The sequence below is a fragment of the Tsukamurella ocularis genome, from assembly GCF_965138335.1.
Taxonomy (GTDB): domain Bacteria; phylum Actinomycetota; class Actinomycetes; order Mycobacteriales; family Mycobacteriaceae; genus Tsukamurella; species Tsukamurella ocularis_A.
Genome location: NZ_CBCSDV010000030.1, coordinates 1 through 56,311, shown reverse-complemented (window position 1 = coordinate 56,311; position 56,311 = coordinate 1). Strand labels below are relative to the sequence as shown.

At 71.2% G+C, this 56,311-nt stretch carries 52 protein-coding genes and 1 pseudogene; 27 read left to right on the top strand and 26 right to left on the bottom strand.

The features are described 5' to 3' along the window. Positions 1–38: 38 nt before the first annotated feature. On the bottom strand, positions 39–818 hold the full coding sequence (locus ACNAYW_RS20865) for a GntR family transcriptional regulator (protein WP_415851548.1): 780 nt from the start codon (positions 816–818) through the stop codon (positions 39–41). Positions 819–1,040: 222 nt separating this feature from the next. Between ACNAYW_RS20865 and ACNAYW_RS20860 the strand changes: the two genes are divergently transcribed. The 8 genes from ACNAYW_RS20860 to ACNAYW_RS20825 all read left to right on the top strand — a co-directional run bounded on the left by ACNAYW_RS20860 (position 1,041) and on the right by ACNAYW_RS20825 (position 9,696). Then, entirely contained in the window at positions 1,041–1,823 is a 783-nt protein-coding gene (locus ACNAYW_RS20860) for an inositol monophosphatase family protein (RefSeq protein ID WP_415851547.1), read from the top strand. Then, positions 1,823–2,104 carry a hypothetical protein gene (locus ACNAYW_RS20855; RefSeq protein WP_415851546.1) on the top strand — a complete coding sequence of 94 codons (282 nt, stop codon included), beginning with the start codon at positions 1,823–1,825 and terminating at the stop codon, positions 2,102–2,104. The genes ACNAYW_RS20860 and ACNAYW_RS20855 overlap by 1 nt, the downstream gene beginning before the upstream one ends. A gap of 1 nt (position 2,105) precedes the next feature. Next, positions 2,106–3,650: a sodium:solute symporter family protein gene (locus tag ACNAYW_RS20850; RefSeq protein WP_415851545.1), complete on the top strand. Its 1,545-nt coding sequence runs from the start codon at positions 2,106–2,108 to the stop codon at positions 3,648–3,650. Further along, positions 3,643–4,911: a M20 family metallo-hydrolase gene (locus ACNAYW_RS20845; protein ID WP_415851544.1), complete on the top strand. Its 1,269-nt coding sequence runs from the start codon at positions 3,643–3,645 to the stop codon at positions 4,909–4,911. Before ACNAYW_RS20850 ends, ACNAYW_RS20845 begins: the two co-directional genes overlap by 8 nt. Next, complete coding sequence (locus ACNAYW_RS20840; protein WP_415851543.1) at positions 4,908–6,311, top strand: amidase family protein; 1,404 nt, start codon at positions 4,908–4,910, stop codon at positions 6,309–6,311. The genes ACNAYW_RS20845 and ACNAYW_RS20840 overlap by 4 nt, the downstream gene beginning before the upstream one ends. A gap of 23 nt (positions 6,312–6,334) precedes the next feature. Next, positions 6,335–7,282, top strand: a complete 948-nt coding sequence (locus tag ACNAYW_RS20835; RefSeq protein WP_415851542.1) for a phosphotransferase — start codon at positions 6,335–6,337, stop codon at positions 7,280–7,282. A 70-nt stretch (positions 7,283–7,352) separates the two neighbouring features. Then, entirely contained in the window at positions 7,353–8,324 is a 972-nt protein-coding gene (locus tag ACNAYW_RS20830) for a phosphotransferase (protein WP_415851541.1), read from the top strand. A gap of 34 nt (positions 8,325–8,358) precedes the next feature. Then, on the top strand, positions 8,359–9,696 hold the full coding sequence (locus ACNAYW_RS20825; protein WP_415851540.1) for an aspartate aminotransferase family protein: 1,338 nt from the start codon (positions 8,359–8,361) through the stop codon (positions 9,694–9,696). Between the two features lie 5 nt (positions 9,697–9,701). On the opposite strand, the gene ACNAYW_RS20820 is transcribed toward ACNAYW_RS20825, so the two are convergent. After that, entirely contained in the window at positions 9,702–10,604 is a 903-nt protein-coding gene (locus tag ACNAYW_RS20820; RefSeq protein ID WP_415851539.1) for an EamA family transporter, read from the bottom strand. Between the two features lie 180 nt (positions 10,605–10,784). Here ACNAYW_RS20820 and ACNAYW_RS20815 point away from each other — a divergent pair, with 180 nt between their 5' ends. Beyond that, entirely contained in the window at positions 10,785–11,000 is a 216-nt protein-coding gene (locus tag ACNAYW_RS20815) for a DUF7455 domain-containing protein (protein WP_415851538.1), read from the top strand. 124 nt (positions 11,001–11,124) lie between these two features. On the opposite strand, the gene ACNAYW_RS20810 is transcribed toward ACNAYW_RS20815, so the two are convergent. After that, the gene (locus tag ACNAYW_RS20810) at positions 11,125–12,816 is read right to left on the bottom strand and encodes a DEAD/DEAH box helicase (RefSeq protein ID WP_415851537.1); all 1,692 of its coding nucleotides are present in this window, start codon (positions 12,814–12,816) and stop codon (positions 11,125–11,127) included. Between the two features lie 151 nt (positions 12,817–12,967). Between ACNAYW_RS20810 and ACNAYW_RS20805 the strand changes: the two genes are divergently transcribed. Beyond that, positions 12,968–14,251: a YihY/virulence factor BrkB family protein gene (locus ACNAYW_RS20805; RefSeq protein WP_415851536.1), complete on the top strand. Its 1,284-nt coding sequence runs from the start codon at positions 12,968–12,970 to the stop codon at positions 14,249–14,251. A 4-nt stretch (positions 14,252–14,255) separates the two neighbouring features. Here the strand turns inward: ACNAYW_RS20805 and ACNAYW_RS20800 are convergent, their stop codons facing one another. Then, the gene (locus tag ACNAYW_RS20800; RefSeq protein ID WP_068535230.1) at positions 14,256–14,492 is read right to left on the bottom strand and encodes a DUF3039 domain-containing protein; all 237 of its coding nucleotides are present in this window, start codon (positions 14,490–14,492) and stop codon (positions 14,256–14,258) included. Positions 14,493–14,530: 38 nt separating this feature from the next. Between ACNAYW_RS20800 and ACNAYW_RS20795 the strand changes: the two genes are divergently transcribed. The 3 genes from ACNAYW_RS20795 to ACNAYW_RS20785 all read left to right on the top strand — a co-directional run bounded on the left by ACNAYW_RS20795 (position 14,531) and on the right by ACNAYW_RS20785 (position 17,459). Further along, a complete protein-coding gene (locus ACNAYW_RS20795; RefSeq protein WP_415851535.1) occupies positions 14,531–14,866 on the top strand; it encodes a DUF3099 domain-containing protein in 336 nt (111 codons plus the stop codon). Continuing rightward, on the top strand, positions 14,867–16,345 hold the full coding sequence (locus tag ACNAYW_RS20790) for a DUF7782 domain-containing protein (RefSeq protein ID WP_415851534.1): 1,479 nt from the start codon (positions 14,867–14,869) through the stop codon (positions 16,343–16,345). Positions 16,346–16,457: 112 nt separating this feature from the next. Next, positions 16,458–17,459, top strand: a complete 1,002-nt coding sequence (locus ACNAYW_RS20785; protein WP_415851533.1) for a sigma-70 family RNA polymerase sigma factor — start codon at positions 16,458–16,460, stop codon at positions 17,457–17,459. Positions 17,460–17,489: 30 nt separating this feature from the next. Here ACNAYW_RS20785 and ACNAYW_RS20780 read toward each other — a convergent pair. The 3 genes and pseudogenes from ACNAYW_RS20780 to ACNAYW_RS20770 form a co-directional block, all read right to left on the bottom strand. Continuing rightward, positions 17,490–19,932: pseudogene (locus ACNAYW_RS20780) on the bottom strand (bifunctional acetate--CoA ligase family protein/GNAT family N-acetyltransferase); the annotation flags it as partial. A 1-nt stretch (position 19,933) separates the two neighbouring features. Further along, on the bottom strand, positions 19,934–20,183 hold a 250-nt coding region (locus ACNAYW_RS20775), incomplete at its 3' end, for a hypothetical protein (RefSeq protein ID WP_415851554.1). A 68-nt stretch (positions 20,184–20,251) separates the two neighbouring features. After that, on the bottom strand, positions 20,252–21,481 hold the full coding sequence (locus tag ACNAYW_RS20770) for an acetoin utilization protein AcuC (RefSeq protein ID WP_415851532.1): 1,230 nt from the start codon (positions 21,479–21,481) through the stop codon (positions 20,252–20,254). Between the two features lie 116 nt (positions 21,482–21,597). Here ACNAYW_RS20770 and ACNAYW_RS20765 point away from each other — a divergent pair, with 116 nt between their 5' ends. Continuing rightward, positions 21,598–22,281: a metal-dependent transcriptional regulator gene (locus ACNAYW_RS20765; RefSeq protein ID WP_415851531.1), complete on the top strand. Its 684-nt coding sequence runs from the start codon at positions 21,598–21,600 to the stop codon at positions 22,279–22,281. A gap of 3 nt (positions 22,282–22,284) precedes the next feature. Next, the gene (gene galE, locus ACNAYW_RS20760; RefSeq protein ID WP_415851530.1) at positions 22,285–23,271 is read left to right on the top strand and encodes a UDP-glucose 4-epimerase GalE; all 987 of its coding nucleotides are present in this window, start codon (positions 22,285–22,287) and stop codon (positions 23,269–23,271) included. Between the two features lie 71 nt (positions 23,272–23,342). On the opposite strand, the gene ACNAYW_RS20755 is transcribed toward galE, so the two are convergent. Beyond that, a complete protein-coding gene (locus tag ACNAYW_RS20755) occupies positions 23,343–24,398 on the bottom strand; it encodes a DUF4192 domain-containing protein (RefSeq protein ID WP_415851529.1) in 1,056 nt (351 codons plus the stop codon). 225 nt (positions 24,399–24,623) lie between these two features. Here ACNAYW_RS20755 and ACNAYW_RS20750 point away from each other — a divergent pair, with 225 nt between their 5' ends. After that, positions 24,624–26,513: an APC family permease gene (locus tag ACNAYW_RS20750; protein ID WP_415851553.1), complete on the top strand. Its 1,890-nt coding sequence runs from the start codon at positions 24,624–24,626 to the stop codon at positions 26,511–26,513. Here the strand turns inward: ACNAYW_RS20750 and ACNAYW_RS20745 are convergent. Further along, a complete protein-coding gene (locus tag ACNAYW_RS20745; protein ID WP_415851552.1) occupies positions 26,510–27,181 on the bottom strand; it encodes an alpha/beta fold hydrolase in 672 nt (223 codons plus the stop codon). The two genes, ACNAYW_RS20750 and ACNAYW_RS20745, sit on opposite strands and share 4 nt — an antisense overlap. Positions 27,182–27,374: 193 nt before the next feature. Here ACNAYW_RS20745 and ACNAYW_RS20740 point away from each other — a divergent pair, with 193 nt between their 5' ends. The 5 genes from ACNAYW_RS20740 (at position 27,375) to ACNAYW_RS20720 (ending at position 33,332) form a co-directional block, all read left to right on the top strand. Next, positions 27,375–27,800, top strand: a complete 426-nt coding sequence (locus ACNAYW_RS20740; protein ID WP_415851528.1) for a MarR family winged helix-turn-helix transcriptional regulator — start codon at positions 27,375–27,377, stop codon at positions 27,798–27,800. Positions 27,801–27,905: 105 nt separating this feature from the next. Beyond that, entirely contained in the window at positions 27,906–28,841 is a 936-nt protein-coding gene (locus ACNAYW_RS20735) for a proteasome assembly chaperone family protein (RefSeq protein ID WP_415851527.1), read from the top strand. Then, entirely contained in the window at positions 28,838–29,767 is a 930-nt protein-coding gene (locus ACNAYW_RS20730) for an alpha/beta fold hydrolase (RefSeq protein WP_415851526.1), read from the top strand. The genes ACNAYW_RS20735 and ACNAYW_RS20730 overlap by 4 nt, the downstream gene beginning before the upstream one ends. Positions 29,768–29,834: 67 nt before the next feature. Next, a complete protein-coding gene (locus ACNAYW_RS20725) occupies positions 29,835–30,803 on the top strand; it encodes an alpha/beta fold hydrolase (protein WP_415851525.1) in 969 nt (322 codons plus the stop codon). Positions 30,804–30,836: 33 nt separating this feature from the next. Then, positions 30,837–33,332, top strand: coding sequence for a DEAD/DEAH box helicase (locus tag ACNAYW_RS20720; RefSeq protein ID WP_415851524.1), 2,496 nt, complete (start codon positions 30,837–30,839; stop codon positions 33,330–33,332). 1 nt (position 33,333) lies between these two features. Here ACNAYW_RS20720 and ACNAYW_RS20715 read toward each other — a convergent pair whose 3' ends face one another. Together ACNAYW_RS20715 and ACNAYW_RS20710 are read right to left on the bottom strand one after the other, a co-directional pair. Next, positions 33,334–33,849: an SRPBCC family protein gene (locus ACNAYW_RS20715; protein ID WP_415851523.1), complete on the bottom strand. Its 516-nt coding sequence runs from the start codon at positions 33,847–33,849 to the stop codon at positions 33,334–33,336. A 71-nt stretch (positions 33,850–33,920) separates the two neighbouring features. After that, positions 33,921–34,313: a DUF5997 family protein gene (locus tag ACNAYW_RS20710; RefSeq protein ID WP_415851522.1), complete on the bottom strand. Its 393-nt coding sequence runs from the start codon at positions 34,311–34,313 to the stop codon at positions 33,921–33,923. Between the two features lie 29 nt (positions 34,314–34,342). Here ACNAYW_RS20710 and ACNAYW_RS20705 point away from each other — a divergent pair, with 29 nt between their 5' ends. Next, entirely contained in the window at positions 34,343–35,071 is a 729-nt protein-coding gene (locus ACNAYW_RS20705) for a LysR family transcriptional regulator substrate-binding protein (RefSeq protein WP_415851521.1), read from the top strand. Positions 35,072–35,073: 2 nt separating this feature from the next. On the opposite strand, the gene ACNAYW_RS20700 is transcribed toward ACNAYW_RS20705, so the two are convergent. From ACNAYW_RS20700 to ACNAYW_RS20685, 4 genes are all read right to left on the bottom strand, one after another. Next, the gene (locus ACNAYW_RS20700) at positions 35,074–35,643 is read right to left on the bottom strand and encodes a cysteine hydrolase family protein (RefSeq protein ID WP_415851520.1); all 570 of its coding nucleotides are present in this window, start codon (positions 35,641–35,643) and stop codon (positions 35,074–35,076) included. Positions 35,644–35,659: 16 nt separating this feature from the next. After that, positions 35,660–36,199 carry a Uma2 family endonuclease gene (locus tag ACNAYW_RS20695; RefSeq protein ID WP_415851519.1) on the bottom strand — a complete coding sequence of 180 codons (540 nt, stop codon included), beginning with the start codon at positions 36,197–36,199 and terminating at the stop codon, positions 35,660–35,662. A 29-nt stretch (positions 36,200–36,228) separates the two neighbouring features. Next, positions 36,229–37,149 carry a hydrogen peroxide-inducible genes activator gene (locus ACNAYW_RS20690; RefSeq protein WP_415851518.1) on the bottom strand — a complete coding sequence of 307 codons (921 nt, stop codon included), beginning with the start codon at positions 37,147–37,149 and terminating at the stop codon, positions 36,229–36,231. Between the two features lie 153 nt (positions 37,150–37,302). Next, positions 37,303–37,761, bottom strand: coding sequence for a carboxymuconolactone decarboxylase family protein (locus tag ACNAYW_RS20685; RefSeq protein WP_415851517.1), 459 nt, complete (start codon positions 37,759–37,761; stop codon positions 37,303–37,305). A gap of 80 nt (positions 37,762–37,841) precedes the next feature. Between ACNAYW_RS20685 and ACNAYW_RS20680 the strand changes: the two genes are divergently transcribed. Further along, a complete protein-coding gene (locus ACNAYW_RS20680) occupies positions 37,842–38,663 on the top strand; it encodes a sigma-70 family RNA polymerase sigma factor (RefSeq protein WP_415851516.1) in 822 nt (273 codons plus the stop codon). Between the two features lie 62 nt (positions 38,664–38,725). Here ACNAYW_RS20680 and ACNAYW_RS20675 read toward each other — a convergent pair whose 3' ends face one another. The 3 genes from ACNAYW_RS20675 to ACNAYW_RS20665 form a co-directional block, all read right to left on the bottom strand. Then, positions 38,726–40,327, bottom strand: a complete 1,602-nt coding sequence (locus ACNAYW_RS20675) for a solute symporter family protein (protein ID WP_415851551.1) — start codon at positions 40,325–40,327, stop codon at positions 38,726–38,728. Positions 40,328–40,356: 29 nt separating this feature from the next. After that, complete coding sequence (locus tag ACNAYW_RS20670) at positions 40,357–40,701, bottom strand: DUF485 domain-containing protein (RefSeq protein WP_415851515.1); 345 nt, start codon at positions 40,699–40,701, stop codon at positions 40,357–40,359. A gap of 100 nt (positions 40,702–40,801) precedes the next feature. Beyond that, positions 40,802–42,055, bottom strand: a complete 1,254-nt coding sequence (locus ACNAYW_RS20665) for an aminotransferase family protein (RefSeq protein ID WP_415851514.1) — start codon at positions 42,053–42,055, stop codon at positions 40,802–40,804. Between the two features lie 20 nt (positions 42,056–42,075). Between ACNAYW_RS20665 and hrpA the strand changes: the two genes are divergently transcribed. Continuing rightward, positions 42,076–46,056 (top strand): ATP-dependent RNA helicase HrpA, encoded by a 3,981-nt coding sequence (hrpA, locus tag ACNAYW_RS20660; protein WP_415851513.1) that lies wholly within the window; start codon positions 42,076–42,078, stop codon positions 46,054–46,056. 33 nt (positions 46,057–46,089) lie between these two features. On the opposite strand, the gene nrdR is transcribed toward hrpA, so the two are convergent. Beyond that, positions 46,090–46,563 carry a transcriptional regulator NrdR gene (nrdR, locus tag ACNAYW_RS20655; protein ID WP_415851550.1) on the bottom strand — a complete coding sequence of 158 codons (474 nt, stop codon included), beginning with the start codon at positions 46,561–46,563 and terminating at the stop codon, positions 46,090–46,092. A 213-nt stretch (positions 46,564–46,776) separates the two neighbouring features. Beyond that, positions 46,777–47,409 carry a LysM peptidoglycan-binding domain-containing protein gene (locus tag ACNAYW_RS20650; RefSeq protein ID WP_415851512.1) on the bottom strand — a complete coding sequence of 211 codons (633 nt, stop codon included), beginning with the start codon at positions 47,407–47,409 and terminating at the stop codon, positions 46,777–46,779. A 255-nt stretch (positions 47,410–47,664) separates the two neighbouring features. Between ACNAYW_RS20650 and lexA the strand changes: the two genes are divergently transcribed. Then, positions 47,665–48,375: a transcriptional repressor LexA gene (gene lexA, locus ACNAYW_RS20645; RefSeq protein ID WP_146487104.1), complete on the top strand. Its 711-nt coding sequence runs from the start codon at positions 47,665–47,667 to the stop codon at positions 48,373–48,375. Here lexA and ACNAYW_RS20640 read toward each other — a convergent pair. Continuing rightward, positions 48,359–49,288 carry a DMT family transporter gene (locus tag ACNAYW_RS20640; protein ID WP_415851511.1) on the bottom strand — a complete coding sequence of 310 codons (930 nt, stop codon included), beginning with the start codon at positions 49,286–49,288 and terminating at the stop codon, positions 48,359–48,361. The two genes, lexA and ACNAYW_RS20640, sit on opposite strands and share 17 nt — an antisense overlap. Before the next feature lie 79 nt (positions 49,289–49,367). Between ACNAYW_RS20640 and ACNAYW_RS20635 the strand changes: the two genes are divergently transcribed. Then, entirely contained in the window at positions 49,368–50,222 is an 855-nt protein-coding gene (locus tag ACNAYW_RS20635; RefSeq protein WP_415851510.1) for a LysR family transcriptional regulator, read from the top strand. Here the strand turns inward: ACNAYW_RS20635 and ACNAYW_RS20630 are convergent. Continuing rightward, on the bottom strand, positions 50,219–51,367 hold the full coding sequence (locus tag ACNAYW_RS20630; RefSeq protein WP_415851509.1) for an acyl-CoA dehydrogenase family protein: 1,149 nt from the start codon (positions 51,365–51,367) through the stop codon (positions 50,219–50,221). The genes ACNAYW_RS20635 and ACNAYW_RS20630 overlap by 4 nt on opposite strands. Continuing rightward, the gene (locus ACNAYW_RS20625; RefSeq protein ID WP_415851508.1) at positions 51,368–52,600 is read right to left on the bottom strand and encodes an acyl-CoA dehydrogenase family protein; all 1,233 of its coding nucleotides are present in this window, start codon (positions 52,598–52,600) and stop codon (positions 51,368–51,370) included. 51 nt (positions 52,601–52,651) lie between these two features. Here ACNAYW_RS20625 and ACNAYW_RS20620 point away from each other — a divergent pair, with 51 nt between their 5' ends. Then, positions 52,652–53,233 carry a QsdR family transcriptional regulator gene (locus ACNAYW_RS20620; protein ID WP_415851507.1) on the top strand — a complete coding sequence of 194 codons (582 nt, stop codon included), beginning with the start codon at positions 52,652–52,654 and terminating at the stop codon, positions 53,231–53,233. Here the strand turns inward: ACNAYW_RS20620 and ACNAYW_RS20615 are convergent. The 3 genes from ACNAYW_RS20615 to dapF all read right to left on the bottom strand — a co-directional run bounded on the left by ACNAYW_RS20615 (position 53,230) and on the right by dapF (position 56,270). Continuing rightward, positions 53,230–53,901, bottom strand: a complete 672-nt coding sequence (locus ACNAYW_RS20615) for a DUF1345 domain-containing protein (protein WP_415851506.1) — start codon at positions 53,899–53,901, stop codon at positions 53,230–53,232. The genes ACNAYW_RS20620 and ACNAYW_RS20615 overlap by 4 nt on opposite strands. 16 nt (positions 53,902–53,917) lie before the next feature. Next, positions 53,918–55,324 carry a GTPase HflX gene (hflX, locus tag ACNAYW_RS20610; protein ID WP_415851505.1) on the bottom strand — a complete coding sequence of 469 codons (1,407 nt, stop codon included), beginning with the start codon at positions 55,322–55,324 and terminating at the stop codon, positions 53,918–53,920. A gap of 73 nt (positions 55,325–55,397) precedes the next feature. Continuing rightward, positions 55,398–56,270 carry a diaminopimelate epimerase gene (gene dapF / locus ACNAYW_RS20605; RefSeq protein ID WP_415851549.1) on the bottom strand — a complete coding sequence of 291 codons (873 nt, stop codon included), beginning with the start codon at positions 56,268–56,270 and terminating at the stop codon, positions 55,398–55,400. Positions 56,271–56,311 lie beyond the last annotated feature (41 nt).

The following is a 56,311-nucleotide window of genomic DNA, read 5'->3' as shown; positions in this document are numbered from 1 at the left end:
GGGCGGGTGGGCGGACGACTGTGCATCACCGGTCTGCATTACCCGAATCTAACCCGTGAGGATGGCTCAGCGTCGGATGACGAGGTCCGAACCCGTAGGCGTGTGCGATCCGCACGGAACAGGTCGATCGAGTACTCGGTCGGGCGATCCCGCTCGTCGTACCCGACGCGCTCCAACCGCAACAACGGCGCCCCGAGGGGCAGTCCGAGCATTCGTCCGGTGCGCTCCGTCGCCCCCACCGTGTCGATGATCTCGTCCGTCGCCACGATCGGAACCCCGAAGCGATCCTGCAGGGTCTCGTAGAGCGAACCCGAGAAATCGCAACCGATCATCTTCCTCCCCAACGTGACGTACGCGTGGTCGAGCGACAGTGTGTCGGCATCGGCGAATCGCACCCGCAGCAGGGACAACACTTCAGTACCGCGATCGACCTCCAGCGCCCTCGCGACGGCGTCGCTCGCCGGAAGGAGGCGTGCCTCCACCACCCGTGTACCTCCGACGAAACCCTGCAGGGTCAACATCTCGGGCACCCCGCGCACGGTGTTGAGGTCGCGCGCCAGCCGCCGTCCCGTCGGGAGTTCGAATCCGGTGACCTCGACTCCGGAGCCGCCCACCAGGTAGGCCCCGCCTGCTCGGCCCACCACCCGTCTGAGCCGGCCCTCCCGAACCAGCAGATCGATCGCCCGTCGCACCGTCGCACGGGAGACCCCGAGTCGCTCTGCGACCTCTCGCTCGGGCGGCAGCTTCGTGCCACCGCGCCCCTCGAGCTCGTCCGCCAGTCGGCGCAGCGTCACCACCGTGTCGTCCGCCAGTGTCACGTCCGCCTCCGTCCGATGTGAAACCGATTCGGGGAATCATCCCTCGACGAGGGATCCCGAGCCTGCCGACTTCACGGAGGAAATCTACCTCTGACCTGGCGTCATGTGTCTGTAACGAGAAATCGGTGAGACCAGAAATGGGCCGCGCGCATGATCTGCGTTACTGCTCGGCGGGCCACCACGAGCAGCACAGGGAACCTCCCGACCGAAGGACAGCATCTGATGCAGACGATTCCCGACGACGTCGGAGCCACCGTCGCCGACCACGCACTCGACATCCTCCGCGGTGCCGGGGAGATCTCGCGATCGTGGTTCGAGCGAGGCCGCCTCGACGTCGAGACCAAGGCCGACGGATCGCCCGTGACCCGGGCCGACCGCGAGACCGAGGCGTCCATCCGCGACGCACTGGCCGCACGGTTCCCCGACGACGGAGTCGTCGGGGAGGAGTTCGGCACCGTCGAGGGGACGTCCGGTGACAGGTGGATCATCGACCCGATCGACGGCACCAAGTCGTTCGTGCACGGCGTCCCGCTGTACGCGAACCTGCTCGCCCACGAGGTGCAGGGCCGCATCGTCTTCGGCGCCATCAACCTCCCGAGCCTCGGCGTCCTGGTCCACGCCGAGACCGGGCGCGGCTGCTACCGCAACGGTCGGCGCGTGCGCGTCTCCGACCGGACCGATCTGACCGGCGCTCACGTGATGGCCACGTGGCTCGAGGACTGGTCCCCCGCCGTCATCGCGCGCCTGCACGACCGCGGCGCGGTACTGCGCACGTGGGGCGACGCGTTCGGATACGCCCTCGTGGCATCCGGTGACGTGGACGCCCTCGTCGACTACACGGCGCAGACCTACGACCTCGCGCCGATGCCCGTGATCATCACCGAAGCGGGTGGCCGCTTCACCGATCTCCGCGGCGAGGCTCGATTCGATTCGGGCCATGGCATCGCTTCCAACGGACACATCCATGACGATGTGCTCCGCCTCGTCAACGAAGGAATCTCCTGATGAAGAACTTCATCCGAGCAGTCGATGGGCGTGTGCTCACCGGGCTGTTCACTGCGGGCTACGCCACCGCCCTCGTGTTGGCGCTCTTCCCTCCGTTGTATCTCTGGTCGAGCGGGAAGGCCGTACTGATCCTCGGCATCCCGCTCTCGCTCATGTACTGGATCGGCACCGCAGCTCTCGTCGGGCTCGGCCTCTGGGCCCAGTACTGGATCGAGGACGTCCGGGGCGAGCTCGACGAATCACTGATCTCCGATACCCCGGCCCAGGCGGAGGAGCACTGACATGGCCCTGATGCTCACGATGCTCGGACTCTTCTACGCGTGCATCATTGCGATTCTTTACATCACTCAGCGCACCTCCAAACCGACCTTCGACGAGTACGCGGTGGGCGGCCGCAGCTACGGCCCCTGGTACGTCGCGATGTGCTATGTGAACTCCTGGTGGCCCGGCGCGGTGTTCATCGTCTTCTTCGGGCTGGCGGCCGGCCCCGGCGTCTTCGGCTTCTACGGGCTCGCGTACTCGACCCTCGGTGTGGCGGCGATGTACTTCATGGCCACCCGAGCGTGGCGTTGGGGCGCGCGCTACGACTTGCGCAGCCAGCCGCAGCTGATGGGCGTGCGGTTCCGGTCGCGCGGCGTGAAGGTGATGGCCAGCGCCATCGGCATCGTCTCGGTGTTCCCCTGGGTGGTCCTCGGCATGCAGGCGCTCGGGGAGATCTTCCGGGTGGCGAGCGGCGGGGCGTGGTCGATCACCACGTGTCTGGTCGTCGGCCTGATCACGATCGTGGTGCGCCAGTACTGGACCGTCAAGATGGGGATGCGCGGCCTGATCATGACGGACATGTTCCAAGGCATCGTGGCCTACGGCTTCTCCGCTGTGGTGTGCCTGGTCCTACTCAGCGGGATCGCCGGGGGCCCGGTCAGTTTCGCCACACTCGCGCACCTCGCGGATTCGGCGCTGCGGGTGCCGGGCGACGGCGACGCATACGGCCCCTGGTACCTGTTCAGCCTCATCTTCACGGGCGTCATCGGCTCGCTGTGCTGGCCGATGAGCTTCCAGCGGATCTACACCGCGTCCGGGGTGCGGGCGGTCAAGGCCGGCACGCTCCGGACGATCCTCATCTCGGGCGTGTTCTACACGCTGCTGATGCTGGTCGGTCTCGCCGCCACCACACTGCCCGCGGTCCATGACGCGCCGCAGGTCGGGTGGTTCACGCTGCTCGGCGACTGGGGCGGAACGTGGATGCTCGGCCTCGCCGTCACCATGGTGTTCGCCGCGTCGATGGGGCACATCGACGGCAGCGTTCAGGTCTGCGGGCTCCAGATCGCCAACGACCTCGTCGACCGCCCGAGCCGTCCGCTTTCCGACCGCCAACTCACCGCGGTCGCCAAGGGCAGCATGGTGATCTACATGGGATGCGCGGCAGTCGTCGCCTTCTTCACCTTCGACATGCCGCGACTACAGCTCCTCGCGCAGTTGTCCTACCAGTCGATCGTGCAGCTCGCCGTGCCGTTGTTCCTCGGGATCTTCTGGCGCGGCGGCAACAAGTACGGCGCGATGGCGGGCATGGCGACCGGCTTCCTCACCGCGCTCGCGCTGACCGTGGTGTACCCGGACGACATCCCCGCGCTCGGATCCCTCACCGGTGGCGTGGTCGGCCTCGCGGTCAACCTTGTCGTCTTCCTCGTCGTCTCCGCCGCTACCGGGCAATCCCCCGACGAGCGCCGTCATGTCGCCGAGATGTTCACTGTCGCAGCAGCACCCGTGCCACTTCCACGCTCTCGCCCGGCGAGCGGCACGGCCGTCCCGGAGGTCGCTGATGCCTGAGTACTTCGATGTGGACACGCAGCCCTTCTGCGCCGACTTCGCCACCTGGTCGAGCTTCGGCGCCACGGCCGACGGTGGGCTGCACCGGCTGGCCGGAACCGCCGCACACGCGGAGGCCCGCCGATGGCTCGCCGAGCGGTTGACGGAGACGGGCGCCCGCACCTCCTTCGACCGCATCGGCAACCTCTTCGGGAGATTCGAGTGGATGCCCGGCGAACCGTACGTGCTGATCGGTTCCCACTCGGACAGCCAACCGAACGGTGGTCGGTTCGACGGAGCGTTCGGCGTCCTGGCCGCGCTCCACGCGGCCACCCGGATCAACCGCGCGGTGCGCGCCGGCACCGTCGTACCGCGTCGCAACCTCGCCGTCGTGGACTGGTTCAACGAGGAGGGCGCCCGGTTCAGCCCGAGCGTCATGGGCTCCAGCTGCTTCACCGGAGAGCTCGATACGGACCGGATGCTCCGCGCGAGCGACACCGACGGTGTGACCGTCGCCCGCGCACTCACCGAGACCGCCATGAGCGGCAGCGAACCCGCCCCCGTGCCGTCCGCCTACGCGGAGGTGCACATCGAGCAGGGCCGGGAACTCGACGACTCCGGAGACCGGATCGGCGCGGTGACAGCGAACTGGGCCGTGCGGAAGTACACGGTGGTGGTGCACGGCGAGCAGAGCCACACCGGCGCCACCTCGATGGCCGACCGACGCGACGCCCTCGTGGGCGCCGCTCAGGTGATACTCGCCACCCGTGAGGTCGCGACCGCCTACCCGACGGACGAGGTGTTGTCCGCGGTCGGGCGCATCGACGTGGAGCCCGGCTCGCCGGTCGTCGTCCCGAGCCGGGTGAGGCTGAACGTCGACCTGCGCGCGCACAACGCGGAGCGACTCGACGACGCACATGCGCGGCTGCTCGCCGCGTACGAGGCGATCACCGCCGCCGGTGAGACGACCGTGGAGATCGCCGCCTGCGCCGTCCGCGAGGCCGCGCCGTTCTGGCCCGCGGGCGTGCGGATCACCCACAAGGCCGGTGCGGACGCAGGCCTGCCGGTCCGGGAGATGTCGACCCGTGCCGGCCACGACGCCGTCGCACTGAGCCGGGTCGTGCCCACGATCCTCGCCTTCGTCCCGAGCGTGAACGGAGTTTCCCATTCTACGCACGAATTCACCCGTGACTGTGATCTTCTCGCCGGTGTCGACGTCCTCACATCGATCGCCGAACATCTCGTGACCTCCGGACCCGAGACCGATAGGAGCGCCCCATGACCGCCATGCTCGACCTACCCGCTGCAGAGGTCCGCTCCCGATTGCGGACCGGCGACCTGAGCCCCGTCGACCTTCTCGAAGCGACGCTCGCGCGCATCGACGAACGAAACCCGGCTATCAACGCCATCGCCCATCGTGACGACCGGGCGGCGCGGGCCGCGGCGGAGGCCAGCGCGGCGCGCTGGGCCGCCGGCTCACCGCTGAGTGACTTCGACGGCCTGCCCGTGACCATCAAAGACAGCATCAACGCCGTCGGAACCCCCTGGCGCCACGGCAGCGCGGCGCACGCCGGAGTTCCCGACGCGCGCATCGACACACCGCCCGCCGCGCGCCTCAAGGAAGCCGGCGCGGTGATCGTGGCGAAGACCACGATGCCCGACTTCGGCATGATGGCCGCGGGAGTCAGCTCGCTGTACGGCGTCGTGCGCAACCCCTGGAACACCGATCGCAATACGGGCGGATCGTCGGCGGGAGCGGGGGCCTCGCTGGCCGCGGGAATAGGTTTCGGCGCCGTCGGCACCGACATAGCAGGTTCGGTGCGGCTGCCGGCGGCCCACTGCGGCGTCGTGGCGCTCAAGCCCACACAGGGAAGGATCCCGCATCTCCCGGCGTCGACGACCCGGTCCCCCGGACCGATGGCCCGCACCGTGGATGAGGTGATCGACCTGTATCGGGTCATCGCGCGTTTCGACCCGCGCGACGCCCTTGCGCTCGGGTCGGACGTCCCCGACCACCTCGACGCCGCGCTGTCGCCCACGGGGCTGCGCTTCGGCGTGCTCACCGAGGTCGATCCCCGGTTCCCGCTCGACCCCCGCGTTCGCGACGTCCTGCAGTCCGCAGCTGACGTCCTGGCGTCGGGCGGCGCGGACGTCACCGAGTTCACCGCGCCCTTCGGAGCCGAACCGAGTGACGCCCTCGACCGGGTGTTCCAGGTCCGTGCCCGCACGGAGTGGGAGAACATCGCACCCGCCAGGAGGGACCTGGCGCACCCGGCGGTCGCCGACTGGGCCGCAGCGGCGGCCGCGTACTCCGCCACCGACCACGCTCGCGACCTGGGCATCGTCGACGGTGCCCAGGCCGCCATGCAAGCAGCCACCTCGGAGTTCGACTTCGTTCTCGCGCCGGTGATACCGACCCCGGGGTTCGCCGCCGACCAGCCCGGGATCGATACCGCCCACCCGCTGGCCCACTGCACGTTCACCGCATGGTTCAACCAGACCGGCCAGCCCGCATCGAGCGTCCCGTTCGGCCTGATCGACGGCTGCCCGGTGGGACTGCAGATCGCGGGACCGCGTCTGTCCGACCAGCACGTACTGAGGTTGAGCCGCTGGCTCGAGGCCCATCGCCCCGTGACGGTGGGCCGTCCGCCCCTCTTCGCCGCCGCAGGCGGCGTCCGATGACAGCGACGACGAAGGAGCCGACGGTGAGCACGTCCGAACCGAGCCAGGACGACCTCGCGCAATGGTGGCCGGATACCGGCTGCGCGCTGCCCCAACCTGTGATGGCGAGCCCGAGCTGGTGGGGTGCGGACTCCCGCAGGTGGTCCGTCCCGCTGCCGTTCCCCGCCGCGGACGAGGCCCGCCCAGGCGGTGGATGTCACGTGAAGATGCTCGAGCCGCACACCTCCGCGTACGTGGACGCGGAATCGTCGTTCGGCGCGAGTGTCGCCGCCGGGGAGGCCGGCCTCGCCCCGCGCGTCCACCACGCCGACCCTGCCAAGCGCATCCTCATCACCGAGGACTTCACGGCGCGGGCCCACACCGCGAACCTCGACCTGTTCGACGACGCCGGCCGTCTCGACGACGTGATCGCGCTCCGGCGCGCGGTACACGCCCTGCCTCCGGTCGGGCGCGCCGCGACCGTTTTCGATGATATCCGGACGGCTTCGGCCGCGGCGGCACGCGCCGGAGCGACCCTACCGGCGGACCTGCCATGGATGCTCCGACTGCTCGGACGTGCCGAATCCGCCATCACTGCATCCGGATTCGATCGCGTGCCGATCCACGGTGACGCCAACGTCTCCAACGTGCTCGTTCTGGACGGCGGAGGCCTGCTCCTCGTCGACTTCGACTGCGCCGCGGACGCGGATCCGTTGCAGGACATCGGCTCGGTGCTGGCGGAGCTCGCGCCTCTGGAGAGTGCCGCCGAGGCTCTGTTCGAGCGGGCCTGGGGCTCTTTCGACAGTGCCGCATTCGCCAGGGCTCGCGCGTACAGCATTGCCGATCAGGTGCGGTGGGGCCTCATCGGCTCGTACTGCGACGCCGCACGTCCTGCTACCCAGGAGTACTCGAAGTTCGCCGACTGGCAGTTCCTGCGCGCACGCGCGCAGCTGCGTGACCCCCGCTACGACGACCGGTTCCGTTCCGTCTAGTCGAGCGGAAAGACTCCGGACAGAAAGGATCAACGGTTCCATCATGATGACCGAAAACCACACTGCCCCTATGGCGGACGCCGCCCCCTCCCTCGCGCCCGATGATCGCGCCATGGGCACCGCCCGCACCGCCGACGAGCGCGCAGTCGAATCCGTGTTGGCCGGGATCGACATCTGGAACGGCCGGGACATGTACTACGCGCCGGTCACTGGCGGCTTGCAGAACAGCAACTGGCGAGTCACCGTCGCAGGAGCCGACCGACGGTACTTCCTCAAGCTCCCGGGCGCCGGGAGCGAGGCGTTCATCGACCGCGGCGTGACCGACGAAGCGGGCAAGCGCGCCGGCGATCTCGGCATCGGACCCGAAATCGTGCTCTTCGACGCCAGCACGGGCGTCGAAGTGGTCGAGTTCCTCGAGGGGTACTCGGCATGCACGAACGGCGATCTCAAGCGGGACGACATCCCCCTGGAGATCGTCAAGCTCTACCGAACCCTGCACGCGTCCGGACCGCTCGGTCACCGCAAGACGGTGCTCGACATGATCGACGAGCACCTGGCGCAAGCCACGGAACTGGCCGTATCGCTTCCCGCCTTCACGGGTGCCCTCGTCACCGAGTACCGCGCTGCACGGGACGCCCTGATCGCCGGTGGATTGGATCTCGTTCCCTGTCACAACGACCCGATGCCGGGCAATTTCCTCTACCACCCGACGCGACCGATGAAGCTCGTCGACTACGAGTTCGCCTCCGACAACGAGCGGGCCTACGAACTCGCGGTGCTGGTCACCGAGATGTTCTACGACGACGCCCGCGTCCACGAGATGGTGGAGGAGTTCTACGGCCGCGCCGACTTCGCCACCGTCGCCCGCGTCGAGGTGTTCAGCGCGCTCGCCGACCTCAAGTGGGGCCTGTGGGGCTGCGTGAATCAGCGACTCACCGACGCATGGGACTTCGACTACCACAAGTACGGCGCCTGGAAGCTGATGCGCTCGCGCCTGAAGATGAACGATCCGCGCTGGGGGCTGTGGCTGTCCACTCTGTGACGCCCCTCCTGGAGCACGAGTGAAAGGCCGCGCCATGGCGGACACCACATCTGCACCTACCACCTCCCCCCTCGACGTCAACAGGTTCACCGCCGCCGATGCGGCGGAGCTCCCCACCGACGTCATCGACCTGATCGCCCGCCGCGACGCCACTCTCGGCGAGCGCACGCCGCTCCTGTACCGGCGTCCCATCCACCCGGTCTCAGCGCAAGGGCTCTGGCTCACCGACGCGGACGGCAGCCGGTTCCTCGACATGTACAACAACGTCGCGAGCGTGGGCCACTGCCATCCGGCAGTGGTCGAGGCCATCGCGACGCAGGCAGCGACACTCAACACGCACACCCGCTACCTGCACGAAGGCGCGATCGACTACGGGCAGCGCCTATTGCGCACGATGCCCGGATTCGGACAGGTCTCCTTCACGTGCACCGGCTCCGAGGCCAACGACCTCGCGGTGCGGCTCGCCCGTCGTGCGACCGGGGGCGAGGGAGTCATCGTCACCCGCGGCGCCTACCACGGGGGCACGACGGTGAGCGCTGCGTGTTCGCCGTCAGTGGACCCCGACGTACCCGCCTGGGTGCGGGTCGTCGACGCGCCGGACCCGTACAGGAGCGGACACGCCGCTGCGGCGGCGTTCACCGCGGCCGTCGAGGCGGCGGCCGACGACCTCCGCAGGTCCGGCACCGGGGTGGCCGCACTCCTGCTCGATACCGTTTTCTCCTCGGACGGCATCCAGCCCGACCCCGCCGGCGTCATCGCGGGCGCGGTCGCGGCGGTCCGCGCCGCGGGGGGCGTCTTCATCGCGGACGAGGTCCAACCGGGATTCGGCCGGCTGGGCCACGGCATGTGGGGGTACGAACGGCACTCCGTGACCCCTGACATCGTGACGATGGGCAAGCCCATGGCCGCGGGGCTACCCGTAGCCGCCACCGTTCTGACGACCGGCATCGCCGACGCGCTGACGGGTTCGGTCCCCTACTTCAACACGTTCGGCGGCAACCCCGTATCGATGGCCGCCGCGGCGGCGGTCCTGGACGTGATCGAAGGCGAGCATCTCATCGAGTCCGTCGCGGCCCGTGGTGATCAGTTGCTCGGCCACCTCCGTGAGATCCAGCGGGACACGCCGTCCATCGGCGACGTCCGGGGCCGCGGACTGTTCGTCGGCGTCGAGATCGTCACCGATCCCGACAGTAGGACCCCGGACCGCACGGCCGCAGCCGCGCTCGTAGACGGACTCCGCGATCGAGGCGTGCTGATCTCGACCGCGGGGCACCACGGCAACGTCTTGAAGGTTCGGCCGCCGCTGCCGATCAGCGCCGACGAGGTCGACTGGTTCGCGGAGCGCTTCGCGGACACGGTCCGCGCGGGCTGACCGGCTCAGGCCCCGGGGATCGCAGAGCGGTCCCCGGGCCCGGGTTCGGTCCGGCGCGAGGTGAGAGCGATGGCGAGCACGACGAGCGCGATGCCGACGGCCTCGAGCCACCCCGGCCGCTGCCCCAGCATCACCGCGCCGACCCCGGTGGCGGTCACCGGGAGCAGCGCCAGCAGCAGCGCGAACCGCTCGCGCCCGACGCGGGTGAGGACCACCTGATCCAGCGCGTACGGCACCACCGAACTGAGCAGGCCGAGCCCCAGGCCGAGGATCCACACCTCCCAGCTGAGGAAGGCCTCGGGCCGCGACGCGAGTTCGGGGCCGAGGCCCGGTAGCGCGAGCACCAGGGCGCCCGCCGCCAGGCCGACGCCGAGCCCCTCGATGCCACCGCCCGCATCGGCGACGCGCTTGCCGAGCACGATGTACCCCGCCCACAGCGCCGCCGCGAGCAGCGCGCAGGCGATGCCGATCGCACCGTCGGACCCGAGCCCGCCGCCCGTCGCGCCGTCGAGGTTGACGCCCGCGACGCACACGACACCGATCAGCGCCGCGGCGGCGGCGGCCAGGTCGACGGCGCGCCGCGAGCCGGCGACGGCCACGGCGATCGGCCCGAGGAACTCGATCGCGACAGCCGTGCCGAGGTCGATGTGATCGATGGCCTCGTAGAAGGCCATGTTCATGGCGACGGTGACGGTGCCGAAGAGCGCGGCGGCGCGCAGCCGCGCCGGGGTCCAGTCGGCGCGCCGGGGGCGCAGCGCGATCAGCAGAATGAGGCCGGCGCCCGCGCCGCGCAGCCACGCCACCGCGACCGGCGAGAGCTGCTCGAACAGGCCGACGCCCAGGGAGGCGCCGACGTACTGGCTGATCGCCCCGATCACGAACATCGCGGGGATCATCAGCTGCGTCACGCGCCTCACCCTAGGCGACCGTCCGCGCCCCCCGCACGTGCGTTTCGCGCGGCTTCTCCTGCGCCGGAAGTTGTTCACCCTGGGAGAACATGCCGCCCGCCTCCCCGGTGTGGTGGAACAAATGGGTACCCTCGGACGTATATAGAGATGTAAGAACAGTTCGTGAGGAACGGAGGAGTCATGACGAACACAGTCACTTCAGAGGCCCCCGCGGGCGATGCCTTCGCTCCCCTGACGGCGTCCGACCGCTGCGATCGCTGCTCGGCGGCCGCCCAGGTCCGTGCGGTACTCCCGTCGGGCTTCGAGCTGCTCTTCTGCGGGCACCACTTCACCGAGCACCGCGAGAAGCTCGAGTCGCAGGGCGCCACCGTCGCGGGAGAGCCCGTCACGGTCTAGGTTTCATCGACGCGACGGCGCCGGGCACCCGCCCTACTTCCGGGTGCCCGGCGCCGTCGTCGTTCTCGGACCATGCGCCCCGATCACCCGCACGCGGGCGCGGGCGCTTCTCGGCGTGGCGAGGTCACTTCCAGGTGCGCAGGGCGGCGATCCGCTCGCGCAGCTGATCCGCGGAAGCCATCGCCGTGACCGGACCGCCGAGCTTGCTGCGCAGCTCGTTGTGCACGACTCCGTGTGGTTTGCCGGTGCGGTGATGATGCATCGCGACCAGGGAGTTCAACTCGCGACGTAGCGCGGAGAGCTGTGCGCCCGCGGTCGCCCGCTCCTCGACCTCCGGCGGCGGGGCCGGGCGCTCGGCCACGGCCGTCCGGGTGTCCACCTGGTCCTTCTGCCGCTGTTTGAGCAGCGCTCGCATCTGCTCGGCGTCGAGCAGCCCGGGCAGGCCGAGGTAGTCGGCCTCCTCCTCGCTCCCCGCGAAGGTCGCGGTGCCGTACGAGGAGCCGTCGTAGATCAGCTGGTCGAGCTCGGCGTCGGCGTGCAGCGAGACGAACGCCTTCTCCTCCTCGCCGGGTTCGTCCTTCTGCTTGTTCGCGTCGATGAGCAGCGCGTCCTCGAGCCCGTCGGACTCGCGGTGCGGCTTGCCCAGCACGTGGTCGCGCTGCTCCTCGAGCTTCGCGGCCAGATCCAGCAGGACCGGCACCGACGGCAGGAAGACGCTCGCGGTCTCGCCCGGCACGCGCAGTCGCACGAAACGCCCGATGGCCTGCGCGAAGAACAGCGGCGTCGACGCGCTCGTGGCGTACACGCCCACCGCCAGGCGCGGAACGTCGACGCCCTCGGACACCATGCGCACGGCGACCATCCACTTGGCCGTGCCCTCGGAGAACTCGGAGATCCGCTTCGAGGCCGTGGGGTCGTCCGACAGCACGACGGTGACCTTCTCGCCGCTGATCTCCTCCAGCAGCTCGGCGTAGTCACGGGCCGTCGACTGGTCGGTGGCGATGACCAGGCCGCCCGCGTCGGGCATCGCGCGACGCAACTGCTCGAGCCGCGTGTTCGCGGCGTGCAGCACCGCCGGGATCCAGTCGCCGTGCGGGTCGAGCGCCGTGCGCCACGCCCGAGCCGTCTGCTCCTTGCTCAGCGGCTCGCCGAGGCGGGCGGTGAACTCCTCGCCCGCACTGGTGCGCCAGCTCGCCTGCCCCGAGTAGGCCAGGAAGACGACGGGTCGGACCACGCCGTCGGCGAGGGCGTCCGAGTAGCCGTAGACGTGGTCGGCCTTGGACCGCTGGCCGCCGCCGAACTCCGGCTCGTAGGTGACGAATGGGATCGGGTTGTCGTCGCTGCGGAAGGGGGTACCGGTGAGGGCGAGCCGGCGGGTGGCCGGTTCGAACGCCTCGCGCACGCCCTCGCCCCAGCTCTTGGCGTCGCCGGCGTGGTGGATCTCATCGAGGATCACGAGGGTCTTGTAGGCCGTGGTCCGCGCGTGGTGCTTGTACGGGTGCATGCCGACCTGGGCGTACGTGATGACGACGCCGTCGAAGTCCGACGAGGTGCTGCCGCCCGAGTTGGTGAAGTTCGGGTCGAGGTTGATGCCGTTGCGCGCGGCCGCCTCGGCCCACTGGTACTTCAGGTGCTCCGTCGGCGCGACGACCGTGACCCGTTCGACGGTGCGGTCGGCCAGCAGCTCGGCGGCCACCCGCAGCGCGAACGTGGTCTTGCCGGCGCCGGGCGTGGCGACCGCGAGGAAGTCCTGAGGCTTCGAGGTCAGGTACTTCGTGAGCGCACGGCGCTGCCAGACACGAAGTGAAACCGCCATCGAGAAACGCACCCCTAAACCGCGAGAGAAGCCCGTCCGGCGCGGATCCGCGGCGCGGGCGGGTCGATCGTGAACCCGGAAGCAGTCTACTCGCAACACGCGGCGATCCCGGTTCCGGCGTGATCGGCGCCGGTGCGCAAGACTGAACATGATGGACGACGCACACGGCACGCCGGGAAGCCGGCAACCGAGCCCGGCGCAGCACGCCGAGCCGCGCGATCCGGCCCCGCACACGCAGGACCTGGATCGGCCCCGTCGTGCCTCCTTCCCCACCCGCGCGTGGGGCGTCGTCAAGGGCATGCCGCAGGTCCTGTGGCGCACCGTGGTGAAGTCCTGGGACGACTCGATCGTCGGCCACAGCGCCCAGGCGGCCTTCTGGACCACCCTGTCGCTGGCGCCGCTGCTGCTCGCCCTGATGGGCCTCATCGGCTACATCGCGAACTGGTTCGGCCCCGACACGATCGGGGTGATCCACGACCGGATCATCTCCTTCGGCCTGCGGGTCTTCACGCCCAACGTCGTGGACGAGATCCTCCGGCCCATGGTCGACGGGGTGCTGCAACAGGGCCGCGGCGACGTGGTCTCGGTGGGCTTCATCATCGCGCTGTGGGCGGGCTCGTCGGCGCTCTCGTCGTACGTCGATTCGATCAGCATGGCGCACGACCAGCACACCGTGCGCAATCCGGTGCACCAACGCTTCTTCGCGCTGCTGCTCTACGTCGAGTTCCTGGTGATCGCGGTCTTCACGTTGCCGCTGGTCGCGCTGGGGCCGAGCTTCATCGTCAAGTACATCCCCGCGTCGTGGCACCCGGCGGTGGCGCAGCTCATCGACTTCGGGTACCTGCCCTTCGTCGTGCTCATGCTGGTCGGCGGGCTCGCGCTGCTCTACCGGCAGGCGCTGCCACGGCCGCTGCCCTGGTACCGGCACGTGCCGGGCGCCGCGCTGGCGGCGCTGATCTTCCTCGTCGCCTCGACCGGCCTGCGCGTGTACCTGTCGTTCATCGCGTCGGGCCGGGGTATCTCCTACGGCGCGCTCGCGACGCCCATCGCCTTCCTGCTGTTCACGTTCTTCCTCGGCTTCGCGGTCATGGTCGGCGCCGAGTTCAACGCCGCGCTCCAGGACCGGTGGCCCGCACGGGAGATCCGGACGGACCAACTGCGGGACTGGGTCGTCGAGCAGATCAAGGAGGCCGGGATCTCCGACCCCGGCAAGGCGGCCGCCGAGGGGCTGCGCCGCGCGACGGACCCGATCCGTCGGCGCCAGCGCGCCGACGCGCCGGACGACGACGCGATGGAGCCGAGAGCCGCCGCGGAGCCGGGGACCGACGCGCCGAGGCGCACGGTCGAGACGGACGTGCCGGCGCGGCGCACCGTCGACCCCGAGGCCCCGCGGGTGCCGCCGGCCCGGCCGCCGAGCGGAGTGGAGCCGCGCTGAGCGGCTACTTCTTCATGCGGTCGTAGATTTTCTTGCACTCGGGGCACACCGGCGAGCCGGGCTTCGCCGACTTGGTGACCGGGAAGGTCTCGCCGCACAGCGCGACGACGTAGTTGCCCATCACGGCGGATTCGGCGATCTTGTTCTTCCGCACGTAGTGGAAGAACTTGGGAGTGTCGTCGTCGTTGCCGGTATCGGCGTCGACGTCGACATCCGGCTTCTCCAGGGTCTTCGTACTCATGACTTTCATTCTGCCAGTCGCAGTGGGACGATCGAAGTGTGGGAAATCAGGGCGAAGCCACCTACGTCATCACCGATGCGGAGGACTCGTACGACGAGCAGCACCGGCGGCGCGTCCGTCGGTACCTGATGATCATGGCGATCCGCATTCCCGCCCTCGTCATCTCGGCGTGGATCTACTCGGCCACCGGCAACTGGGTCATCGCGCTGGCCGTGCTCGGCGGCTCCATCCCGATCCCGTGGATCGCGGTGATCCGCGCCAACGATCGGCCGAAGAAGCGCAAGGGCGAGCCCGACCGCTTCACCCGGCGCAAGCTCGACCGCCTCGCCCTGCAGGGCCACCCGATCACCACCGTCTCGGCGCGCGGCGAATAGGTGCTGCTCTCCCCCGGCCTGGCACCACTGTGCCGTCGGCTCGGCCCCGCACTGGCCGCCGCCGACTTCTCGGAGACCGCCGTCGCCGATCGCCTGGGCGACGCCCAGGGCTGCCTCTCGCGCGGCGAGCCCGGCCCCGTCGAGGCCGCGGCCCCCGGCGACGCACCGCTCGACGTGCTGATCCGACTGTTCCTCGCCGCCGCGCCGGTCCCGCGCCCGCAGGTCGACGGCGCCCTCGCCCCCGTCACCGTCGACGAGGCGCTGCGCGTCGGCCTGCTGGAGCCCGACCCGGAGGATCCGGCCCGGGTGCGGGCCGCCCTGAGCCTGCGACCGCTGGACCTGCCCGACGGCCCGCAATGGTTCCTCTCCGATCTCGACGGCCTGATGCGGCCGCACCCGCAGCACCGCGAGCACGTCCTGGGTGTCGGGCACGCCTCGCAGTCCCTGCTCCGGGCCACGCCGCGCGAGCCGACGGGCAGCGTGCTCGACCTGGGCACCGGCTGCGGCGTACACGCCTGCGCCGCGACCCGGTTCGCGGGTTCCGTCACCGCCACCGACGTGAGTGGGCGGGCCGCGGGCTTCGCCGCCGCCTCCGCGGCGCTCAACGGCGCGGACGTCGAGGTGCTGACGGGCGACTGGTTCGCGCCCGTCGCGGGTCGCCGGTTCGACCTGCTGCTGGCGAATCCGCCGTTCGTCGTGGGCGAGGGCAGGGTCGACCACACCTACCGGGACTCCGGCCTGGACCTCGACGGCGCCTCCGAGCTCGTGGTGCGGGGCGCACCCGATCACCTGGCGCCCGGCGGCACCGCCGCGCTGCTCGCGTCGTGGGTTCACCGCGGGGACGAGTCGTGGCAGGCGCGGGTCGCGTCCTGGCTGCCCGCCGAGGGCGTCGCCGCCTGGGTGCTGCAGCGCGACGTCGCCGATCCGGCGCTGTACGTGGGCACCTGGTTGCGCGACGAGGGGCTCGACCCCCGCGTCGGCGAGGGCCGCGCCAAGTCCGACCGCTGGCTGGCGCACCTGGCGGACGCCGGCGTCACGGGCATCGGCTTCGGCTTCGTCTTCCTCCGCGCGATCGACGGCCCGTCGGAAGTGGTCTGCGAGGACCTGAGCCACCCGTTCGACGACCCCCTCGGGGACGAGGTTCCCGCGCACTTCGCCCGCATGGCGTGGCTGCGCGACGCCGACCTGGACGACGCCCGCCCGCTGCTCGGCGACGACGTCGCGCTCGAACGCGTATCGGTGACCGGCGACGAGGGCTGGGACGAGGTCGCGGTGCGCGTGACCCGGATGTCGGGGCCGCGTTGGGTCCACGAGCTGGACGACGCGGGCGCCCGCCTGCTCGCCGGGTGCCGCGGCGGCCTCACCACCGAGGACCTCGTGCTGCTGCTCGAGGCCGCGACGGGCGCGGAGGACCTGGCCGATCCGGCCCGCCGACTCCTCGCAGATCTGCACCGGCACGGATTCGTAACCTTCCTCTAAGCAACTTCTCAGAACGCCTCGCTGTTTCCGCAGGTCAGGGGATCCGGGCTCGGGAACTCTGTGCGCCCGTCGTCCGTTGAACCTGATGTACCGGCGAACAGGAGGCAGCCACATGGCACACCGCGTCAACACCGTTAGCACCGCAGCCCGCCCCGCTGATCGGGTGCGGCCCCCGCTGACCGAGGCCGATCTCGACGCCCAGAGTCCCGCCGCGGATCTGGTGCGCGTGTACCTGAACGGCATCGGCCGCACCGCTCTGCTGACCGCGGAGGACGAGGTCGATCTGGCCAAGCGCATCGAGGCGGGGCTGTACGCACAGCACCTGCTCGCCACCAAGAAGCGGATGGCCGCCTCGAAGAAGCGGGATCTGGCGTTCATCGTGCGGGACGGCCAGGCCGCCCGCCAGCACCTGCTGGAGGCCAACCTGCGCCTCGTGGTGTCGCTGGCCAAGCGCTACACCGGGCGCGGCATGCCCCTGCTCGACCTGATCCAGGAGGGCAACCTCGGCCTGATCCGCGCGATGGAGAAGTTCGACTACGCCAAGGGCTTCAAGTTCTCGACGTACGCCACCTGGTGGATCCGCCAGGCCATCACGCGCGGCATGGCGGACCAGTCCCGCACCATCCGTCTCCCCGTCCACCTCGTGGAGCAGGTCAACAAGCTGGCCCGCATCCGGCGCGAGCTGCACCAGCAGCTGGGCCGCGAGGCCACGGACGCGGAGCTCGCCGAGGAGTCCGGCATCCCGGCGGAGAAGATCGCCGATCTCATGGACCACTCGCGCGACCCGGTCAGCCTGGACATGCCCGTCGGTTCCGACGAGGAGGCACCGCTCGGCGACTTCATCGAGGACGCCGAGGCCGCCTCGGCCGAGTCGGCCGTCATCTCGCGACTCATGCACAGCGACGTGCGGTCCGTGCTCGCGACCCTGGACGAGCGGGAGCAGCAGGTCATCCGCCTGCGCTACGGCCTGGACGACGGCCAGCCGCGCACCCTCGACCAGATCGGCAAGCTCTTCGGGCTCTCCCGCGAGCGCGTGCGCCAGATCGAGCGCGAGGTCATGAGCAAGCTCCGCAACGGCGAGCGGGCGGACCGCCTGCGCGCGTACGCGAGCTAGGAACCAGTACGAAAGGGACCGCGTCGGCTGCTACAGCCGGCGCGGTTCCGCTTGTTGGGCCAGTACCTCGCTCGCGTGGCCGATCCGGATCACCGCGGACAGCACCGAGGCGCCGTCGGTGGTCGCCAGGATCGGCTGGCAGTCGATCGAGGCGATCTCCGGCACCTCGTAGGCGAGCGCCGCGATCCGAACGATCACGTCGGTGAGCGCCGCGCGATCCACGCCGGACTCGCCGGCGAAGCCGTCGAGCAGCGGCGCGGAACGGGTGGCGGACACCAGATCCTCCGCCGCGGCGTTGGTCAGCGGGAGCAGCCGGTAGGCGCGATCCCCGAGCAGCTCGGGCACGGCCCCACTGAGACCGAAGGACAGGAGGGGCCCGATCCGCGGGTCGTTCTCGTACCCCACGGCGCACCCGATCCCCTTGTGCGCCATCCGCTGCACGTGCAGCGTCGACTCCCCGGTCGTCTGCGCGAGCTCGGTGAAGGCGTCCGCCACGGCCTGCGGTCCGGCGAGGTCGAGCCGCACCGCCGCGAGGTCGGCCCGCAGCCGCCAGCGCTCCCCCATCGCCTTGACCGCGACCGGGTATCCCAGGCGGTCCGCAGCGGCCGCCGCCTCGTCCGGGGTGGACGCGACGTCGAAGGCGACGACGCCGACCCCGTAGAGCCCGAGGAGCTCCGCGCTCTGCGCGAAACTCAGGGTCACGGTGCCGCCCTCGGCATCGACCGAGGGCAGCCACTCCCGCACGCGGGTGCGCGCGGTCTCCACGTCGGTGCCCTCGGGACGCGCGGTGTCGGAGACGGGGCGCGCGCGCCACTGCGCGTACCGCCAGCCGTGCGCGAGCACCCGGGCCGCGCGCTCCGGTTCGGGGTACGACGGCACGGACCCCCGCACCCGCATCCCCCCGTCGTCGGTGACGGCGAGCAGCTCGGTGACGCCGTCGAAGGCGAGGAAGGTCGAGACGATCGGCTTGATCAGTTTCCGCGAGGCCTCGAGCAGGACCGCGGCGTGCGCCTCCGGGGGCGCCTCGACGGGCGGCACGAAGACGGCGATGATCGCGTCCACCGTGTCGTCGGCGAGCGCGGTGTCGATCGCCGCGCCGAACTCGGCGGGGGTCGCCGACGCGCCCAGATCCACCGGCTGGGCGACATCGAGTCCCGCCCTGATCCCGGTGTGGGTGGCGAGGATGCCGAGGGCGGTCGAGTTGCCGATCACGGCGACCCGGGGGCCCTTCGGGAGCGGCTGATAACTGAAGAAGGTCGCGCAATCGAACAGCTCGGGGATCGAATCGACCTGCACGACACCGGAGTTCTCGAACAACGCCTCGGATCCGCGGCGCCGGCGGTCGGCGTCGATCCCGCCGCGGTGGACCGCGACGATCGGCTTCTGCCGGGCCAGGCGCTGGGCGATGCGGCCGAACTTGCGCGGGTTACCGAAGCTCTCGAGGTACAGCAGCACCACCTCGGTCGCGTCGTCGGTGTCCCAGTACTGCAGCACGTCGTTGCCGGAGACGTCGGCGCGGTTACCGGCGGAGACGAACGTCGTCAGGCCCACGCCGCGTTTGGCCGCGGTGTCGAGGATGGCGATGCCGAGGGCGCCGGACTGGCAGAAGAAGCCCACGTTGCCGCGGCCGGGGACGACGGGGGCCAGGGTCGCGTTGATGCGCACCTCGCGGTCGGTGTTGATCACGCCGAGCGCGTTGGGACCGATCAGCCGCATCCCGTGCGAGCGCACCGCTTTGAGCAGCCGCCGCTCCGATTCCTTGCCGCGGCCGCCCACGTCGGAGAACCCGGACGAGACGACCAGCAGCGTCCGCACCTCCTTGGCGAGGCAGTCGTCGAGCACTTGGTCCATGTTGTCGGCGGGCACGGCGACGACGGCGAGGTCCACCTGGTCCGGGATGTCGCGCACGGATTCGTAGGCGCGGATGCCCGCGACCGACCGGCGTTCCGGGTGCACCGGGTACACGGGCCCCGCGAAATCGCCCGCGATGATGTTGCGCAGCACCGCGTGTCCCACCTTGCCCGGCGTGGTCGACGCGCCGATCACGGCGATCGACGTCGGCCGCAGCGCGTTGCTCACGCTGCGCGCCTCCGATGCCAGCTCGCGGGCGTTGCGCACGGCGACCAGCGCTTCGGTGGGGTCGATGCCGAACTCGACGTGCACCACGCTGCCGTCGAAGCTGCGCCGCAACTCGTACCCGGCGGCCTTGAAAACGTTGACCATGTACCGGTTCTCGGCGAGCACCTCGGCCTCGAAACGATGGAAGCCGTTCTCCGCAGCGGCGCCGGCGAGGTGTTCGAGCAGTATCGGCCCGAGGCCCCGGCCCTGGTGCTCGTCGGCCACGACGAAGGCGACCTCCGCCGACGTCGGCTTGCCGGAGTCGGCGAGGCCCTCGTAGAGGCCGACGGCGATGATCTTGCCGCCGAGGATCGCGAGCAGGCAGACCCGCTGCTCGTGGTCGACCGTGGTCATCNGCGCGACGTCGCGCGGCGGCATCACCGGGTACGGGCCGAAGTAGCGCAGGTAGCGCGTGCGCTCGGAGAGGCCGGCGTGGAACTCCACCATGGCGTCGGCGTCGTCGGGGACCACGGGACGCAGGTGGACGACGCCGCCGTCGGAGGCGAGCACGTCCGCGACCCAGTGCGCGGGGAACTCATAGGGGCCCGACGGTGCCTGCTGGCTCGGCGCCGGGAACGGGTCGGTGGCGGGGCCCGCGGCGTGCACGGGGGTTTCGTCAGTCACGAGGGTCCTCCGGGTCGAGTCCTGGAGCGGCGAAGAGCGGGAGGAGGACGTCAGTCACGAGGGTCCTCCGGGTCGAGTCCGTGAAGGGGAAACACCGCCGAGCGCGCGCGGGCGATGAACCGGTCCGCGGCGGCCTCCATCGGCGCGGAGGTCGGGTCGTACGAGGACGGCTCCCAGGGCGTGAACCCCGTCGTGCCGCCCTCGCCCATGGTCTCCGGCAGTGCGCCCACGGCACCGACCTGATCGGTCGGCAGGCTCGCAGCGAGGTCCTTCCACTCCGCGGGAATCGGTGTGGCGGGGTCGATGTCGACCCCGACGACGGCCCCGATGAGGTGGGTCCAGGCGCGGGGCACCACGTGCACGAGCTGGTACCCGCCGCCGCCGACGGCGAGCCACCGGCCGTCGCACACCTCGTCCGCGAGGTCGCGCATCGCGAGGATCGCCGCGCGCTGACCGTCGACGGTGAGCGAGAGGTCGGTCAGCGGGTCCGTCGCGTGGGAGTCGCAGCCGCACTGGCTCACGATGAGCTGGGGCCGGAACTCCCGGACGACGGACGGGACGACGGCGTGGAAGGCGCGCAACCACAGATCGTCGGGGCAGAAGGCGGGCACCGGGATGTTGACCGCCGTGCCGCGGGCCTCGGGGCCGCCGAGCTCCGTGGGGTAGCCGGTGTTCGGCCAGAGGTGCTGCGGGTCCTCGTGCAGCGAGACGGTGAGCACCCGCGGGTCGTTCCAGAACTGGGCCTGCACCCCGTCGCCGTGGTGGGCGTCGACGTCGATGTAGGCGATCCGGTCGAAGCCGTTGTCGAGCAGCCAGGAGATGGCGATGGCGGCGTCGTTGTAGACGCAGAAGCCCGAGGCGTGCGAGCGCATGGCGTGATGCATCCCGCCGGCGATGTTGACGGCACGGGTGGTGTGGCCCGCGGCGATCGCCTTGGCGCCGGTGAGGGTGGAGCCGACCAGGCTCGCAGCCGCCTCGTGCATGCGGAGGAAGATCGGATTGTCGTCGTTGCCGAGACCGTAGCCGGTGAGATCGATCCGGGAGCGTCCCGACCCCGCGACCCGCACGGCCGCGAGGTAGTCGTCGGTGTGCGCCCGGCCGAGTTCGATCGGATCGAAGTCCGCGGGTGTCACGACCTCGACGCCGTCGAGCACCCCGAGCATCCTCGCGAGCTCCATCGTCAGACGCAGGCGCACCGGGTCCATCGGGTGCGAGTGGGAGAACCGGTAGTCGAGTACCGAGGGGTCCCAGACCACCTGGGAGTCGGGGAACCGTGCCATGAGTCACGACCCTAGTCGTTGCGCCACTGCGACGCCGCGAAGTTAGGTAACCTTTAGTACGGGGGACGGTAGCGCGTCTCGGTTAAGCTCGACGGTGACGAGAAGGAGCTGGACACGTGAACGATCTGGTGGACACCACCGAGATGTACCTGCGGACCATCTACGAGCTCGAGGAGGAGGGCGTCGTGCCCCTCCGGGCGCGGATCGCGGAGCGTCTCGAGCAGAGTGGTCCCACCGTCTCGCAGACGGTGCAGCGCATGGAGCGCGACGGCCTGGTCCGGGTGGCCGGGGACCGTCATCTGGAACTCAGCGAGAAGGGCCGCCAACTGGCGATCGCCGTGATGCGCAAGCACCGGCTCGCCGAGCGCCTCCTCGTGGACGTCATCGGCCTGCAGTGGGAGAACGTGCACGCCGAGGCCTGCCGCTGGGAGCACGTCATGAGCGAGGACGTCGAGCGGCGGCTGCTCGAGGTGCTGGGCAACCCCACCACGTCCCCGTACGGCAACCCGATCCCCGGCCTCGGCGAGCTCGGCGTGGCCATCGGCAACGAGCCCGCGCGCCCCGCCCGCCTCACCGATCTGCCGCAGGGCGGCCCCACGGCCGTGGTCATCAAGCGCCTGGCCGAGCACGTGCAGGCGGACACCGATCTGATCGGCCGGTTCCGCGAGGCCGGCGTGGTGCCGGACGCCCGCGTGTCGGTCACCGTCCAGCGCGGCGCGGTCGTCATCTCGGTCGCCGGACACGAGGACTTCGAGCTTCCCGACGAGATGGCCCACGCGGTCTTCGTCGAGGCGGTGTAGCCGATGCGGCTGGTGGTGACCGGCGGCGCCGGCTACGTCGGCAGCGTGTGCACGCAGGTACTGCTCGAACGCGGCCACGAGGTGACCGTGCTCGACGACCTGAGCACCGGCAACCGTGAGGCGGTGCCCGCGGGCGCCACCTTCGTCGAGGGCGACGTGGCGCAGGCCGCGCGCCCGCTGCTCGCCGACGGCGACTTCGACGGCGTGCTGCACTTCGCCGCGAAATCCCTGGTGGGCGAGTCGGTGTCGCATCCGCACAACTACTGGCAGGGCAATGTCGTCACCACGTTGACGCTGCTCGACGCCATGCTCGCGGCCGGCGTCCCCCGGCTGGTCTTCTCGTCGACCGCCGCCACGTACGGCGAGCCCGAGTCCGTTCCCATCCCCGAGGACGCGCGCACGGCGCCCACCAACACCTACGGCGCCACCAAACTCGCGATCGACGCCGCGATCTCCTCGTACGCCACCGCCTACGGCCTCGCGGCGGTCTCGCTGCGGTACTTCAACGTGGCGGGCAGTTACGGCGGCTTCGGCGAGAACCGTGAGATCGAGACGCACCTCATCCCGCTGGTCCTGCAGACCGCGCTGGGCCAGCGCGCCGACATCGCCGTCTTCGGCGCCGACTACCCCACCGCGGACGGCACCGCGGTCCGGGACTACGTGCACGTCAAGGATCTGGCCGAAGCGCACCTGCTCGCCCTCGACCACGCCCGGCCGGGCACGCACGAGATCTTCAATCTGGGTTCCGGCGAGGGCTTCTCGGTGCGCCAGGTGATCGACACGTGCCGCGAGGTGACGGGGCGCGAGATCCCCGAGACCGCCGCCGAGCGCCGCGCCGGCGATCCCGCGGTGCTGGTCGCGTCGTCCCGCCGCGCGATCGACGAGCTGGGCTGGCGCCCCGAGAAGACGGACCTGCGCGAGATCGTCGCCGACGCCTGGGAGTACACCCAGGCCCTGGGCGACCGGGCGCACGCAGCGCGCCGCGCCTGATCCCCTCCCCGTCGCGTGCCTCCGTCCGCGTGTCCCGCCCGCACGGCGTCTCCCGATCGGCACCGGGCGCGTCACCCGGCGAGCGGGAACTCGAGGTCCCGCGGCGGGAGTTCCACGCCGAGGCGGCGCGCCACGTTCACGCCGATCTCGGCGGTGGCACAGAGCTCCCGCGGGTGCATGCCCGCCGCCAGCGCGTGTGCCAACAGGTGCGCACCGCGGTAGCCCCCGTCGGCGGTGAGCGCGGCGTCGAGGGCGATGCCCGTGAGCGGACCGTCGCCGCGAAGATAGCTCGACGCGGCGACCAGGGTGGCCGCCGCGGCCCGCGGGGTGCCCCGCAGCCGCCGTGCCAGCTCGGCGAACAGCAGCCGGGCCTCGTCGGACATCACGGTGAGGCCCAACGCCATCGCCGCATCGCGCACCTTCACGTCCAGGAGGGCTCCCCCGAGCAGCGCGACGTCGGCATCCGACAGCGCGGTGGACCGCTGCTCCGTGACCGCGCCGACCACGGCGGCCAGGAGCTCGCACGGGTCGCCGTCGGCCTCGCGGGCCGCGGCCTCGCGACACCGGTCCGCCGCGATCCCCGCCCCCTCCTCCGCCACCTGGTCCGTCAGTTCCGTGCGGGACCGGTGGACGGTGCGCCCCTCGACGACGGCCGCCAGCATCACGGGCGAGGTGGCGGGATCCGGGAGCGGACCGCTCTCGCCGTGGCGGCACACCCAGCGCTCGCCGGCCGCCATCCGGTCGAGCAGCACGACGTCGATGATCTCGAGGTCCGGATCGACCGCGATCCGCGACCGCGCGGCGTCGGCGAGCAGGAGCAGCAGCGCCGGGACCACCCGCACGAGCGGGCGGTCGTCGACGACCACGCAGAACAGCCGGTCCGCGCCCTGGCAGCGCAGCATGCCCACGGCGTCGGTGATGTGCGTGCGGCAGGCCTTCCGCAGACCGCCGGACGGGCTCAGCTCGAGATCGGTGCGCGCCGTGGCCCCGATCCGGCCGGTCACCTCGTCGTGTGCGAGCAGGATCACCGAGCGGGTCGGGTAGAAGCCCAGCAGAGCCGGGACGGCGGCGAGCAGATCGCCGAGTGAGTCGATCTTCATGGCCGGGTCCCCGTGTTGTTTCGTCATGATCGAATGCTCACGGAGGCCGCCGACGGAGTTCGCCCGTCGATGCCGTTCATCCCCACTTTGGTTACGAAACCTTCTCCACGCTGGGCGTTGTCCACAGGATCGGTCGTTACCGGACACCGGCGGGCGGGCGGCCGACGCACGGCAGCGGTGAGCGCTACTGTGAACCGCGTGATCGGCTTACCGCGGTTCTCGGACCGCACGCGCGACTGGTTCCTCAGCGGCATGTCTGAGCGAGCCGGCACCCACGTCGGACCCCACGCGACCGATGCGGAGCACCCGCAGCCGTGGTGGAAGGTCATGTGCCTGACCGGCGTCGACTACTTCTCGACCCTCGGCTACCAGCCCGCCATCGCCTTCATCGCCGCCGGCGTCATCTCCCCCATCGCGACCCTGGTGCTGATCGCCCTCACCCTGTTCGGCGCGCTCCCGGTGTACAAGCGGGTCTCGCGCGAGAGCTTCAACGGTTCCGGTTCGCTGGCCATGTTCGAGCGGCTCCTCCCCTGGTGGGGCGGCAAGCTGTTCGTCCTCGTGCTGCTCGGCTTCGCGGCCACCGACTTCATCATCACGATCACGCTCTCGTCGTCGGACGCCGCCGAGCACATCGTCGAGAACCCGCTCGTCCCCTCGTTCCTCCACGGCGCGAACATCCCCATCACCCTCGGACTGGTCCTCGCCCTCGGCGTCATCTTCCTCAAGGGTTTCCGCGAGGCCATCGGCACCGCCGTCGTGCTCGTCACGGTGTACCTGTCGCTCAACGTGGTCGTCATCGGCGTCTCGCTGTGGCACGTGGCCGAGCGCCCGCAGAAGGTGCTGGACTGGCAGGACCTGCTCTGGTCGGAGCACTCGAATCCGCTCATGGTGATCGCCGTCGCGCTCATCGTCTTCCCGAAGCTGGCGCTCGGACTCTCCGGTTTCGAGACCGGCGTCGCGGTGATGCCGCAGATCAAGGGCGATCCGAACGACCCACCCGAGTACCCGGCCAAGCGCATCCGCGACACCGGCCGCCTCCTCACCACCGCCGCGGTGATCATGAGCGTCCTGCTCGCCACGTCGAGCTTCGCGACCACGGTGCTCATCCCCGCGGAGGAGTTCGCACCCCACGGCGGCGCCAACGGCCGCGCCCTGGCCTGGCTCGCGCACGAGTACCTCGGCAACGGCTTCGGCACGGTCTACGACGTCGCGACGGTCGCGATCCTGTGGTTCGCCGGGGCGTCCGCGATGGCCGGCATGCTCAACCTGGTACCGCGCTACCTGCCGCGTTACGGCATGGCGCCCCGATGGGCCTCGGCGGTGCGCCCCCTGGTGGTGGTGCTCACCGTGATCGCGCTCGTGATCGTGCTCATCTTCGAGGCCGACGTGAACGCGCAGGGCGGCGCCTACGCCACCGGCGTCCTCGTGCTCATGACCTCCGCCGCGATCGCGGTGACCATCTCCGCCCGCCGCAAGCGCCAGACCGCGGCCACCTGGGGATTCGGGCTCATCTCCGCGGTCTTCGTGTACACCACGATCGACAACATCATCGAGCGGCCCGACGGCGTGCGGATCGCGGCGCTGTTCATCCTGGCCATCGCCGTGGTGTCGATCGGCTCGCGCGTGCGGCGCTCGTTCGAGTTGCGCGCCTCGTCGATCACGTTCGACGAGAAGGCCCTGGAGTTCATCCGCGACGACGCCGCGGCCCAGCACGCGATCCGGATCGTCTCGCACGAACCCGACGTGGACACCAAGAAGGAGTACCGCGACAAGGTCCGCGCCGAGCGCAAGTTCGGCCACATCCCCGGCCGCTCCCGCGTCATCCTGCTGGAGGTGTGGCCGCGCGACTCCTCGGACTTCGAGGAGGACCTCGAGGTCCGGGGCATCGAGAAGTTCGGCTACCGCCTGCTCAAGGTGCGCTCGGGCAGCATCGCCAACACGATCGCCGCGGTCCTGCTGTACATCCGCGACGAGACGGGCGTCGTGCCCGAGGTCTACTTCCAGTGGTCGGAGATGAACCCCGTGCTCAACATGGGCAAGTACCTCGTGGAGGGATCCGGCGAGGTCGCGGCCGTCTGCCACGAGGTGCTGCGCCAGGCCGAGCACGACGCCAAACGGCGCCCGACGGTGCACGTCTCCTAGTCGGGCCGGTACGCGAAGGGCAGCTCGTGGTGCGACACGGGCAGCGTCTCGACCCGCATCCACGGGTACAGCTGTTCGACGGTCCGCGCCACCGCCGCGCCGTCGTGATACCGGCTGCGCAACGCGACCACGACGGTGACGCCGCCCGGGAGCTCACGGAGCGCCTCCACGTCGTCGGGGCGCGGCCGCGGGGGCACCGCGTACCACGGTCGGGGCCCATCGGCGGCCGCACTCGCCAGGCGGGCGAACTCGGGGCTCGGCGGCCAATGCCCCGCCGTCTCCCAGGTCGCGTACGTCCGGGCCCGCCGGCTCGACGGGGCCGCCATCACCGGCACCGCGCGCAGCGCCGTCGTGATCCGCATGCCGGCGAAGACCCGCGTGGGGTCGAGCACCGTCAGTGCCCGGACGCGGTCCGGACGGGCGAGCGCGTAGGCCACGGCGATCTGCGCCCCGAGGGAGAACCCGAGCACGTCCGTCGTCGCCGCGCCGAGCCCGTCGAGCACCTCGTCGATCCACGCGGGTAGGTCGTCCCGGGATCGCAGCGCACGCCGCTCGCTCCCGCCCGCGTCCCCGGGCAGGTCCGGCGCGAGCACGCGCTGGGTGGACGCGAGGGCCGCGGCCTGTGCGAACCAGGAGGCGCCCGTGTCGCGGGCGCCGGGCAGGCACAGCAGCGGCGGCGCATCGTCGTCACCCGCGATCAGGACCCGCGTCCGGGCGAGCGGACCNNCGACGACGGTCCGCCGGACGGGCACGCCCCACTGCGCGACCACGGCGTCGTAGGCGTCGGAGAACGCGGATTCCATGACATTCCTCTCGATCATCGAGATATTTTGCCATCAAGGTACCTGCTACCGTCGGCGCATGAGCGAGAACGAGCACCTCGTGCACGCCCTGCGCGCCGCGGCCCTGCGGTGGGAGCGCGCGATCGCGGCCTTCGGCGCGCGGCACGCGCTCGGCGACACCGACGTGCGGGCGCTGATCGCGTTGCTCGACCTGGAGCGGGCGGATGCGCCCGCCACTCCCGGCGCGCTCGCGGCGGAACTGCAGCTCAGTTCGCCGGCGTGCACCGCCCTGGTGGACCGCCTCACCGCCTCCGGCCTCGTGGAGCGCGCCCCCGATCCGGCCGACCGCCGTCGCGTACGGCTCCTGGTCACCGCGCACGCACGCCTCCTCGGCGAGCAGTTCTTCCACGATCTGATCGGCCCGATCCGGGCCGCTGCGGCCGGGCTCTCGCCCGCGGAGGCCCAGGTGGTGCAGCGTTTCCTCGCCTCCGCCGTTACGCCGTGAGCGGAAACACGCGGCGCGCGGGAATCGACACAGTGCCCGCGAGGTTGTCCCACGTGGAAAACTGGTAGCTCCCCCTCGCGGGGCGGCACGGTGAAGGAGTAGCGCATGGACGAGCAGTCCCACATGTACGAGCTGGAGTTCCCCGGTCCGTCGGTCTCGGACACCGACGGCAACGGCCCCGTGCTGGTGCACGCACTCGACGGCTACGCCGACGCCGGGCACGCGCTGAAGCTGCTGCGCCAGCACCTCAAGGACAACCTCACCACGGAGCTGGTCGCGTCCTTCGACGTCGACGAGTTGATCGACTACCGCTCCCGGCGACCGTCGATGACCTTCGAGGACGGCTTCACCGGCGTCGACGAGCCCGAGCTCAACCTCTACGCGGTGCGGGACTCGGCCGGAAAGCCCTTCCTGCTGCTCGCGGGCGCCGAGCCCGACCTGCGCTGGAACGGCTTCGTCAGCGCCGTCTCCGGCCTCGCCGAACGGTTCGGCGTGCGCACCGTCGTGGGCCTGCACGCCATCCCGATGGCGGTCCCGCACACCCGCCCCGTGCCGGTCACCGCGCACGGCAACAACCCGGAGCTGCGCAGTGAGCTGCGATCGTGGGACGGCGGCACCATGCGCCTGCCCGGCAGCGCCGCGGGCCTGCTGGAACTTCGCATGGCCGATAAGGGCTACGACACGCTCGGCCTGTCCGTGCACGTGCCGCACTACCTCGCGCAGAACGACTACCCCGAGGCCGTCCTGGGCATGCTCGGCGCGCTCCGGAGCTCCGTCGGCCTCCAGCTGCCCGACGGCGACCTCGGCGTGGAGGCCGCGGAACTGCGCGAACAGATCGACGCCCAGGTCTCGTCCAGCTCGGAGATCTCCTCCGTGGTCGAGGCGCTGGAGCAGCAGTACGACGAGGCCGCACAGCAGCCCCGCGAGCTGCTCATCGCCGACGGCGAGGCCATCCCGACCGGCGACGACCTCGCCAGCGAATTCGAGGCCTTCCTCGCGGAGCAGGCCGGCGACGAGGGCGAGAACGGCACTGCGTCGTGACGCAGGTCCGTCAGCGCGTCGCGCTGATCCACGGCCACCGCCGGGCCTACCGCATCGGCGGCAGCGGGCCGGCCCTGCTGCTCATTCACGGGATGGCCGACAACTCGTCGACGTTCGAGCCGATCCTCGAGCGCCTCGCGGAGCGGTACACCGTGATCGTGCCCGACCTCCTCGGGCACGGCCTGTCCGGGCGCCCGCGCGCCGACTACTCGCTGCCCGCGTTCACCAACGCCATGCGCGATCTGCTGCTCTACCTCGGCATCGAGCGCGCGACGCTGGTCGGGCACTCGCTGGGCGGCGGCATCGCGGGCCAGTTCACCTACCAGTACCCGGAGATGGTCGAGCGACTCGTCTTCGTCAACACCGGCGGCGTCACCCGCTCGGTCTCCCCCGTGCTCAAGGCCGTCTCACTGCCGCTGTCGGAGGTCGCGCTCCGCTCACTCGCCCTCCCCGGCGTACTGCCCGTCGCGAGCGCCGCCCTCGACCTCCTGGGCCGCGTTCCGCTCAAGCTCTTCGTCGACAACGCCGAATGCGCCCGGGTGCTCGCCGGCCTGCCGCACGCGGGCACGCCGCGCGCGTTCGCCCGCACCCTGCGCGCCGTCGTCGACCCGTTCGGCCAGGTGGTCACGATGCTCGACCGCACCTACGTCGCCGAGACCGTGCCCGTGCTCGTGGTCTGGGGCTCGGACGACCCGATCATCCCCGTCGAGCACGCGTATCTGCTGCACGCCTCGCTCCCGGCCTCGCGCCTGGAGGTGTTCGACGGTGCCGGGCACTTCCCGTTCCGGAGCGACCCGGACCGGTTCCTCGCGGTGCTCACCGACTTCGTCGACGGCACCGATCCCGCGCGGCTCACCGTGGCCGATCTGCAGGAGGCCCTGCGCCGCGACGCGGATCTCGACGTCGACGCCGAAACGCCGGCGTAACCCACGGAGGCTCCGCCCGTCATCCGGCGCGCCCAGACTGACCAGCATCAGTCGTGAGGAGGCCGTGATGAGTTCCGAGGTCCTGCCCTTCCGGGCCCGCCCGTACGTGCCCGACCTGTGCTTCGCGACGATCCACGGGCACCGTCGCGCCTACCGCATCGGTGGCACCGGCCCCGCCGTGCTCCTGGTGCACGGCATCGGTGACAACTCCCTGGTGTGGGACACCGTGCTCGCGCCGCTCACCGACCGGTTCACCGTGATCGCGCCGGACCTGCTCGGCCACGGCCTCTCCGACCGCCCGCGCGCGGACTACTCGGTCGCGGCGTTCGCGAACGGCATGCGCGACCTGCTGTGCTACCTGGGTATCGACCGGGTCTCGGTCGTCGGCCATTCCCTCGGCGGCGGCGTCGCGGGCCAGTTCGCCTACCAGTTCCCGGACATGGTGGAACGGATCGCGTTCGTGGCGCCGGGCGGCGTGGATCACGACGTCTCCCCGCTGCTGCGCCTGCTCTCCCTCCCGATGGCCGAACAGCTCGTCGCGCTCACGGCGCTCCCCGGCGCGAAGCAGGTACTCGCGACCGCGCTGCTGGCCGCTGCGGCCCTGCCCGGCCCCCTGCGCCCCGACGCGGTGCAGCTGCGCCGGGCCTTGGACCGGATGCCGAACACCGCCTCGCCGCACGCCTTCGCGCGGACGCTGCGGTCCGTGGTGGACCTGCGCGGCCAGGTGGTCACGATGCTGGACCGGTGCTACTTGACCGCCGAGGTCCCGACGCTCGTCGCGTGGGGCGCCGACGACTCGATCATCCCGGCCTCCCACGCCGAGGTGCTCCGCGCGGCGCTGCCCGCGGCGCGGGTGGAGATCTTCGACGGGGTCGGCCACTTCCCCATGACCGAGGCGCCGGACCGGTTCCTCGCTCTGCTCACCGATTTCCTGACGACGACCCCGCCGGCGCGGCTGGCGCGCACCCACCTGCGCGACGGGCTGCGGTCGGCAGCCGGCGTCACCGTCGCCGCGCCCGCCCAGGAGCTGGGCTGAACGGCCACGATCGCGGTCCGTAGAGTGAGATGAGTGAACCTCATCGACCTGCTGCCGTCCGACCCGACGGCCGACGCGGTCTTCGAGGCCTTCCTGGAGTGGACCTCCGGCCGCGGCATCACGCTGTACCCGGCCCAGGAGGAGGCGCTGATCGCGGCCTGCTCGGGCGCGAACGTGATCGTGGCGACGCCCACCGGCTCGGGCAAGTCCCTCGTGGCGATGGGCGCCCAGTTCGCGGCGCTGGCACAGGAACGGCGGACGTACTACACCGCCCCGATCAAGGCCCTGGTCAGCGAGAAGTTCTTCGCGCTCTGCGAGGTCTTCGGCACTGAGAACGTAGGCATGGTCACGGGCGACGCCGCCGTCAACGCCGACGCGCCGATCGTGTGCGCCACCGCCGAGATCGTCGCCAACTTCGCGCTGCGCGAGGGCGCGGACTCCGACATCGCGCAGGTCGTGATGGACGAGTTCCACTACTACTCCGAGCCGGACCGCGGCTGGGCGTGGCAGGTCCCGCTCATCGAACTGCCCCACGCGCAGTTCGTACTCATGTCCGCGACGCTCGGCGACACCTCCTTCTTCGAGGAGGACCTCACGCGGCGGACGGGCCGGGAGACCGTCCTCGTGGCCGGGGCCGAACGCCCGGTGCCGCTGCACTTCTCGTATTCGACGATGCCGATCCAGGATCAGATCGTCGAGCTGGTCAGCACCCATCAGGCGCCCGTCTACGTGGTGCACTTCACCCAGCAGGCCGCGGCGGAGCGGGCGCAGGCCCTGATGTCGCTGCCGCTCGCGAGCAAGGAGCAGAAGGCCGCGATCGCGGAGGCGCTCGGCGACTTCCAGTTCACCACCGGGTTCGGCAAGACCCTCTCCCGGCTGATCCGGTCCGGCATCGGCGTGCACCACGCCGGGATGCTCCCCCGCTATCGGCGCCTGGTGGAGAAGCTCGCCCAGGAGGGGCTGCTCAAGGTCATCTGCGGAACGGACACGCTCGGCGTCGGCATCAACGTGCCGATCCGCACCGTCTACCTGACGGGCCTGACCAAGTTCGACGGGAACCGTACCCGCCACCTGCGGGCCCGCGAGTTCCACCAGATCGCCGGCCGCGCCGGGCGGGCGGGCTTCGACACGATGGGCACCGTCGTCGTGGCGGCGCCCGAGCACGAGATCGAGAACGCCCGACGGGAGGCGAAGGCGGGCGGGGATCCGGCCAAGCTCAAGCGGGTCCAGCGCAAGAAGGCGCCCGAGGGTTTCGTCTCCTGGGGGAAGGCGACGTTCGAGAAGCTCGTCGCCGCGGATCCGGAGCCGCTGACCTCCCGCTTCTCGGTGACCAACTCGATGCTCCTCAACGTCATCGCCCGGCCGCAGAACTGCTTCGATGCGATGCGGCACCTCCTGGAGGACAATCACGAGTCGCGCCGGAACCAGCTGCGGCACATCCGCACCGCGATCACCCTGTTCCGCGGCCTGGAGTCGGGCGGCGTCGTCGAACGGCTCGATGAGCCGGACGAGGACGGCCGGCACGTGCGGCTCACCGTCGACCTGCAACCCGACTTCGCGCTGAACCAGCCCCTCGCGCCCTTCGCGCTCGCGGCGCTGGAACTGCTCGATGCCGAGTCACCGGACTACGCGCTCGACGTGATCTCGGTGATCGAGTCCGTGCTGGACGATCCGCGGCCGGTGCTGCGCGCGCAGCAGAACGCGGCGCGCGGCGCCGCGGTGGCGGAGATGAAGGCCGACGGCATCGACTACGACGAGCGCATGACGCTGCTCGAGGACGTGACCTACCCGAAACCGCTGGAGGACCTGCTCGTCCCGGCGTTCGCGACCTACGCCGCGGGGCACGCCTGGGTCACGCAGTTCGAGCTCTCCCCGAAGTCGGTGGTGCGCGAGATGATCGAACGCGCGATGACCTTCAACGACCTGGTCTCGAAGTACCAGCTCGGGCGCTCGGAGGGCGCGGTCCTGCGGTACCTCTCGGACGCGTTCCGGACGCTGCGGCACACCGTTCCCGAGGCGGTGCGCACGCCCGAGCTCGACGACTACATCGCCTGGCTCGGCGCGCTCGTGCGGTACGTGGACAGCTCGCTCGTCGACGAGTGGGAGGAGATGACCTCCCCGGATCCCGTGAAGGCGCACGCCTCCGCACCGGAGATCGGGCGCTCGACGTCGCTGACCTCGGACGAGCGTGCGTTCGCCGTGATGGTGCGCAACGCGATGTTCCGCCGGGTCCAGCTCGTCGCCGAGGAGGAGTACGACGTGCTCGACGCGATGGACCCGGGCGTCGACTGGTACGCCGCCTTCGACGACTACTACGAGGAGTACGACGACATCGAGACCGGCGCGGACGCCCGTGGCCCGCAGCTCTTCTCGCTCGACACCTCGATGCCGCGGGCCTGGCGGGTGCGGCAGACCATCGCCGACCCCGACGGCGACCACGGCTGGGCGATCACGGCCGTCGTCGACCTCCCCGCGTCCGACGAGCGCGGCGACGTCGTGCTCGTGGACGTGGAGGTCGTCTCCGGCTGAGTCAGCCGGTGACGGCCGCGTCGAGGCCCGCGAGGGACTGGTCGAGGTACTCCGGCGGGAACGGCGGCATGGCGCCGACGAAGTCGCGGAAGGACTGCGGGGTGTCGGTCCAGTCGTACGTCAGCGTCACCTGCGTGCCCTCGTCCGACGGTTCCAGGTCGTACCGCCACCACCAGCCGCCCGCCTGCCACTCGCCCTCCTGGCTCGTCCCGGGCAGCCAGCCGATGGCCCGATCCCGTTCGAACGCGGTCACCTTGTTCTCCATCACGTAGTCGCCGCCCGCCTGCTCGAGGTACATGTTCACGGAGAACATCTGCCCGACGTGGTCGAGCGGAGCGCCGTCCACCGCGTCCCGGACCCAATCGGTGGGCTCGATCTGCTCGTGACGCGCGGGATCGGCGAGGACGGCGAAGACCCGCTCGGGGCTCGCGGCGATGACTCGGGTGCTGGACATCCGCTCGGACATGGGCTTCTCACTCTCTCCGGTGCCGGTCGGCGCGCCGGCGCAGCGCGTCATGTTCACAGCGTACACATGACGACGCGGGGGCGCCGGAGTTCCCGGAATTCGTCCGACCCGGGCGCGCGGAGCTACTTGCGGCTGGGCCGGTTGCGCGCGGCGCGCGCCTCCGCGACCCGCTGCTCATCCGCCCGCACCGCGGCGAGGCCGGCGCGCTCGTCGATGAGCCACTGCGGCGGATCCGCGACCAGCCCGGTGATCTGCTCCGTGGTCAGCGCCTCCCCGACGCCCGCCCGCTGCAGCCCCGAGATCGAGACGCCGAGGCGCGCGGCGACGAGGTTCTTCGGATGCGGACCGTTCTTCCGCAGATCCTGCAGCCACTGCGGCGGATCGGCCTGCAGCGCGGCCAGCTCGTCGCGGGTGATCGGGTTCTCCTGGAACTCCGCCGGCGTGGCGGGCAGGTACACGTCCAGCTTCTTCGCCGCGGTAGCGGGTTTCATGGACTGCGCGTTCGGCCTGCTCATACCGACCAGCCTATCGGTAATCTCATGCGGTGACCTCATCGCTCCCGCGGCCCCTGCGGCTCGGCTACGTCCCCGGCGCCACTCCCGCCAAGTGGGCCCGCATCTGGGGGGAGCGCCACGCGGACGTGCCGCTCGAGCTCGTGCCCGTCGCGGCGGCGGACGCGGCGAACGCCGTGCGCGAGGGCACCGTCGACCTGGCGCTCCTGCGCCTGCCCGCCGAGACCAGCGGACTGGCGACGATCGCGCTGTACGAGGAGCAGGTGGTGGCCGTCGTGCCGAAGGAGCACCACGCGGCCGCGGCGGACGAGCTCACTGCAGCCGATCTCGACGACGAGCCGACACTGCTCCCCGTCGACGATCCGCTGCGCTGGGCGGGAGCTCCGGGCGCACCGGTCGAGCACCGGCCGGAGAGCACCGAGGCGGCGATCGAACTCGTCGCCGCGGGGCTGGGCGCGCTCCTCGTGCCGCAGTCGCTCGCGCGACTGCACCACCGCAAGGACCTCACGTACCGCCCGGTCGCCGACGCGCCGCCCTCCCCCGTCGTGCTCGCGGTCCCCGCGGGCGAGCAGTCCGAGGCGGTCGCGGACTTCATCGGCGTCGTGCGCGGCAGGAAGGCTGGCTCGTCCCGGGGCCGCGCCGAGCCCGCGCCCAAGCGCACCGCGCGGGAGAAGACGCTCGCCAAGCAGGCGGCCCGGGCCGCCGCGGGCAAGAAGGCCGGAACGCCGAAGGGCAAGCCCGGCAAGCGGCCCCGCCGCTGAGCTCAGCCGAGCGACTCGATCCACTCGTCGACGGCGAGCACCTCGGCCTGGCGCGGGAACACCTTGCTGACGAGGACGCGGTGGACCTCGGGATCGTGATCGGCGCAGGCGTCGGCGAGGACGGTGAGGCCGTAGTCCAGATCGCCCGCGTAGCGGACCGTCGAGAGCACGACGCCGCTCGTCGAGATCCCCGCGAGGACCAGGTGATCCGCCTGCAGGCCGCGGAGCACCACGTCGAGGTCGCTGCCGCTGAACGCCCCGAATCGGCGTTTGATCACGACGGGCTCGCCCGGCAGCGGCGCCACCTCGGGGACGATCGCCGTCAGCGGCGAGACCTCGGTCATCGAATCGCCGCCCTCGCGGATCACGGCGAACGCCCGGTTCGTCGGCGGGATCTCCGGGTAGTCGGGCCGGAAGGCGACGCGCACGTGCACCACCGGCACGCCATGATCGCGCGCCGCCGACAGGGCCCGCGCGGCGGACGCGAGCGCCGCGGCACCGGCCCGCTCGGCACCGTCGACGATGCCCCGCTGGTAGTCCATGAGAAGGAGGACGGAACGCTCTGCAGCCATGCGCCCAGGCTAGCGCTCAGCGCAGCCCGTCGAGATCCAGCCGGACCGCGAACGGCGCCGTCGCCTCGAACCCGCCCGTGTGCTCGACGGACTCGTAGGCGCCGTCCACCAGCGTGAGGGCCTCCAGGCGGACGTCGTCACCGTCGAGATCGACGATCCAGTAGTGCGGGATGCCGACCTCGGCGTACTCGTGGCGCTTCATCACCAGGTCGGTCCGGCGGGTGCCGGGCGAGAGCACTTCGACGACGAGTACCGCGTCCGAGGCGCGGAACGGCCTGGCCGCGTGCTGCGGCATCACCACGACATCGGGGGCGCGAACAGACGCCGGTGTCCGGGCCTCGAGGATGAGGTCGATCTCGGGGAACGCACGGAAGCCTTCGGGCGCGGCCCTGTTGAGCACGCTGAACAGGACCCCGGCGGCGTACTGATGTTCGGGTCTCGGCTTGGGCGACACGATCAGGACCCCCTCCTGAAGCTCCGCGTGCGACGTCGAGTCCTCCCCCAAGGCGTCCCACTCCTCCAACGAGAGGAGATGCGGACGGGTCGCAGCGGTCATGTCGCCATCGTACGCCCGGTTCTGCCAGGTCACACGGCAGATCCCGCGGCGTCGCGGGCGATCTGGGCGAGGCGGGCGAAGCCCTCCGTCTTGGCGCTGGAGGCGCGGTAGGCGAGGCCGATCCGCCGGCCCGGCGCGGGCGCGGCGAACCGCGCCGTCGCCAGGTCGGTACCGCGCAGCTCGACGGCGACCGCGGGCTCGGGCAGGAGGGTCACCCCGAGGCCGCCGGAGACGCACTGCACGATCGTGGCGAGTGAGGCGGCGCGGGTATCGCCCATGACGCCCACCCCCTCCTCGGCCTGGCGGCACAGGTCGAGGGCCTGGTCCCGCAGGCAGTGCCCCTCGTCGAGGAGGAGGAGTGGGAGACCGGAGAGGTCGTCCGCGGTGAGGTCGTCGCGGCCCGCGAGCGGATGCCCGGGCGGCACGACGAGCACGAACTCCTCGTCGTAGAGCGGGATCTCGGCGACGGACGAGCTGTGCACCGGTAGCGCGAGAACGGCCACGTCGATCCGGCCGGACCGCAGCGCGTCGAGCAGCCGCGCAGTCTGGTCCTCGACGACGGTGACCGCCAGGTCGTCGACCTCGGCGCGCAGTTGCGGCAGGAGGCGGGGCAACCGGTAGGGCGCGACCGTCGGGATCATGCCGATCCGCAGTGTTCCCCGCAGTTCGCCGGTGAGGCCGGCCGCCGAGCTCACCAGTTCCGCCGCGGAGGCGACGATGACGGACGCCTGCTCCAACAGGGCCATCCCCGCCTCCGTGATGAGCACCCGGCGCGTGCTGCGCTCCACCAGCTGCACGCCGAGTCCGGCCTCGAGCGACGCCAGGGCCTGCGACAGCGAGGGCTGGCTGACACCGAGCGACGTCGCCGCGGTGCCGAAGTGGCGCGAGCGTGCCACCGCGACGAAAGCGCGCAGCTGCGCGAGGGTCGGCTGATACGGCTGATCGGACATACCTATCAGTCTAGTGCCATCCATCATCCTTCTTTCTTGTACGGGCGTAACGAACGCCCCGCTACCGGCGCGCCCCGTGCCCCGCGCCCCGCGACCGCCGATCGTGCGGTTGGAGCCGTTGCCGCCCTGAGCGCGCCTCCCGCCCGCACCACGTCACGGCCGCCAGGAACCCGCCTCCTGGCGGGTCGCGTGGTTCACGCGGTTCCAGAGGTTGATCTGCCCGACGGCGAGCACCAGCGCCGCCAACTGCCCCGCGTCGAACTCGTCGGCGGCCGCGTCCCACAGCGCGTCGGGCACCGCGTCGGGATGGCCCGCGAGCTCCGTGAGCTGCTCCGTCAGCTCCAACGCGATCCGCTCGGCGTCGGAGAAGTACGGCGTGTGGCGCCACGCGCCGACGGCGAAGAGCTTGTCGTCGGAGGCGCCGTGCCGCCGGGCCGTCCGCCAGTGCCCGTCGAGGCAGGTGCTGCAGCTGTTGAGCTGGCTGGCCCGCATGTTCACCAGTTCCAACAGCTCCGGCGACAACCCCGAGGCCGCCACCGCCTCGCCCAGTTTCGTCAACGCGTCCATCGCCCCCGGCAGGGCGAAGGCGGGGTTCGTCATCCGTGCGGTCATGTCTTTTCTCCTCGGTCGGTCACACTCGGGGCGGGCGCCCCGTCATGTACCTGACGGACCGACGACGGAGGATGTGACACATGGACGTCAGCGACTTCATCAGCGCCCGGCCCCGGCTGCTCGCGGTGGCCACGCGGATGCTCGGCTCCGCGGCGGACGCCGAGGACGCGGTGCAGGAGGCGTGGCTGCGCGCGGACCGGGCCGACGGGGACGGCACCGTCGACAACCCGACCGCGTGGCTGACCACCGTGGTCTCGCGGATCTGCCTGGATCGCCTGCGCGCACGCCGGGACACCACCTCGCTCGACGAGGTGGATCCCGCCGACCCCGCGCTCGCGCCGGACGACGAGGCGCAGCTCGCTGAATCCGTGGGCGTCGCGCTGGGCGCCGTCGTCGACGAACTGGCACCCGCGGAACGGGTCGCGTTCGTGCTGCACGACGTCTTCGCCGTGCCCTTCGACGACGTGGCGGCGATCCTCGGGAGGAGCCCCGCCGCGACCCGCCAGCTCGCGAGCCGAGCGCGCCGCCGCGTCGCGGGCACGCCCCGGCCGGACGCCGCGCGGGCCGACGCGGTGCGCGCGTTCCTCGCGGCGTCGCGGGACGGCGACTTCACCGCGCTGGTCGACCTGCTCGACCCGGATGCCGTGTTCCGCACGCACACCGACGACGCCTCGTCGGTTCTCGTCGGGGCGCCCGCGATCGCGGAGGCCTTCCTGTTCAAGGCGAAGACGGCCCTGGTGGCGCTGGTCGACGGGCTGCTCGGGTACACCGTGCGGCTCCCCGGAGCACCCGGCTACCTCCTGCTCGGCGACGTGACCTTCACCGCCGACGGCCGCATCGCAGCCCTCGACGTCACCCTGCGCGTCGACGAGGTGGCCGGTAGCGAGGTCGTCCCGCTCTGACCCGGGAACGACGGTGCCCGCCCCCGGGAAGCCGGGGACGGGCACCGTCGAACACGGAGGGCCTAGTGGTCGATGGCCTTCTCGACACCGACACCGGTGAGCGAACGGACCTCCATCTCGACCGCCTTGTCGGCGAGATCGGTGTCCGGCTTGCCGAAGATCGTGCCCAGGATCGCGAGGCCGAAGCCGACCGGGATCGACACCAGGCCCGGGTTCTCCAGCGGGAACCAGTGGAAGTCGAGCGACTTGAACATCGACGTCGACTTGCCCGAGACGGCCGGCGAGAAGACGATCAGCACGATGGCGGAGATCAGGCCGCCGTACATCGACAGCACCGCGCCGGTGGTGTTGAACTTCCGCCAGAACAGCGAGAACAGGATCGTCGGCAGGTTGGCGGAGGCGGCGACCGCGAACGCCAGGGCCACCAGGAAGGCGATGTTCTGGCCCATGGCGCCGATGCCGAGGATGATCGACGCGATACCGATCACCACCACGGTGATGCGCGAGACGCGGACCTGGGACTCCTCGGAGGCCTTGCCGTGCTTGATGACGCCGTTGTAGATGTCGTGCGCGAGGCTCGCGGAGGCCGTGATCGCCAGGCCGGCGACGACCGCGAGGATGGTCGCGAAGGCGACGGCGGAGATGACCGCCATGAGGATGGTGCCGCCCAGCGAGAACGCGAGCAGCGGCGCCGCCGAGTTCACCCCGCCGGGGGCCTTCGCGATGACGTCGGCGCCCACGTAGGCGGCGGCGCCGAAGCCCAGCACCAGGGTGAAGATGTAGAACGCGCCGATCAGGCCGATCGCCCAGGTCACCGAGCGACGGGCCTCCTTGGCCGTGGGCACGGTGTAGAAGCGCATGAGCACGTGCGGCAGGCCCGCGGTGCCGAGCACGAGCGCGAGGGCCAGCGAGATGAAGTCGAGCTTGGTGGTCTCGGTCTTGCCGTACTTGAGGCCGGGCTCGATGACCTTCTCGCCCGCGGCGCTGCCGTCGATGGCCTTCTGGAGCAGGTCGGAGAAGTTGCCCTTGACCGCGGCGAGCACCATGAGCGTCATCAGGAGCGCGCCGCCGACGAGCAGGACGGCCTTGACCATCTGCACGTAGGTGGTGCCCTTCATGCCGCCGACGAGCACGTACACGATCATCAGGACGCCGACCACGGCGACCACGACGGCCTGCCCGGTGGTGCCCTTGATGTTGAGCAGCAGCGAGACGAGGCCGCCCGCGCCGGCCATCTGGGCGATCAGGTAGAACAGCGAGACGGTCAGCGTCGCGAGGGCGGCGGCCATCCGCACGGGGCGCTGCTTGAGCCGGAAGCTCAGCACGTCGGCCATCGTGAACTTGCCGACGTTGCGCAGCCGCTCGGCGACGAGCAGGAGCGCGACGAGCCAGGCGACGAGGAAGCCGATGGAGTACAGGAAGCCGTCATAGCCCTGGACCGCGATGGCGCCGCAGATGCCGAGGAAGCTGGCGGCCGAGAGGTAGTCGCCGGCGATGGCGAAGCCGTTCTGCGGGCCGGTGAACGTGGCGCCGCCGGTGTAGAAGTCCGTGGCCTTCTTGGTGGTCCGGCTGGCCTTGATGACCAGCCCCATCGTGACGCCGATGAACAGCAGGAAGATCACGATGTTGAGCGTCGTGGAGCCGACCTGCTGGCCGACGTCGATCGAGCGGGGTTCCCAGGCGAGGAGAGCGGTCACCGGCCCGCCTCCCCGGCCTTGAGCTCGCCCTCGATGTGCTCACGGAGATCCGTCGCCATCGGGTCGATCGTGTTGTTCGCGAACCGCACGTATGCCCAGGTGATGGCGAACGTGGTCACGAACTGCCCGAGCCCCAACACCAGTGCGACGTTGATGTTCCCGAACAGCTTCTGGCTCATGAAGTCGTGCGCGTAGGTGGCCAGCAGCACGTACGCGGCGTACCAGAGCAGGAAGGCCACGGAGATCGGGATCACGAACGTCGCCAGCCTACGGCGGAGTTCGTGGAATTCCTTGCTGTCGTAGGCGCGCTGGTAGACCGCCGCCGTATCCTCTTCGTTCACGTCCGAAAGTGTGGCACGGACCACATTCGCCTCGGGATTGAATCGGCGACAAACGCTGTGCAACCCCTTGCAACCGCCGTTACCCGGGGCTTACCGACGATCAGGCGTCGAGGGCCCGCCGGGTGGCGGCGGCGATCTCGGCGACCTGCTCGTCCGTGGTGATCAGCGCGGGCGAGTACTGGAGCGTGCCGAGGCCGGCCGCCCGGCCGGAGACGCCCTGCGTCCGCAGCTTCTTCACCATCGCCATGGCCTCGGCGGGCTCGTGCAGCTGGACGCCCGCGACGGCGCCGACCCCGCCCCGCACGTCCTTCACCTTCGGGTGATCGGCCAGCGGGGAGAGCTCGCGCAGCAGGGTGTCCTGCAGGCGTAGCGCTTCGGCCACGAGGTTCTCGCGCTCCATGATGTCGAGCACCGCCATCGACGCGGCCGCGGCGGCCGCGTGTCCGCCGTAGGTGTAGCCGTGCCGCCACCACACGCCGCCGGAGTAGAACGGCTCCGCAACCTTCGGCGCCACGAACAGGGCACCCATCGGCACATAGCCGCTGGTGAGGCCCTTGGCCGTGGTCATCAGGTCGGGCTGCAGATCGAACCGGCTCGACGCGAACCACGCGCCTCCGATCCGGCCGAAGCCGGTGATCACCTCGTCGGCGATGAACAACACGTCGTGCTCGCGGCAGATGTCGCGCACCTCGCGCAGGTAGCCCTCCGGCGGGGGCAGCAGGCCGCCCGCGCCGATCACCGGCTCGGCGACGAAGGCCGCGATCGCCTCGGCGCCGACCCGCTCGATGAGACCCAGCAGCTCCTTGGCGTCGTCCCAGGCGACAGTGGCGGTGTCGTCGAAGAGCACGCCGCCGTAGCCCTCGGCGTTGACCGGGATACCGCCCAGGCTGGTGCCGCCCACGTGCATGCCGTGGTACGCGTTGGACCGGCCGACGATGAGCTTCTTCTCGGGCCGCCCCTGCTCCTGCCAGTAACGACGGGCCAGCTTGATCGCCGAATCCACCGAATCGGAGCCGCCGGAGGTGAAGAAGATCCTGCTGTCCGGCACCGGTGCGATGGCCTGCAGGCGGTTCGCGAGGGCGACGGTGGTGTCGGTGGCGGCGTCGCCGAAGCCGGTCACGTGCGCCACCTTGAGCAGTTGGTCGCGCACCGCGTCGGCCACCTCGGCCCGGCCGTGGCCGACGTTCGCGAACCAGAGGCCCGCGGTCGCGTCGAGATAGCGGTTGCCGTCGGTGTCGAAGACGTAGGCCCCGTCGCCGCGCGTGAAGACGAAGGCGCCGTCGCGCTGCACGGCGCCCATGTCCGCGAAGCCGTGCCAGAGTGCCGATGAGGTCGTGGGTCCCTGTCCGCTCATGGTGGATAAACTAGTCGCAAATGACGAAGCAGGAGACGCGCACCGCACGGGAAGACGGCGACGGCGGACCGTCGAAGCGCGATCTGTACGCCGCGCTCGGCACCGACGCCGATCCCGTCCTCACCCTGAGGGACGAGACGCGCCTGCGGGGTCGGCTCAAGCGCGCCAAGCCCTCCGACCTGCCGAAGCTGGCCCGCGAGATCGAGGCCGCACGGGGGCGCTACGCCGAGCGTCGCGACGCGGTGCCGGCCATCGTCTACCCCGAGAACCTGCCCGTCAGCGCGCGGCGCGAGGAGATCGCGAAGGCGATCGCCGAGAACCAGGTGATCATCCTGGCCGGCGAGACCGGCTCGGGGAAGACGACGCAGCTGCCGAAGATCTGCCTCGAGCTCGGCCGCGGCGTGCGCGGCATGATCGGCCACACCCAGCCCCGCCGCCTCGCCGCCCGCAGCGTCGCCGAGCGGATCGCCGAGGAGACGGCGTCGGAGCTGGGCGACGCCGTCGGCTACGCGGTGCGGTTCACCGACCGCGTCTCGCCGAAGACCTCCGTCAAGCTCATGACCGACGGCATCCTGCTCCGCGAGCTCACCCGCGACCGGCTGCTGCGCGACTACGACACGATCATCATCGACGAGGCGCACGAGCGCAGCCTCAACATCGACTTCCTCCTGGGCTACCTCCGCCAGATCCTGCCCCGCAGACCCGATCTCAAGGTGATCGTCACCTCCGCGACCATCGAGCCGGAGCGGTTCGCCGCCCACTTCGCACGGCCCGACGGTGCCCCCGCGCCCGTCATCGAGGTCAGCGGCCGGACGTACCCGGTGGAGATCCGGTACCGCCCGCTCGACGAGATGACCGACGACTCCGAGCCCCTCGACCAGGTCACCGGGATCGTGCACGCGGTCGACGAGCTCTCCCGCGAGGCGCCCGGCGACGTTCTCGTCTTCCTCTCCGGCGAGCGCGAGATCCGCGACGCCGCCGAGGCGCTGCAGGCGCACGTGCGTCCCGGAACGGAGATCCTGCCGCTCTACGCCCGCCTCTCCTCCGCCGAGCAGCACCGCGTCTTCGCCCCGCACACGGGACGACGGATCGTGCTGTCCACCAACGTCGCCGAGACCTCCCTGACAGTGCCCGGCATCAAGTACGTCGTGGACACGGGCACCGCGCGCATCTCGCGGTACTCGGTGCGCACCAAGGTGCAGCGACTACCGATCGAACCGATCTCGCAGGCCTCCGCACAGCAGCGCTCCGGCCGCTGCGGCCGCACGTCCGACGGCATCGCGATCCGGCTGTACTCGGAGGACGACTTCGACGCGCGGCCCGTCTACACCGATCCCGAGATCCTGCGGACCAACCTCGCCTCGGTGATCCTGTCGATGACCGCGCTCGAGCTGGGCGAGGTCTCCGCCTTCCCGTTCGTGCAGCCGCCGGACGAGCGAGCCGTCCGGGACGGCACGGCGCTGCTCGAGGAGCTGGGCGCGCTCGAGGTCGCCGGGAGCGCAGCGAACGGGACCGGTGATGGCAGCCGCCCCGAGGGCCACAAGCGGCTCTCGGCCGTCGGCCGCCAACTCGCGGACCTGCCCGTCGACCCGCGGATGGCGCGGATGCTGGTCGCGGCCCGCGAGTTCGGCGTTCTCCCGGAGGTGTTGGTCATCGTCGCGGGCCTGTCCATCCAGGACGTGCGGGAACGGCCGGCCGAGCACCGTCAGGCCGCCGACGCGCAGCACGCCCGGTTCGCCGACCCCACCTCGGACTTCCTCTCCTACCTCAACCTCTGGCGGCACCTCGGCGACCGGCGGGCCGAGCTGAGCTCGAGCGCGTTCCGGCGCGAGTGCCAGCGGGAGTTCCTGCACTACGTGCGGATCCGCGAGTGGCAGGACCTGCAGGGCCAGCTGCGCCAGATCTGCCGGGACCTCGGATGGAAGCTGGACTCGCTGGGCCGGGAACCGGCACCGTCGCCCGACCTGATCCACCAGGCCATGCTCGCGGGGCTGCTCTCCCAGATCGGCCTCCGCGAGCCGGACGGCAAGGAGTTCCTGGGCGCGCGGGGCGCCAAGTTCATGGTCTTCCCGGGGTCCGCGCTCTACCGGAAGCCGCCGCGGTTCGTCATGGCCGGCGAGTTGGTGGAGACCTCGCGGCTGTTCGCGCGGACCGTCGCCAGGATCGAGCCGGAGTGGGCCGAGAAGCTCGCCGGACCGCTCGCCAAGCACCACTACTCGGAGCCGCACTGGTCCACCAAACGGGAGGCCGTGCTGGCCAAGGAGCGGGTCACCCTGTTCGGCGTCCCGTTGGTCGCCGACCGCACCGTGAACTTCGGCCGGATCGACCCCGTGGCCGCCCGGGAACTGTTCCTGCGGCACGCGCTCGTCCAGGGCGAATGGCGCACGCGGCATCCGTTCTTCGCGCGCAACCGGGCCCTCCTCGACGACGCCGAGTACCTCGAGGACAAGGCGCGCCGCCGGGACATCGTGGTCGACGAGGACGGTCTGTTCGACTTCTACGATCGGCGCGTTCCCGAGGGCATCGTCTCGGCGCGACACTTCGACTCGTGGTGGAAGAAGGCCTCGCGAACCGAGCCCACCCTCCTCGACTTCACCGCCGACGACCTGCTGGCCGACGGTGCCGCGGACGTCACCGCGGAGGCGTACCCCACCGCGTGGCTGCAGGGCCGCATCGAGATGCCCCTGAAGTACCGCTTCGAGCCGGGCGCGGCCGATGACGGCGTGACCGCCCGGATCCCGGTGCAGGACCTGGCGACGGTGCGCGCCGACGGCTTCGAATGGCTCGTGCCCGCGATGCGCGAGGAGCTGGCGGTCGCGCTCATCAAGTCGCTGCCGAAGCAGCTGCGCCGCGAGGTGGTGCCGGCGCCCGACTTCGCTGCGGCCGCGCTCGCGCGTCTCACTCCCCGCGCCGAGCCCCTCACCGAGGGCCTGGCGCGCGAGCTCACGCAGTTGTCCGGCACCGTGATCCGGGCGGGCGACTTCTCCCCCGCCGCGATCCCCGATCACCTGCGGGTGACGTTCGCGGTGATCGGCGACGACGGCCGCACCCTGGGTTCCGGCAAGGATCTCGACGCGCTCAAGCGCACGCTCGGCGCCGCGGTGCAGGAGGATCTGTCGAGCCGCGCCGGTGCGTACGAGCGGGCGCCCGCGAAGCACTGGACCGCGGAGACTCTCGGCGATGTGCCGCGGACCATCGACACCGAGGTCCGGGGCAGCCGGGTGACCGGCTTCGGCACGCTGTACCCCGCCGGGGACGCGGCCGGCGTCAAGGTCGTGGCCGCCGAACCGGAACAGACCGCGCTCATGGGCGCGGGACTCGACGTGCTGCTCGCGAACGCGCTTCCCGCCGCACATAAATCGGTACTGCAGTCCGTGGGCCAGCGCGAGCGGCTCGCGCTCTCGCAGAGCCCCTACGCGACGCCGATGGACCTCGTCGCCGACTGCCGGCGGAGGGCCATCACGGATCTCCGGGCCCGCGCGGGCCTCGCCTGGACACCCGCCGAGTTCACCGCCCTGACGGCGAGGGTGCGGGCAGAACTGGGCGGGGCGGTCCAGCAGAACTTCGCGGACGTCGCGGCGGCGGTCGCGACCGCTACCGAGGTCCGCGGCGCGATCGCCTCCGCGCCGCGCGCACTGCGCGATGCGGCGGACGACATCGCGGAGCAGCTCGACGGTCTGCTGTTCCCCGGGTTCATCGCCGCGACGCCGGACACGCACCTGCGGCACCTGCCGCGGTACACCGCGGGCGCGGCGGCACGGTGGGCCGCACTTCCCGCGTCCATCGACCGCGACGACCGCGGACTGGCGGCGCTGGACCGCGTCTACGCCGCCCTCACCGCCAAGCTGGACACCCTGCCGGAACACCGACGGGACGCGGCGCTGAACCAGGTGCACTGGCTCATCGAGGAGCTGAGGGTGAGTCTGTTCGCCCAGTCGCTCGGCACGGCCGGATCGGTCTCGGAGAAGAAGGTGCTCGCCGCCGTCGCGGCCCTGTCGTGAAGCCCGCGCCGAGCGTGCGGCGGCGCCGTGGCGTCAGGCCGCGTCGGTGGGGTCCGCCGCGGTGGCGCGGGTGCGGAGGTCGCGGATCGCGGCCTCGAAGTCCTCGATGGACGAGAATCCCTGGTAGACCGAGGCGAAGCGCAGGTACGCCACCTCGTCGAGGTCGCGCAGCGGCCCGAGGATCGCGAGGCCGACCTCGTTCGCGGGCACCTCGGCCACCCCCATCGCGCGGATCGCCTCCTCGACCTGCTGAGCGAGCTTGTGCAGGTCGTCCTCGGCCACGTCGCGGCCCTGGCACGCGCGGCGCACGCCCTTGACGACCTTCTCGCGACTGAAGGGCTCGGTGACGCCGTTGCGCTTCACGACGGCCATGACCGCGCTCTCGACGGTGGTGAAGCGGCGGCCGCACTCGTTGCAGGAGCGTCGCCGGCGGATGCCCTGTCCGTCGTCGAAGACGCGCGAATCGACCACACGGGTGTCCTCGTTCTTGCAGAACGGGCAATACATGGGTCCACCTCCCGCGCGGCTGCGCTCGGACGTCCGGCGGGGCAACTGCAGCACGGTGGCCCCTGCCACCGCCGTGCCCCGCGATCTCGTCTTCGAGAATACTCGGCGCGGGAACGGCACCACGTTGTCGAGGTGGGCCGAGCGCCCGCCCTGCCGGGAATCCACTATCACCATGCGGGTGGTCATCTGCGTCTCCTTCGCTCGTCGATGCGGTCAGTACCGCGGCGTGATGAGGGTCTGGCCTGCGCGCACGGTGCCGTTCCGCAGTCCGTTGATCTCCGTGATCTCGGCGATGACACCGTCCGGTGCCCGATCGGGCGCGATCTCCCGCGCGATCTGCTCCAGGCTCTGCCCGCTGCGCACGGTCACGATCGACGTCAGCGCGGGCTGCGCGGCGGCCGACGTCGGCTCCGCGGGCGCCGCGCCGCCGAAGAGCACCAGCAGGCCGGCGAAGACGCCGACCGCGAACACCACGCACGCCGCGAGCGACGGGACGGGGGTACGGCGGGCACAGCCGTCGACGCGCGAGTGGCCGAGCGGCGCGCGCCGGGCCGCCGAACGCACGCCCGGGCGTTCGACGGTGCGCCGGGCCGACCCGCGGGCACCGGTCACGCGGACGGCCGCGGACTCCGTTCGAATCCCGCCCGCAGCGAGCCCGTTCGACGAGGTGATCGATGCCGCGACGGAGTCCTGCGAGCGGCTCCGCGCGAGGCGGGGCGAGACCCCGCGGGCCCGAGTGGCGCCGCGCCGGTCGGCGGCCGCGGAGCCGTGCCGCACCAGCGCCTGCGCATCCGCAGAAGCCTCGTGTGCTGCAGTGATGACGTCTCGATCGATGATCGCGGTCATGGTCTCTCCTGATGTCGGTAGCGGGTCCTTCTCGCTCACCTACAGGTCTATCGGAGGGGACTGACAAGTTTTCCATCCAGCCCCACCAGTCACACCGGAGTGCGTGCAAGTGTTCGAAAGAACTTCTGTTCGATTTCTACCACACCCCGTGAGCGAGGGGAAGACACGCGCGGAAATTTCTCGAACAGGTGTTTGTCAGCACGTTCGAGCTGGACTACAGTGGAGTCGGAACCGAACGGGCGTGAGGAGCGACACATGACAGATGAACGACAGGTCCAGCACCGGGACAAGCGCTTCCGCGACGCGCAGGGCAACGTCTCCGAGGATCACCTCACCCGTCGCCAGAAGCAGGTCCTGGAGGTGATCCGGCGGTCCGTCCGGGACCGGGGCTACCCGCCCAGCATCCGGGAGATCGGTGACGAGGTGGGCCTGACCTCCACGTCGTCGGTCGCCCACCAACTCCGCACCCTCGAGCGCCTGGGTTTCCTCCACCGCGACCCCAATCGCCCGCGCGCCGTGAACGTCCAGGGCGCCGAGGAGCGCACCGCGCAGGTGATCCAGAAGGTCATGGAGGACGAGGACCGGATGCCCGAGCCGGCTTTCGTGCCCGTGCTGGGACGCATCGCCGCCGGCGGCCCCATCCTGGCGGAGGAGGCGGTCGAGGAGATCTTCCCGCTCCCCCGCGAGCTCGTCGGCGAGGGCTCACTGTTCCTGCTCAAGGTGGTCGGCGAGTCGATGACCGACGCCGCCATCTGCGACGGGGACTGGGTGGTCGTGCGGCAGCAGTCCGTCGCGGAGAACGGCGACATCGTGGCGGCGATGCTCGATGGCGAGGCCACGGTGAAGACGTTCCGCCGGACCGGCCGCGACGTCTGGCTGATGCCGCACAACCCCGCGTTCGACCCGATCCACGGCAACGACGCGGTGATCCTCGGCAAGGTGGTCACCGTCATGCGCCGGATCTGACCGCACCCGCCCCACGCCGCGCCGGCTCGTCGACCGCAGGGTCGGGGGCCGGCGCTCGTCGTCCACCACGGGAGGCGATCGCGCACGCCGCACCGCCGAGGGCCAGGCCGGCGATCACTCCCGGGTGCACCGGCTCGCCCAGCAGGAGGAAGGCGAACAGGGCGGACACCGAGGGGATCACGGCGAACAGTATCGCGGCCCCGCTCGCCCCCGCGATCCCGATCACGCGCAGGTACAGCGTGGTCGCCGTCATGGAGCTGAGCAGCACCATGAGGACGAGCACGACGGCGCCGCGTGCGGGATCGGTGACCGTCGCACCGAACAGCACGACCAGGACGCCGGCCGGCACCGCCGCGACGGTCATTCCCACCGCGTTCCCCGCGAGCGGGTCAACCTCGCGGCAGAACCGCTGTTGATACACCCCACCCAGCGCGATGCCCGCGAGCCCCAGGAGCGTGAAGCCGATGCCCGCTCCGGCGTGGGCCAGCGCCGGCACCGTCGACCAGCAGGCGGTCACCACCGCCGCCAGCCCCAGCACGGCGGCGAGCGCCCGGCGCGGCGTGAGGGCCTCGCCGAGCGCGATTCGCGCGACCACCGTGGTCACCGCCGGGTTCACGCCGATGATGAGCGCGGCGACGCCCGCCGGCACGCCGGCCTGCAGGCCCAGGTAGCACCCGAGGAACTGCGTCGCCTGCGTCAGGATCCCGACCACGACCGCGTGGCCCAGATCCGCGCCGCGGGGCAGACGCCTGCCGGTCGCCCTGACCACGCCGAGCATGAGCACGCCGGAGACGGCGAACCGGAGGAACAGCAGCAGGAAGGGGCTCATCGCCGCGATCCCGAGGGCGCCGAGGGGATACCCGAAGGCGTACAGCACCACGACGGAGAGCGCGAGCATCGGCGGAATTCGCATGACTCGATGGTCGACCGCGCAGGTGCCGTTGGTCCAACAATGATTGACGATCACGATTGATCGCACCTATCGTTCATTCATGAGCGCACCGATCCTGGACATCGTCCCGCTCCGCAGCGTGGTGGCGATCGCCCGCTGCGGCGGGGTCCACCGCGCCGCCGAGGCGCTCCACCTCACCCAGTCGACCGTGAGCGCGCACCTGCGCCGGCTCGAGAAGTCCACGGGCGGCACCATCGTCGAGAAGGCGGGCCGCGGAGTGCGCTTCACCGACCACGGCAACCGCCTGCTGGGGCACGCGCAGGCGATCCTCGACGCACACGACGCCGCCGTGCACGCGCTCGCCTCCCCCACGACCCGCACGCTCTCCGTCGCGGCCACCGAGCACGGCGCCGACCGCCTCATTCCCGAGCTCAGCCGAGGCTTCGGCACGCTGCCGGGAGGGTGGGCCGCACAGTTCCGATTCGATCGCAGCGCGCAGATCGCGGGCGCCGTGGAGCGCGGCCTCGCCGACGTGGCGGTCTATCTCGCCCCGATCGATCATCCGGACGCGGTCGGCCCCATCGACCTGCGCTGGTACGCCGCGCGCGGGTGGGAGCGCCCCGCCGCGACGGTCCCCGTCCTGCTGTTCGACGATCCCTGCGTTCTGCGCGCGCCCGCCGCGGACGCGCTCGCGCGCAACGGGATCGACTACGTCGTCGCGGCCGAGGCGGCGAACCTCGCGGGACTGTACTCCGCCGCCCGGAGCGGCCTCGGGGTCACGCTGCTCCCCGCGATCGACGCGACGGACGGCCTCGTCCCGGTCGAGACGATGCCGACCATGCCGCCCATCGCCCTCGCGGTCACCGTCGGAGCGCGCGTCCCGGCGCCGGTCGGCGCTGCGGTCCGCCGCGCCTCCGCATCACTGACCCGCGACGACCAGGCGGAGCGCGCCTAACCCGCGCTCGCCTCCGCGTACCGGTGCAGATGATCGGTGGCGGAGCCGAACTCGGTCTCGATCGCGGTGAGCCGCTTGAAGCAGTGGCCGATGGCCAGCTCCTCGGTCATCCCCATGCCGCCGTGCAACTGGACCGCGTTCTGCCCGACGAACCGCGCCGCCCGCGCCACGGTGATCTTCGCGGCGGAGACCGCGCGGCGCCGCACCTGCGGATCCGCGCCGAGGTTGAGCACCGCGAGATAGCTCGCCGCCACCGATTGTTCGAGCTCGAGCGACATGTCGACCATGCGGTGCTGCAGCGCCTGGAAGGTGCCGATCGGCACGCCGAACTGGCGACGCTGCTTCGCGTACTCCACGGTGTCCCCCACCACGCGACGCATGATCCCGACCGCCTCGCAGCAGACGGCGGCGGCTCCCTCGTCGAGGGCGCGGTCGATCACTTCCCAGGCCCCGCCCTCGGCGCCGAGCAGCGCCGTCGCGGGGACCCGGACGCCGTCGAGCGCCACATCGCCCGTGTGGTGGTCGTCGATCGTCCGGAAGTACTGCGCGCGCACCCCGGCCGGCGGAGCCTGCGGGTCGAACTCCAGGAGGAAGAGCGAGAGCCCGTCGCGGTCGAGCCGGCCGCCGGCGGTGCGGGCGGCGACGATCACGTGCGTCGCGAGCGGCAGGTCCGCGACCACGATCTTCGCCCCCGACAGCACGTACTCGTCCCCGTCGCGCACCGCCGCCGCCTGAACGTCCCAGGGCTCGCGCCCGGACTGGGGCTCCGTGAGCGCGAACGCGATCCGGGCCCCGCCCTCGGCGATCGCCGACAGCACCGCGTCGACGGCCGGGCCGCCGGAGCCGCGCAGCAGGGCGGCGCCGACGACCGCGGTCCCGATGTAGGGCTCGACGACGAGCGCGCCGCCGAGCTCCTCGGCGATCACCATCATCTCCTCGGGACCGCCGCCCAGGCCGCCCACGGATTCGGGCAGCGTCGCGGCGAGGATGCCCAGCTCCGAGGCGAAGGCCTCCCACACCGCGGGCTGCCACCGCTGCGCAGAGCGCGCCGCGCTCCGCGACTGCGCCAGCGGGTACCGGCCGGCGAGGTAGGACCGCACGGAATCGCGCAGCATCGTCTGTTCGTCGGTGAGTGTGAAGTCCATCTACAGCCCCAATGCCGCTTTCGCCAGGATGTTGCGTTGAATCTCGTTGGAGCCCGCGTAGATCGAGCCCGCGCGATCGTTGAAGTAGCGCAGCGGCGCAACCGCCTGCCACAGGTCGCCGCTGTGCGCGCCGTCGGCGGGTGGCAGGTACTCGACCACCGGGCCGCCGGGCCGCGTGACGTGCGGTTGATAGACGCGGCCGCGGGGGCCCGCGCTCTTGTGGATGAACTCGGTGATCGCCTGGCTCAGTTCGGTGCCGAGGATCTTGAGCATCGAGGCGGCGGTGCCCGGGTTCCCGCCCGCCGAGAGCACGGCGAGTGAACGGTGCTCGAGGATCTCCAGCACGTCGACGCGGGCGCGTAGCTCCGCGAGGCCCAACCGGAAGTCGTCGTCCTCGGACAGCGCCCGACCACCGCGTCCGGGGACGTTCTCCGCCTGCGACGCGAGCCGGTCGAGCGAGACCTGCAGCCAGGGCGCGGAGGCGCCGCCGCCGCGTTCGAACTCGAGCAGGTACTTCGCCACGGTCCAGCCCTCGTCGATCCGGCCGAGAACGTTGGTCTTCGGCACCCGCACCTTGTCGAAGAAGACGACGTTCTGCACCTCCTCGCCGGAGGCCATGACGAGCGGCTGGATCTCGATACCGGGCACCGTCATGTCGAGCAGCAGAAAGGTGATGCCCTGCTGCTTGCGCTCCTGCTTGGACGTGCGGACCAGGGCGAACATCCAATTCGCCTCGCGGGCGTGGGTGGTCCAGATCTTGGAGCCCGTGAGCACGAGATCGTCGCCGTCGGACTCGGCGCGCATTGCCAGCGACGCGAGGTCCGACCCGGATTCGGGCTCCGAGTAGCCCTGGCAGAAGAAGATCGAGGCGTCGAGGATGCCCGGGAGGAAGAACTTCTTCTGTTCCTCGGTCCCGAACTTCACGATGGCGTGCGCCACCATCCGGATCCCCATCGGCGAGAGGAAGGGCGCGCCCGCCAGAACCGACTCCCGCGCGAAGATGTAGTGCTGCGCCACGGTCCAGTCGCAGCCTCCCCACTGCACGGGCCACGCCGGCGCGGCCCAGCCGCGCTCGTGCAGGATCGCCTGCCACCGCAGGCTCGCCTCGTGGTCCGAGTAGACGCTGGTCGCCAGGCGCCCGGCATCGCGCAGATCGTCGGTGAGATGCGTCGTCAGGAACTCCCGCACCTCGTCGCGGAAGGCCTCTTCCTCCGCACTGAACGTCACATCCATCCGGGTCGTCCCCTCGTTGACACCCTCGCCCTGGCGAGACAAAATAGAAGTATGTCTCATCCCGCGCGTCCTGACAACCAGGTGGAGGTGATCCGTCTCGCCGCGCAGTGGTTCCGTGAAGGCCGCCGCGTCGATCTCGGACGGCTCGCGAAGGCCGGCGGGATCGGCCGGGCCACGCTCTACCGCTGGTTCGACGGACGGGAGCAGGTGGTCGGCGAGGCGATCTGGCTGGGCATCGCCCAGGCGATCGCGCGGGTCGAGGCCGCCGAGCCGGTCCGCGACCGCGCCGCGTTCCTGCGATCGTTCGGCCGGCTCGCCCACGAGGTGCGCGACTATCCGCCGCTCGCCGACTTCGCCGCGGACGAGCCGGAGTTCGCGATGCGCGTGCTGCAGTCCGGCGGCAGCGTGGTGCAGGCGCGCCTCATCGCCTGGGTCACGAATTGGCTCGCCGATCTGGCCGTCCCGCCCTCCGACGGTGCCCGCGGCGTCTCGCGCGACGACCTCGCCTACGCGATCGTCCGGCTCGCCGAGTCCTTCCTGTGGTCCGACATGATCATCGGCACGCCGCCGCAGCCGGACAAGGCCGAGGCCCTGGTCGCACTCCTCCTCGACGGAGCCGCGGGCCGCGACTAACCGGAGACGATGCCCACGACGAGGTTGATCGCGGTGGCGAGGATGAGCGTGCCGAAGACGTAGGAGAGCAGGCAGTGCCGCAGTACCACGCTGCGGATCGCCTGCGAGGACACCGAGGTGTCCGACACCTGGTAAGTCATGCCCAGGTTGTAGCTGAAGTAGAAGAAGTCGCGGTAGGCGGGCAGATCATCGCTGTTGAAATCGATGCCGCCGGCCTCGTCGTCCGGGTCGCCGTAGTACAGGTCCGCGTACTGCGTGGCGTACGTCAGGTGCAGCGCGCCCCACACCGCGAACGCGGCGATCAGCGCCGCCGCGGCGGCGGCGTCGCGGTTCTCCGAGTCGCCGGCGATCAGCAGGGAGACGATCGCGATCAGTCCGCTCAGCGCGATCACGGCGACGACCAGCTCCATGACCTTCGGCCGGAAGTCCTCCCGCTGGACGGTCGCCCGGGTGGCGGCCGCGGGCAGCGGCCACAACACCCACCACCCGACGGCCACGAACACCGCTGCCGCGGCTGCGATTCCGCTGAGCACGCCGAGCACCGGTTCGACCGCCACGCCCACGGCCGCGGTCACGGCGGCGCCCACGAGAAGCGCCGATGCCAAGCGGACGCCGGCGGACAGCGGCAAGCGTGCCGCGGCCCCCGTCGCCGGTTCCGGTGTCGTCATACGACGATTGTGCCGCCTACGCCGCGAACTGCGACAGCATCCCGGCGAGTGCGGCCGGAACCCGGGCGGTGATGCGCGTGCCCTCGGCCTCGTGCTCGGTCGACAGGATCGTGCCCTCGGCGTGGATCCGCGCGACGAGATCACCGCGGTCGTAGGGCACGAGGGTGCTGACCTCGACGTCGCCCGCGGTGATGAGCCGAGTCATCGCTTCGAGGAGTTCGTCGATGCCCTCGCCCGTGTGGGCCGAGACGAAGACCGCCTCGGGCAGCGCCACGCGCAGCTGGGCCAGCACGACCGGATCGGCGGCGTCGATCTTATTGACCACGAGCAGCTCCCGGGGCAGCGACGCCTCGCGCTCCCCCGCGACCTCGCGCAGCACCTGGCGCACGGCGTCGATCTGCCGCTGCGGCATCACGTCGCTGCCGTCCACGACGTGCAGCAGGAGATCGGCGTCCACGACCTCCTCCAGCGTCGACCGGAAGGCCTCGACGAGCTGGGTGGGCAGGTGGCGTACGAAACCGACCGTGTCGGTGAAGACCACGTCGCGCCCGTCGGTGAGCACGCCCTGGCGGGTGGTGGGGTCGAGGGTCGCGAACAGCGCGTTCTGCACCAGCACGCCGGCATCGGTGAGCGCGTTGAGCAGGCTCGACTTGCCCGCGTTGGTGTACCCGGCGATCGCGACGGCCGGCACGCCGGAGCGGCGCCGCGCACCGCGCTTGGTGTCGCGGGCCTGCTTCATGCCCTTGATCTCGCGGCGCAGCTTCGCCATCCGCTCGCGGATCCGGCGACGATCGGTCTCGATCTTGGTCTCACCGGGACCACGCAGGCCCACGCCGCCATTGCTGCCCGCGCGGCCGCCGGCCTGCCGGGACAGCGCCTCACCCCAGCCGCGCAGGCGGGGCAGCATGTACTCCATCTGCGCGAGGCTGACCTGCGCCTTGCCCTCGCGGGAGGTCGCGTGCTGGGCGAAGATGTCCAGGATCAACGCGGTGCGGTCGATGACCTTGACCTTCACCACCTTCTCCAGGGCGTTGAGCTGCGCGGGCGTGAGCTCGCCGTCGCAGATCACGGTGTCGGCGCCGGTCGCGAGCACGACCTCGCGGAGCTCGTGCGCCTTACCGGAGCCGATGTACGTGGCGGGGTCGGGCCGGTCGCGCCGCTGGATCAGCCCCTCGAGCACCGCGGAGCCGGCGGTCTCGGCGAGGGCCTTGAGCTCGGCGAGCGACGCGTCGGCCTGCGCCGCGGAACCGGAGGTCCACACGCCGACGAGCACGACCTGCTCGAGGCGCAGCTGGCGGTATTCGACCTCGGTGACGTCGTCGAGCTCGGTCGAGAGGCCGACGACGCGACGGAGCGACGAGCGCTCCTGCAACTGGAGTTCGCCGACGGTCGGAGCCGGCTCCCAGGTATCCATGTCTGTCATATGACTCCAGTGTGGCACGCCGGGACGCGGGAGGTCACGCGGGTTTTCCCAGGGCGGAACCCGGAGGGACGCGCTACAGGCGCACGGTCCCGGACGCGACGAGGCGGCTGGGGCCGCGGAGAACGGCACCGTCGGCCTCGACGGTGACGGTGACCACCCCGCCCGGCACGTGCACATCGACGGCCCCGGTCTCGCGGTCCGCGGCGCGCAGCGCGGCGACGGCTGCGGCGACGGTGCCGGTCCCGCACGACCGCGTCTCCCCCGAGCCGCGCTCGTGCACGCGCATGTGCACGGCGCCGCAGGCGCCCGACGGCGTCGTGCCGACCGCGAGCGGGGTGAGGACCTCGACGTTGGTGCCGTGCGGGAACAGGGCGTGGTCGAAGGTGGGGACGGCGGCGACGTCGAGCGCCAGCAGGTCCTGCTCGGTGAGGCCCGGCACGACGCAGGCGAGGTGCGGGTTGCCCACGTCGACCGCGATGCCGGCGAGGTCGCGCCCGTCGACCCCGGCGGACGACGCGCCGAAGACGCGGAGCACGCCCATCTCGACGGAGACCTCGGCGGTCTCGGGATCGGCGTGGTGCACGCGGACCGGCTTGCCGCCCGCCCGGGAACCGACGGTGAACTCGCCGCCCGCGACCAGGGCGTTCGCGGCGAGGAAGTGGGCGAAGACGCGGACGCCGTTGCCGCACATCTCGGCGATCGAGCCGTCGGAGTTGCGGTAGTCCATGAACCAGTCCTCGCGCGCGACGCCCGCGGGCAGCGCATCGAGGACGCCCGCGTCGAGCAGCTCCCCCGCGCGCGCGACGCGCAGCACCCCGTCGCCGCCGATGCTGGCACGCCGGTCGCAGAGGGCGGCCACGAGCTCGGGCGTGAGGTCGATGTCGACGCCCGGGTCCGGCAGGATCACGAAATCGTTCTCCGTGCCGTGGCCCTTGACGAAGTCCACTGCGATCATGCGGACCAGTCTACGGGCGCGTCACGGCCGCC

Bases quoted from the DNA above. Each gene is read 5' to 3' on its own strand.
- galE (WP_415851530.1), top strand. From the start codon at position 22,285: ATGCGGCTGGTGGTGACCGGCGGCGCCGGCTACGTCGGCAGCGTGTGC.
- ACNAYW_RS20615 (WP_415851506.1), bottom strand. From the start codon at position 53,901: ATGACGACACCGGAACCGGCGACGGGGGCCGCGGCACGCTTGCCGCTG.
- ACNAYW_RS20685 (WP_415851517.1), bottom strand. From the start codon at position 37,761: ATGACCGCACGGATGACGAACCCCGCCTTCGCCCTGCCGGGGGCGATG.
- hrpA (WP_415851513.1), top strand. From the start codon at position 42,076: ATGACGAAGCAGGAGACGCGCACCGCACGGGAAGACGGCGACGGCGGA.
- ACNAYW_RS20630 (WP_415851509.1), bottom strand. From the start codon at position 51,367: ATGGACTTCACACTCACCGACGAACAGACGATGCTGCGCGATTCCGTG.
- ACNAYW_RS20840 (WP_415851543.1), top strand. From the start codon at position 4,908: ATGACCGCCATGCTCGACCTACCCGCTGCAGAGGTCCGCTCCCGATTG.
- ACNAYW_RS20830 (WP_415851541.1), top strand. From the start codon at position 7,353: ATGGCGGACGCCGCCCCCTCCCTCGCGCCCGATGATCGCGCCATGGGC.
- ACNAYW_RS20625 (WP_415851508.1), bottom strand. From the start codon at position 52,600: ATGGATGTGACGTTCAGTGCGGAGGAAGAGGCCTTCCGCGACGAGGTG.
- ACNAYW_RS20640 (WP_415851511.1), bottom strand. From the start codon at position 49,288: ATGCGAATTCCGCCGATGCTCGCGCTCTCCGTCGTGGTGCTGTACGCC.
- hflX (WP_415851505.1), bottom strand. From the start codon at position 55,324: ATGACAGACATGGATACCTGGGAGCCGGCTCCGACCGTCGGCGAACTC.
- ACNAYW_RS20825 (WP_415851540.1), top strand. From the start codon at position 8,359: ATGGCGGACACCACATCTGCACCTACCACCTCCCCCCTCGACGTCAAC.
- ACNAYW_RS20850 (WP_415851545.1), top strand. From the start codon at position 2,106: ATGGCCCTGATGCTCACGATGCTCGGACTCTTCTACGCGTGCATCATT.
- ACNAYW_RS20755 (WP_415851529.1), bottom strand. From the start codon at position 24,398: ATGACGAAACAACACGGGGACCCGGCCATGAAGATCGACTCACTCGGC.
- ACNAYW_RS20725 (WP_415851525.1), top strand. From the start codon at position 29,835: ATGAGTTCCGAGGTCCTGCCCTTCCGGGCCCGCCCGTACGTGCCCGAC.
- ACNAYW_RS20665 (WP_415851514.1), bottom strand. From the start codon at position 42,055: ATGAGCGGACAGGGACCCACGACCTCATCGGCACTCTGGCACGGCTTC.
- ACNAYW_RS20680 (WP_415851516.1), top strand. From the start codon at position 37,842: ATGGACGTCAGCGACTTCATCAGCGCCCGGCCCCGGCTGCTCGCGGTG.
- ACNAYW_RS20805 (WP_415851536.1), top strand. From the start codon at position 12,968: ATGGACGACGCACACGGCACGCCGGGAAGCCGGCAACCGAGCCCGGCG.
- ACNAYW_RS20750 (WP_415851553.1), top strand. From the start codon at position 24,624: ATGTCTGAGCGAGCCGGCACCCACGTCGGACCCCACGCGACCGATGCG.
- ACNAYW_RS20635 (WP_415851510.1), top strand. From the start codon at position 49,368: ATGAGCGCACCGATCCTGGACATCGTCCCGCTCCGCAGCGTGGTGGCG.
- lexA (WP_146487104.1), top strand. From the start codon at position 47,665: ATGACAGATGAACGACAGGTCCAGCACCGGGACAAGCGCTTCCGCGAC.
- ACNAYW_RS20770 (WP_415851532.1), bottom strand. From the start codon at position 21,481: ATGGCACGGTTCCCCGACTCCCAGGTGGTCTGGGACCCCTCGGTACTC.
- ACNAYW_RS20860 (WP_415851547.1), top strand. From the start codon at position 1,041: ATGCAGACGATTCCCGACGACGTCGGAGCCACCGTCGCCGACCACGCA.
- ACNAYW_RS20690 (WP_415851518.1), bottom strand. From the start codon at position 37,149: ATGTCCGATCAGCCGTATCAGCCGACCCTCGCGCAGCTGCGCGCTTTC.
- ACNAYW_RS20695 (WP_415851519.1), bottom strand. From the start codon at position 36,199: ATGACCGCTGCGACCCGTCCGCATCTCCTCTCGTTGGAGGAGTGGGAC.
- ACNAYW_RS20810 (WP_415851537.1), bottom strand. From the start codon at position 12,816: ATGGCGGTTTCACTTCGTGTCTGGCAGCGCCGTGCGCTCACGAAGTAC.
- ACNAYW_RS20845 (WP_415851544.1), top strand. From the start codon at position 3,643: ATGCCTGAGTACTTCGATGTGGACACGCAGCCCTTCTGCGCCGACTTC.
- ACNAYW_RS20855 (WP_415851546.1), top strand. From the start codon at position 1,823: ATGAAGAACTTCATCCGAGCAGTCGATGGGCGTGTGCTCACCGGGCTG.
- ACNAYW_RS20800 (WP_068535230.1), bottom strand. From the start codon at position 14,492: ATGAGTACGAAGACCCTGGAGAAGCCGGATGTCGACGTCGACGCCGAT.
- ACNAYW_RS20740 (WP_415851528.1), top strand. From the start codon at position 27,375: ATGAGCGAGAACGAGCACCTCGTGCACGCCCTGCGCGCCGCGGCCCTG.
- ACNAYW_RS20785 (WP_415851533.1), top strand. From the start codon at position 16,458: ATGGCACACCGCGTCAACACCGTTAGCACCGCAGCCCGCCCCGCTGAT.
- nrdR (WP_415851550.1), bottom strand. From the start codon at position 46,563: ATGTATTGCCCGTTCTGCAAGAACGAGGACACCCGTGTGGTCGATTCG.
- ACNAYW_RS20700 (WP_415851520.1), bottom strand. From the start codon at position 35,643: ATGGCTGCAGAGCGTTCCGTCCTCCTTCTCATGGACTACCAGCGGGGC.
- ACNAYW_RS20815 (WP_415851538.1), top strand. From the start codon at position 10,785: ATGACGAACACAGTCACTTCAGAGGCCCCCGCGGGCGATGCCTTCGCT.
- ACNAYW_RS20735 (WP_415851527.1), top strand. From the start codon at position 27,906: ATGGACGAGCAGTCCCACATGTACGAGCTGGAGTTCCCCGGTCCGTCG.
- ACNAYW_RS20650 (WP_415851512.1), bottom strand. From the start codon at position 47,409: ATGACCGCGATCATCGATCGAGACGTCATCACTGCAGCACACGAGGCT.
- ACNAYW_RS20620 (WP_415851507.1), top strand. From the start codon at position 52,652: ATGTCTCATCCCGCGCGTCCTGACAACCAGGTGGAGGTGATCCGTCTC.
- ACNAYW_RS20710 (WP_415851522.1), bottom strand. From the start codon at position 34,313: ATGAGCAGGCCGAACGCGCAGTCCATGAAACCCGCTACCGCGGCGAAG.
- ACNAYW_RS20715 (WP_415851523.1), bottom strand. From the start codon at position 33,849: ATGACGCGCTGCGCCGGCGCGCCGACCGGCACCGGAGAGAGTGAGAAG.